Below are 57,671 nucleotides of genomic sequence, written 5' to 3'. Positions count from 1 at the left end.
TATTTAATTCATCATTATTTGATATATTGACTTTATCAAGTTGTTCCAACATAGCTCTAGAAGCTAATCCTTTTGTTCCTTCCTCAATACCTTCACTTCTATGTTTAGCTCTCAACTCCAATGCCCTTTTTTCTATAGCTTCATAATTCTCTTTTGCTTCTTCATAAGGTATATCTTTTAACTCTTTAAAAGTAGTATATTCACTATAATCTTTTTGAGTTTTTTCAATATTTGAACTAGTATTTATACTTTTTGTTTCTTTAGTTTGATTTATACTAGATACTGAATTTACTCTCATAAGCTCTGCAAAACTGCTAAAAGAACTTCCATAATCTTTTTGACTATTACTTTTAGCTTCTAACGTTTGATATGAATTTGTTATTGACCCTATTTCCATTTTTTATTTCCTTATTTATTTTTAAATCTAAGCATACTTAGGTTCATTTATTACTTTATTATAGTTTGTTTCCAAATCACTCACATATTGAGAATATCTTTTATATAAAACTCTTGATTCTGATGAGATGATTGTATCTTCTGAGAGTAATTTATACTCATTCTTTAAGTTTTTTATAAATCCTTCATAATCATTTATTTGCCAATTATTATAATCAGCCATAAGTCTCTCAGGATTCTCAAAATCTTTATATTTCTCTTTTTCTAATGCTTTAAGTTGTTCAATATCTACTTTATTGAAGCTTGTATTGTTATATCCTAACTTTCCACCTAAATCTAAAGAAAATACGAGTTTATATGTATCATTCTCTATAGTTTTTAGTGTATCAAATAGAGCTTTATTAAAATCATTATTATTAGTTATATTAGACATACTAAATGTTTCAATGCCATTTACTAATGCAACTCCACCTACTTGTTGTGATACAGAATTTACTATATTATTTAGTTTATTCATCTGTTCATAAGTTAAATTTTTTATTTCATCATTTGAAATTTTATCATCTTCAAGCACATATCTAAAAAGAGTCTCTTCCTCTTTTGATAAAGAAGAGAAAGCATTATTCTTTTCTAAAATAGAGATTAGATTTTTATTTATTATCTTTATGTTTTTTAAATCTTCTTTTTCAAGATAATTATTAAAAGAGTTTGAACTATCATTTTTATTCGCTACATTTACGTTTTGATTATATCCATAGCTTTGAGTTTGGTTATTCCCTATTTGCATATATTTTCCCTTAATTTAAATATTTATTAAAAACCACTTGATTTTAAATTCAAGCATAATACGGTTCTTTAGTAGCTTTATTAAAATTATCTTGAAAAGTTTTATAAAAATCAACTATTCCTTGATATTGATTTTGTACACTAGTTTCTGAGTTTGAAGATTTTGCTTTTGTTAAATTCTTCTCAAAACTACTTATTGCACTATTTATAAATGCATCAAAATCCACACTTGTAGCTTGATTTTTATTTAATAGATAACTTCCATTTCCAGATCTTCCATCTTTCATAAAAGTTGGACTTATATCTTCTCCTTGTGCAAATCCTTGAAAATTCATTTGGAATTCATATGTTACAAGACCAAGATTTTCTTTTGGAGAACTTTGTAAAGCTTGATAGTATGCTTTATCAATACTACTGTTTCCACTAAAATTCAAAGCTCCTTTTAAAGCTAAAAGTCCAACAGCATGTCTAGGTTTTATGTTTCCATCATCAGCTAATTCTTGGTATCTTTTATCTATAGATTCTTGATTTACTTTTGCCTCTTCAAAAGGTATTTGCATTAAATCATCTGCTGAATATTTACTATAATCAACTTTTTGTGCTTCTTTATAATAAGTCTCTTTTGTTCCTTTTACTTCTTGTGTCTGATATACACTTGTTGCTTTAGCTATTTCCATTTTTTACCCCTTGTATAATAATGTTTTATTTTATTAGTGTTAAAGTTAAATAAAGTTTAAAAGATTATAATTAAACTAATATTAAGAAAAGTTAGTAATAAAGAAGGGGATTCTTATGAATATAAATACTAATATACAATCGTTTAGTTCACAAAGTGGAATAAAAGTAACACAAAATGGAATTTCTAATCAAAGTATAGATAAAAATAAAAATAGTGAAGCTGTAAATATAAATATAGACTCAAAAACACTAGATACTTTAAATCTATTATCATCTTTAGGTGAAGAAACTATTTTAAAAGCTAGATTAAATGGATATGTTAATACTGAAGCAAAACTAGCTAGGGAGAGGCTAGAAGAAGTTTACTCAAAAGCAACAAAAGAGAATAAAAAATTTGCAAATCCAGAGCAACATATTAATGATAAATATTACTCACAAGCTTCTCCATACTATATAGAAGGTTTAAGTAGAATGGAAAGAGAAATTGCATACAACCACGAAATGGATTATTTAAAAAATAATAAGCTAACTAAAATTAATTACATAGACCCAAATCTAAAAGATTTAACTTCAATTCATGGCTATATAGAGGAATTAGAAGAAAAGAAATTTAATAGAGAAGCTGTAAATACTCAATTTCAACAACTTTTAGATAAATACAGTATCTCTATTCCAAAAGATACAAACTTAACTTTTACTATAGACCCTTATGATTACAAAGTAAGTGTTAGCGGAATTGATGATAAAAATCTATCTAGTTTAATAGAAGATGTTTTAAATACAGCAAGTAACTCTAAAGAGTTGTTTTCTCATATTTATAATAGTACTTTGGATAATAATTCTCAAGTAAGCAAAGAAAAATCTGATAAAAAAACACTATTTCATGAAATAAAAAATAGAACTGGATATGACCTAAGAGAGTTGGAAAATGTAGATGGTAAATTTTTAACACAAGATGGTACAGATATTTTAGAATTATATAAAATAGGTGTAATAAATAGTAAAAATATTCCCGAAGAGTATAAAGGAATGGTTTTTGAGCTATATAGTGGAAAATTAACAGAATTAGGAAAAAAAGGCTTTGAAAATATAGAAGATTTAAATTTATCAATAGATTATAAAAATGGAAGTTTTTATGATTTAGGACAAAGTGAAAACTTTGGAACAGGAAAAACAAAATGGATAGATGAACTAAAAGCTTCAAAATCTAAAACATTTGGAGAAGCTTTTAAAGATTATAGAAAAGATATAGTTTATGGTGAAAATAGTCAAGATATTATAAAAGATGCACTAAATCTAAAAGAGTTTAGCTTTAAAGGAATAAAATCTGAAGCAGATAGTTTACTTGAAAAATATGGCTCAAAAGATATGGAACTAATCAAACTTTTACTTATGCAAAAATATCTTATGGGTAAAGATGATAGTGAAGCAGATAAAGAGTTTTATAAACTTTTAAAAGAGTGGGAAGAGAGTAAAACTCAAGAATAGGGATATTTGATTTTATACATAATATATATTATAATACATATTAAAATATATAATTTAAAAAGGATAAGTAATGGTAACTTACACTCAACAAGAATTGGTTGGTATTACAGAACTTGGAAAATCATTAGGTAGTTTTATTGATAAAGTTTCATCAAAAACAGTTGAAAAAATAGCAATTATTAAACATAATAAACCAGAAGCAGTTATATTGAGTATTGAAGAGTATGAAAGAATGAAAGGTTTTCAAGAATACTTAGAGAATTTAGAAATTGCACAAGTTATAAATGAAAGAGTTCTTGATAAAAAAGAACCAATTAAAATGGTCTCTTATGAAGAGATGATGGAAAGATTAAAACAAAAGGGTCTAAATGTATAAATTGGATTTTTTTGAAGAAGTAGAATCTGATTTATTAGCTTTACCACAAGATGTTTTCGAAGAAGCAAATAATTATTTTAAAAAAAGAAGCTTATAAAAGAATAAGCATAAACAAATCTAAATAAAAAATTAAGAAAAAAGGCATTTTATGGAAATTTCAAATAATACAAATTCAATTTTAAATTCAAATCTAAATACAAACAGTTCAGTAAGTGAAGAACAAAAAGATAGGTTTGATATTTTTTTAGAAAATCAAGAAAAAGATAAAGCTGAAAAAAAAGAGAGAAGTGAACTTTTAGGTGATTTAGAGTTTGTTTCTAAAACTGGATTTACAAAAGAAGAGTTAGCCAGAATTAAAGAGCTTTTAGAAGAGCTACAAAAACAAAGAGCCGAATCAGGACAAGCACCTCTTAGCCCTGAAGAGTATATTCAAGCTTTAAAACAAGATTTACAAACTGCTATTTATGAAGTTACAGGTAAAAAAGTAGATTTAGATAATGAAACTATTCAAAATATAATGAATTTACAAAAAAGTGGTGGTAATGAAACTTTTGTAAAACCTACAACAGACGAAGAGCTAAGACTTGTAGATGAATTTAAAAAAGCATCTAAATAAGATACTTATAAATATATGAGATTAGATTTATACTTAAGCAAAAACTTTGATATTCAAAGTAGAAATAAAGCACTTGAACTAATTCTTTCAAATAAAGTAAGAGTTGATGGCAAAATTGTATCAAAAGCCTCATTTTTAGTTGATGAAAAGATGAAAATTGAACTACTTGAAGAGGATTTTTATGTAAGTAGAGCTGCATACAAACTAAAATATTTTTTAGACGAGCTAAAAAATAAAAATGAGATTAACTTAAAAGATAAAATAGCTCTTGATATTGGAAGTAGCACAGGTGGTTTTACACAAATTTTATTAGAATTTGATATTCAAAAAGTAGTTTGTGTCGATGTTGGAACTAATCAACTTCATGCAAGAGTTAAAGAAGATAAGAGAATAGAGTTTTTTGAAAACTGCGATATTAGAGATTTTAAAAGTGATATTAGCTTTGATATTGTAACTTGTGATGTCTCTTTTATCTCTATTTTAAAGATTATTGACTCAATAAACTCTTTAGATTTTAAAAATATAATTATACTTTTTAAACCACAATTTGAAGTAGGATCTGGTGTAAAAAGAGATAAAAAAGGTGTAGTAAAAGATAAAAATGCTATTTTAAAAGCTAAAGAAAACTTCTTAAGCAAAGCATTTTCTTTGAATTGGAAATTAAATTATAACAGCATTAGTAAGCTTGTAGGAAAAGATGGAAATGAAGAAGAGTTCTTCTATTTTAGTAAAAAATAATATAGACAAAAACAGTATAGATTCAATTGCAATTGGTGGATTTGATGGTATGCATATTGCTCATCAAGAGTTATTTAAAAACTTAAATCCTAACGGTGCAATTATAAGTATAGAAACAGGTTATGCTTCAATTACTCCAAAAAATTATAGACAAGAGTACACAAAATACCCTATTTTTTATTATGATTTAGAAGATATAAAAGCTCTTGATGGAGCTGATTTTATAGAGATGTTAAAAAATGATTTTAAAAACTTGAAAAAAATAGTTGTTGGTTTTGATTTTTGTTTTGGTAAAAATAGAGCATATAAAACGCAAGATTTGAAAAAGATTTTTGATGGAGAGGTAGTTGTAATACCTGAAATAAAACTAAATAATTTTCCAGTTCATTCACGATATATAAGAGAATTTTTACTAAATGGAGATATAGAAAAAGCAAATAGCTTTTTAGGAAAAGAGTATAAAATTTTTGGGAAACATATAGTTGGTCAAGGGCTTGGTAAAAAAGAGTTTGTAGCAACTATAAATCTAAATGTAAATGAGTTTTTATTACCACAAAGTGGAGTTTATATCACAAAAACTATTGTAAATGATATTGAATACAACTCTGTTAGTTTCTTAGGACATAGAGGCTCAACAGATGGTAAATTTGCTGTTGAAACTCATATTTTAAATCAAGAAAATATAGAGATAAAAGATGAAAATGTGCAAATAAAATTTATAAGACGCATAAGAGAAAATAGAAAATTTGATAATTTTTTAGAACTAAAAAATCAAATTCTTAAAGATATAGATATTGCTAAAAAATATTTTTATTAATTTTTAGATAGAATATTAGAATGATTGATAAAGTATTTAATAAAACAATTTCAAAACAGTTTGAGTTTGATGAAGAGGTAGCTAGCGTATTTGACGATATGTTAGAGCGTTCAGTTCCTTTTTATAAGCAGATGCAAAAACTATCAATATCTTTTGCCAACAATTTTTTAAAAGAAAATAGCAAAGTATATGATTTAGGTTGTTCAACTGCTTCAACTTTGATTGAACTTAGTAAAGCAACTCCTTATAAATTAAATTTAGTAGGAATAGATAATTCAGAAGCGATGCTTGAAAGAGCTAGTAAAAAAGCAAAAGCATTTGGTGTTGATATTGAGCTTTTAAACAGTGATATTTTTGATGTTGAATTAAAAAATGCAAATCTTGTTCTTGCAAACTACACTTTACAGTTTATAAGACCAATAAATAGAGAAAAACTTGTTAAAAAAATATATGATAGCCTAGAAGATGGTGGAATTTTTATCTTTAGTGAAAAATTAGTTTCACAAGATAGTTTTTTGAATAAGCAGTTTATAGATGAGTATTATAGCTTTAAGAAGACTCAAGGTTATAGTGAGTTTGAAATCTCTCAAAAAAGAGAGGCTTTGGAGAATGTGCTTATTCCTTATACTGAAGATGAAAATAAAAAGATGATAAAAGATGCTGGATTTAAACATTGTGAAACTCTTTTTAAATGGGTAAACTTTGCAACTTTTATAGCAATTAAATAGTAAAAGGCTTTATTCTTAAAGCCCTTTAGAGTTTGCTTCTTTTAAAAGAAGTTAAATAATAACAGTTCCCTTTCAAATTAGGGAACTAATTTGAAAGGAGAATATATGTTAAAAGTAGGCGACAAAGCACCAGCATTTTGTGCTTTTAATCAAGATGATACAGAGATTTGTCTAAGAGATATTGTTGGAAATTGGATAGTTTTATACTTTTATCCAAAAGATATGACACCTGGATGTACTACACAAGCTTGTGATTTTACTGCAAACTTATATAAGTTTGACAATCTAAAAACAACAGTTATTGGTGTAAGCCCAGATGATAGTGCAAAACATAGAAAATTTATAGAAAAGTATGATTTAGCAATTACTTTATTAGCTGATGAAGATAAAAAAATGGCTCAAGATTATGGTGTTTGGCAATTAAAAAAGTTTATGGGAAAAGAGTTTATGGGAGTTATTAGAACTACTTTTATAATAAATCCAAAAGGAGAGATAGCATATATTTGGGATAAAGTAAGTGTGAGAAAAACAAAGAGTGTAAAAGGAGAAAAAATCGAAATTTTACATGTGGATGAAGTTAGAGAAAAATTAGAAGAATTACAATCAAAATATTAGGAAAAAAGATGAAAAAAATGTTTACAAAGTTAGCTTTTATTGGTGCTATTTTATTTGCTACAAATAGTTTAGCAGTTGAAACTGTTTGTTATAAAAATGGTTTAGATACACCATCTCAAATAGAAACTGCAAAGCTTGAAGGTGGAATTTGTGGTGGTAAAACTACTGTTGGTGAAATGTTAAAAAATGGTTGGCAAATTTTAGATATAAATGTAACAACTGAAAATGGAAAGTTAAGTTACTCATACTACTTTTATCAAAATGCAAAACAAGGTTTAAGTAGTGGAACTTATGCATCAAAATTGGATTATGGGAAAAAAGAGTTCTCTATTTCACCTATGGCATTTAAAATTGATAATTTAGAAAACAATAAAACAACAATACCAAAAGGAAATCTACTTGTAGGTCAAAGTGGAATTGTTGTTCATATTTATGACAACGATAGAAGACTAATAGTTTCAAATGCAAAAGTAGTAAGCTCAAATGAAAAAAGTTCTGTTATTGAGTATTTTCCTTTTGATGATTTAAAACAAGATGCGATTCCTAATACAAATAGAGTAGTTGAAAAAGGTGATATTTTACTTTTAAACTATATGTATGACCAATCTTTACTTATAGCTCCTGATTTTAATAACTATAAAGCAGTAAAAGATGATTTTGCACAAAATAATTTTATACATCCAGACTTATTTGCAGCATCTTTAAAATTTCAAAATCAACCACTTCCTAGAATTGAAGATTTCCAAAAGTTTGCAATTGAGCAAAATTTAGGAACTATTTTTATTGTATTAAATAGAAAGATATTTATCTATGATGCAAAAACATTTACTCTACTAGATAGTTATAGTTTACAAATTGGTTCTTCTAAAAAACAGTTACCATTCTTTACAAGAGTTGAAGAGATAAAAGGACCACTAATTGATCTTAAAAATATTCCTATAGTATCAGATGTATTAGGTTTAAATGAAGATGGTATAGATGATTCAAGTTATGACAACTACTATAAGCAACTTTTGGGAGTTAAATAGTGATTGATAAAAAACATTTAGAGTACATAACTTCTATTGTAGGAGATGAGAATATCAAAACTGATAAAGCTCATCTAATAGCTTTTTGCTACGATGCTACAAGAAGCCGTTTTGAGCCAGATGCAGTTGTTTTTCCACGACATGAACAAGATGTAAGTGATATTTTAAAATATTGTAATGAACACAAAATTGTAATTGTACCAAGAGGTGCTGGAAGTGGATTTACAGGTGGAGCATTACCTTCAAATGGTGGAATTATTCTATCACTTGAAAGACATATGAATAAGATACTTGAAATTGATATGCAAAATATGGTTGGAGTTGTTCAACCAGGAGTTATAAATATGCAGTTTCAAAAAACAGTTGAAGAAGTTGGTTTATTTTATCCTCCAGATCCTGCAAGTGAAGAGTACTCAACTTTGGGTGGAAATGTAAGTGAAAATGCAGGTGGAATGAGAGCTGCTAAATATGGTATTACAAAAGATTATGTAATGGCTTTAAGAGCAGTTCTTCCAAATGGTGATATTATCGTAGCTGGTAAAAAAACTATCAAAGATGTTGCTGGTTATAATGTTGCTGGTATTTTAATAGCTAGCGAAGGAACTTTGGCAGTAATTACAGAGATTACTTTAAAACTTATTCCAAAACCAAAATTCAAAAAAACTTACATGGGAGTTTTTCCAAATGTAAATAGTGCTATGACAGCTGTTTTTAAATCGCTTGCAAGTGGTGCAAATCCTGTTGCAATGGAGTTTTTAGACTCACTTGTAATAAAAGCTTTAAAACAAAAATTTCCTCAAGTTTCATTACCAGAAAATGCTGGTGGAATTTTAATAGGTGATGTAGATGCAAGTAGTGAAGCTGAAATTGAAGATCAATTAAATATTTTAAAAGAGTCATTTAAAGAGAATGGCTCAATTGATTTTATAGTTGCTCAAAATGAAGAAGAAGGTAAAAAACTATGGTTTGCAAGACGAAATGCAAGTCCAGCAACTATGGTTTATGGAACTAAAAAATTAAATGAAGATATAAGTGTTCCAAGAAGTAAGCTTCCAGAGGCTTTAGATGAGATTTATAAAATTGGTGAAAAATATGGTTTCCAAGTACCTTGTTTTGGACATGCTGGAGATGGAAATATTCACGTAAATGTTATGGTAAAAGATAAAACAAATGAAAAAGAGATGGCTGATGGTCATAAAGCTATTGAAGAGATTTTCCAACTAGTTGTAGATATGGGTGGAACTTTAAGTGGTGAACACGGTATTGGTATATCAAAAGCACCATTTATGAATATTGCTTTTACAGAGGCTGAAATGAACCTATTTAGAAATATCAAAAAAGCTTTTGATCCAAACAATATTTTAAATCCATTTAAAATGGGATTATAAATTGGAAAATAGTAAAAATACTATTTCCAAAAAGCTATTTGTAGCAGTTGAAACATTTTTTAATGATGACACAAGCTACTATGCTGCAAGTCTTAGTTTCTTTACTATATTTTCAATACTACCAATAATTGCTCTTGGAATTGCTATTATTTCACAATTTCAAGAGTTTAACTCATATCTTGATATGTTTACAAATTTTTTACTAAATTTTCTAAACCCTACACACTCTGATGAAATTGTAAATACTCTAAAAAATTTTATATCAAACTCTGATAAATTAGGATTTGTAGGAATATTTTATATGCTTTTTGTATATATTATGTTTTTCAAAGATTATGACTATATTGTAAATAAAATACATCAAACAACAAGAAGAGAAATATATAAATCATTTTTTATATACACAATCTTTTTTATAGTTTTTCCTGCTATTTTTATTGTTTTAAATTTACTTCTTAGTTTTTATGATAATAATTTGTTTAAGAAAATTCTATTATTCTTATTTACTTGGCTTATCTTTTTTGCTCTATTTAAAGTGAGTGTAAACAAAATTATCTCTACAAAAGCAGCTTTTATAGCATCATTTCTGACTTTAACAACTTTGAGTATTACAAAAAATCTTTTTATATATTATGTTGTTTACAACAAAACATATACAACAATTTATGGCTCACTTTCAACTTTACTTTTCTCTATTTTATGGATTTATATTTCATGGATAATATATCTTTATGGTATAAAAATTTGTCATAAATTAAATATGAAATATCTAAATCAAGTCATATAAATCATCTCTGATTCTAAGAGGAATTTCTGAAAAACTCTTATCTTGATTTTGTATAAGATTGTAACAGTTTGAACAAAGAAGTATAAGATTTTCAACATTATACCCTCCATTTTCATCACTTTCTTGAGCTAAAATTATAGAACTTTTTTGTATCTTATCCATAACATTACCGCATCTATTGCAAGTACCTTGTTCTCTAAAAAAAACTAACTCTTTTCTTCTTAAAAAATCTTGTGGTATCTTTTTATTTGGTTGAGAGTTTATTCCATAACCACTCCAAATAAGATCCTTTTTTACACTTTTTTGGGTTCTCTTTTCCCATTTGAAATCTGCAAATTGTCTTATAACTTCATAAATAAGCATAGCTTTTTGAACTTTTAAATTATCTTCTTCTTCATTATTTTCATATAAAGATAAATCAAAAGTAATATTTGGATACTCTCTTTTTAAATAACTATTAACCAAATCTAAAAAGAGCTGAAATTTATTAAATTTCAACTCTTTTTTTTCTTCTTCTTTAGATTCAAATAGTTTTTTAATATTATGAAGCATAAATTACTTTTCTTTACACCTTTGAATATTTGCACCAATTTTCAAAAATTTTCCTTCTAAATCTTCATATCCTCTATCAAGATGATAAATTCTATGAATATTTGTCTCACCTTGAGCAACAAGTGCTGCAAGAACTAAAGCAGAAGATGCTCTTAAATCTGTTGCCATAACATCTGTTCCGCTTAAATTTCCTTTTTCTCCAATAATTGTTGCTATATTTCCATTTAATTGAATATCAGCACCCATTCTTAAAAGTTCACTAACATGCATAAATCTATTTTCAAAAAGTCTCTCATCTATTGTGCTAGTCCCTTCAGCTTGAGTTGCAAGTGCCATAAACTGAGCTTGCATATCTGTTGGAAATCCTGGGTATTCTGTTGTTATAATATTTACTGGTAAAATTTTTGATGTTGGAAAAATTGTAAGTTCATCTTCTTTTATACCTATCTCAAAATTCATCTCTTCTAACTTTGAAATAACAGCTTCAAGATGAGCTGGAACAATATTTTTTATAGTTAATTTTTGATTTGTAATAGCAGCAGCACACATATAAGTTCCAGCTTCTATTCTATCTGGAATTACGCTAAAAGGTTTAATATCAAGTAGTTCTCCACCTGTTCCTTCAATTATAATTTTAGAAGTTCCAATTCCTTCTATTTTTACTCCAGCACTTGCTATTACTTCACATAATTGAACAATTTCTGGCTCTTTTGCTGCATTTATTATAGTTGTAACTCCTGAAGCTAAAGCAGCTGCCATAACTGTATTTTCAGTTCCACCAACTGTAACTTTATCAAAAACTATTTTTGCACCTTTTAATCCATTTGGTGCAGTTGCTTTTATATAACCTTGGCAAATTTCAATCTTTGCTCCCATAGCTTCCATAGCTTTTAAATGCAAATCAACAGGTCTTTGTCCTATTGCACAACCTCCTGGAAGAGAAACCTCACAATGTCCAAATCTAGCCAATAGTGGACCTAAAACCAAAATAGAAGCTCTCATAGTTTTTACTATATCGTAAGTTGCAGTTGTATTTGAAATAGTGCTTGTATCTATAACTGCCCTATTTTTATCTTGAGTAAAACTACCACCTAGCATTTTTATTAACTTTAAAAAAGTATTTATATCAGCCACATTTGGAAGATTGCTTATGATAGTTTCATTTTTTGCTAAAATTGTAGCTGCTATTAGAGGAAGTGCAGCATTTTTTGCTCCAGAAATATATATTTCTCCACTTAGTTTTTGATTTCCTATGATTTTTAAATAATCCATAAATTTCCTAAATAATGTTTAAAATGGTTAAGATTTTATCGAAATATTGCTTTAACCCAAATTTTGCAATACTTTTGCTTTTAAAAGGATTTTGGATTGGAAGAAAATGTAAATAAAGCTATAAAATATATGATTATTGCCTCGTTTTTATTTGCTTTAATGGGAGTTGCTGCAAAAGAACTTAGTGATAAATTAAGCACTATTGAAATAGTATTTTTTAGAAATGTTTTTGGAGTATTTTTTATACTATTTTCTATATATAAAAGTCCGCTAAAACAGCTAGGTGGAAAATTTTGGTTACTTATTTTTAGAGGAGTTGCTGGGTTTTTGGCACTACTATTTTTCTTTTATAATATAGCAAATATTCCTTTGGGCGAGGCAATGACTTTTTCAAAAACTTCTACAATATTTACAGCACTTTTGGCATATTTTTTCTTAAAAGAGCAAATTGGAATTAAAGGTTGGATTGGTGTAATTGTAGGCTTTATTGGAATTTTATTTATAGCCGAGTTTGATGGAAGTAGCTTAGAAAAAACAGATTATTTAGGAATTTTATCAGGTGTTGGAGCAGCACTTGCATATACTTCAATACGAGAACTTAGAAGATTTTATGATAGTAGAGCCATAGTTTTATCTTTTATGGCAGTTGGTACAATTTTTCCTTTGATTTTTATGATAATAAGTGAGTTTTACACAAACCCACATCTTGATTTTATGCTAGGAACTTTTGTAATGCCAGAGGCAAGAGATTGGATTTTTATAGCTTTATTAGGAGTTTTTTCTACTTATGCACAAATATATATGACAAAATCATACTCTCTTGCAAAAGCTGGAATTGTAAGCACGGTTTCTTATAGTAATATAGCCTTTTCAATACTTTTGGGGCTTTTTATGGGTGATTCTTTTCCATCTTTTATAGTGCTTTTGGGTATAATTTTGATTGTAATTAGTGGAATAATGGTTAGTAAGAAATAATAAATTAGTTCAAGGCTTCGTTCTCGAAGCCCTTTAGAGTTTTTACTACTTTTAGGAATTTTTTATAAATTCCGTTAAAAAGTAGTTTAATATAGTATGGTTCCTTTTATTTAATTGGGAACCAATTAAATAAAAGGAAAATATATTATGTTGACAGTTATGACAGGACCTTGTGTTTTAGAAGATATGGATACAGTTTTAAAAATAGCAGAAAAATTAAGACCTCTAAGTCTTGATAAAAGAGTTGATTTTTATTTTAAAGCAAGTTTTGACAAAGCAAATAGAACAAGCCTAAGCTCATTTAGAGGTCCAGGACTTGATGAAGGTTTAAAAATTTTTGAAAAAATTAAAAAAGAGTTTGGATATAAAGTTGTTACTGATATTCACGAATCATATCAAGCAGCTCCTGCTGGTGAAGTTATGGATATACTTCAAATACCTGCTTTTTTGTGTCGTCAAACAGATTTGCTTGTAGCTGCTGCTAAAACAAAAGCAAAAATAAATATTAAAAAAGGGCAATTTTTGGCAGCTGATGCTATGAAACACCCTGTTGAAAAAGTATTAAACACAAGAGGAGTAAGCGAAGTTTCTTATGAAAATAGCGAAAAAGCTGGTGTTTGGCTTTGTGAAAGAGGAAACACTTTTGGATATGGTGCTTTGGTTGTAGATATGAGAAATCTTCTACTTTTAAGACAATATGCTCCTGTGATTTTTGATGCAACTCATAGTGTGCAAATTCCAAGCACTGGAGGTACTACTGGTGGAAATAGCTCATTTGTTCCATACATGGCAAGAGCAGCTGCTAGTGTTGGAGTAGATGGATTTTTCTTTGAAACACATATTGACCCAAAAACAGCAAAAAGTGATGGACCAAATATGCTTCATATTGAACAACTTTATAAAACTATGGATGAGATTTTTGCTATTAAAGAGGCTTTAAAAATATAATTTCAAGCTTTAGATTTAATTCTAAAGCTTTATTTTAATCTAATATAAACTCATAATAATTATTTATAGAGAACTTAAATTATAAATTTTAGAGACTATTTTTTCAATGAAAGATTTGTGATGAGAAACAATTATCATAGACTTATCTATTTTGCTTAAAATATCTAAAATTCTATTTTCGCTATCTTCATCTAAAGCATTTGTTGGTTCATCTAAGAGCAAGATTTTTGGCTCTTTTACTAAAATTGAAGCAAGTGCTACAATTTTTTTTTCACCACCACTAAGCTCATAAATAACTCTATTTTCTAAATGTAATATATTAAGATTTTTCAATATCTCTTTACTTTTATCGTATGCTTCTTTTTTTCCAATTCCTAAAGTTTGCAAAGAAAACATTATATCTTCAATCACAGTAATACAAAGAAAAAAACTACTCACATCTTGTGGTAAATATCCTATATCATCTCTATATTTTTCAAAATCTCTTTTGTTTTTTATCAAATTATGAAATATTTCAATTTCACCTGATGAGGGCTCAATTAATCCTGCCATAATTTTAAGAAGTGTTGATTTTCCAACACCATTTGCTCCAACAATCGCAATTTTTTCTTTATGTCCTAAATCAATATTTATATCTTTAAATAATAGTTTCTCTTCTTTTACATAAGAAATATTTTTTAAATTTAGTGAGCAACTCATAAAAAAACCTTTAAGAAAAAAATAAAGAAGATTAAAAATAGTAAAACAATATCATATAAATATATTTTAGAATCATAATTTAAAAATATTTGATTTTTAAAACCTCGAAGCAAAAGAGTCTCTTTTAAACTATTTGATTTTAAAATCATCTTCAAAAATAGTATTCCAAATATATTTCCATATGTTTTATAAGTAAATATATCTGTTTTTGGTTTAAAATTTCTAGCTTTCAAAGATAATTTAATATTCTTTAATTCTAAATTTAGTTCAAAAATAAGTTTTACTGTAAAATATAAAGCCGATATAAATTTTTGTGGAAATCTTAGTATCATAAATCCCTTTACAATATCGAAACCATTTGAAGAAGAGAACAATAAAAGATTAAATAAAATAATCAAATTTATCTTAAAAAATAGATTTATAGCTTGATTAAAATCTGTTTCAAAATATAAAAAAAGTACTAAAAAAACTATAAAAAAGTTTAATAATAGTAGTTTTTTCAAAATTTTTAAAATATATTTGTGATTTAAAAATATCAAAAAAATTACAGGAATAAAAAAGATTATCTCTAAGTTTGAAAAGCTTAAAAGCAAACTAAAAACAATAGCACTTAAAAGAGAAATAGCTGGATTTAAACTCAACTTTTAACTCTTTTTAAAACTACAAAAATTAAAACAATTAAAAGTAAGCCAAAAACTATTTTAAAAATTTCGAAATAGTTTAACTGCTCTTCTAAAACATTTATTTGATTTTTAAGTACTCTATTTTCTTCCAATAATAGCTCTATCTCTTTAGTTATTTTTTCTGTTTGTACTATTTTTTCTTCATTTTTTTGCTCTTGAAGTTTTATTTTTTTACTTACAGTGTGACCACTTCCAGCATCTACAATAACTTTTAAATCATTTAAAGATGTTTTATAGTTGTACTCACCTTTTTCATCTAAAATATCCTCAAAAACTACTTTTTCATTTGATTCTATTTTAAATTTACAATTCATACATGGTTTAGCATTTGCAAAATATGAGTTGATATAAAGATTATTATCTTTTAAGTCTAAAAATAGATTTACTTTATGAGCAAATAAGAATATTGGTAAAACTAAAATTAAAAAAAATCTCATATATTTAATCCCTTTAATAAACTAGGCATTGTTTTTTTAATATATAAAAATAAAAATAGTGTAACTAAACCTTCTAAAATCATAGTAGGTATATTTGCAAAAATAATAGTGTAAGAGAGTTTTTCATACTCATCTTTTGAAATTATAAGATGTAAAAATAAAATAAAAGTAGATATAAAAACTCCACTAAATCCAATTAAAAAAAACTTTACTTTTTCATTTAAAGCTTTAAAAAAATTTAATTTGAAAATAATATATACTAAATATGAAGCTAATCCCATAATCAAAACATTTACTCCAATAGAGCTAACTCCACCAAATCCCAAAAGTAAAGCTTGTAAAATAAGTGCTAAAGATATAGAAAATATTGCAACACTTCCTAAAAATACTCCAATAAATCCTAAAAGCATGAGATGAATTTGTGTTGGTCCAAAAGGTATATGAATAAATGAAGCTACAAAAAAAAGAGCACTAAAAGCAGAAGCTAAAACTATCTTTTCATTATTTAAACTTCTAAAAGAGTAAACAAAAAAAGCAAAAGCTACAATAGTCGAAACTACTGTAACTTCTAAACTTAAAACACCATCACTAATATGCATTTTAGTAAGCTTTTAACCAAAGTAGAGCACCGTTTTCAATAGGGTATTTTTTACCATTTAGCTCTTTTTCTCCCTCTTCAATTAGAGCTGCAAATCCCCACCAACCTTTATGATTCATCACAAAAGAGAAAACACCATTTTTATCAGTTTTTACACTTTGAGTAATATGTGAAGAAGTTGGAGCTTTTAAATCAAACTCATTATAAAGTTCAACTTCTACTTCAACATTTGCTTGTGGTTTTCCATCTTTTAAAACTACACCTTGAAAAATATTTCCAGCATAAAGTCCAAAAGGTTTTGTAAGTGGAACTATCTCATATTTTAAACCAATTGGTTCATCCCATCCATCTTCAACACCAAAAGCACTAACTATTACTTTTGGAACATGGCTTATAAATAAACCTTCTGACTCTTCAAAATAAGGCTCTGGTTGTACAAAAAACTTATAAACTGCTGGTTTATCTATTGAATATGAAGTTTCCCAGGCTTTGTGTTCAAACTTTTTTGTCTCTTTTAAAGGTAAAGAGTTTTTAGTGTTATTTACAAAAATACCTTTTGGTTTCTCCATATTCATACCACTTTGTTCAAAAGGGTGAATAAACATAGCCTCTATTTTGATATTTGCATCTTTTTTATCTTCAATATTATCACTAGTTGGAAGAAGAGTTAAAAAATGTGCATTTGCAAAAAGGGCTGTTAATGCTAAAGCTGAAATTACTTTTTTCATAAAAATTCCTTGTTTTATTTTGTGAAATTATAATTATCTTTTGTTTATGTAAAGTAAAATTTACTATTTCTTATATAAATTTGGAACCATATTATTCAAATTCTAAACTCATAAGATACATATCTTCACCATCTGTTACTTTTAAATCAACACTTTCACATTTTGGACAAGCAAACTCATGTTTTTGTAAAGTTGAACTAGTATTACATTGATTACATAAAATCTCTATTTGTTGAACATTTATTATAAATTGTGCATCATTACAAACTGTTTGTTCTTTAAATGTATCAAATGCTGTTTGAAGAAGTTCTGGTTCAACTCCACTTAAAACTCCAATTTTTACAACTACTTTTGTAACTTTTTTTGCATCATTTGACTTTGCGTGTTCTTCGCAACTCTCTAGTAGTGATTGAACAATTGAATATTCGTGCATAATAGTTTCCTTTTTAAATGTCCCATTCAAAAAGGGACCTTTTCAATATTAAGTCTTCTTTTTTAACACAGAAATAAATTCTGATAAAAAGAAGCAAAAACTCTAAAGAGTGCAACGAGTTGCACTTAGTTTATCAACATATTCTGGGAAGCAATTCACCAGTTGGTGTATCTAAAAATCTTTTTGTTCCCCAAGAAGAATTTAATATAACTTTTTGTGGATATTGAGCAGTTACTTTTCCAATAATACAAGCATTTTTTGCCTCTTCAAATTTATGTAAAACTTCTATTACTTTTGCAGCATCATCTTTTGATATAGCAAGAACAAAAGTTCCTTCATTTGCTAGATTTGTTGCTTCAAAACCAAGCATTTCACAAATTCCTTTTACTTCATCACTAACTGGAATATTCTCTTCTTCTACTTCTATACAAATATTTGATTGTTTTGCCCATTCATTTAATACAGCACTAACTCCTCCTCTTGTGGCATCTCTTAAAGCAGTTATTTTAACGCCACTATCAATAAGTGCTTTTACTTGAGGATATAAAGAGTTACAATCACTTTTTAAATTTGAGTGCATATTTATACCTTCTCGTGCAGTAAATATTGTAGCTCCATGAGCTCCTATGTCACGGCTTACAAGAATCAAGTCATCTTGTGTAATATTGTTTGAACTAATTCCACTATAAAGTATCTCTCCAATACCAGTTGTATTTATAAAGATTTTATCAACAGCACCACGTGGTACTACTTTTGTATCACCACTTACAATAATCGCGTCATTTTTTGCTAACTCTTCTTTCATAGAGTTTACGATGATTTCAAGTTGTTCTACTTCAAAACCCTCTTCTATAATAACTGAACATGTAAGATATTTTGGTTTTGCTCCCATCATTGCTAAATCGTTGCAAGTTCCACAAATGGCAAGTTTTCCTATATTTGCTCCATTAAAAAAAAGAGGACTAACTGTAAAACTATCTGTACTAAAAGCAAGTTTGCCATTTTCTATAACTGCTGCATCTTCACTCTTTTCTAAAATCTCATTTTTAAAAGCATTATAAAATACTTCAGTTATAAGCTCATTGTTTTCAGCTCCACCATTTCCATGTGCTAGTGTTATTATTTTTGTCATTTATTTATCTTCCCTACTTTTGCTATATTTTTTGCTTCCGCCTTGAGATGTCTCAATTGGATATTTAGCTTCATTTTTTGTCATCTTATTTAATACAGCTTCTTCAAGATTTATATCTAGCTTCATACAAATTCTTATAAGATAAATAGCAATATCAGCAAGCTCCTCTTTTGTATGCTCTTTTACATCATCAGGTAAGTTCATAGACTCTTCAAAGTTTAGCCATTGGAAAATCTCATTTAGTTCACCAACTTCGCCATTTAATGCCATAACTAGATTTTTTGGATTGTGAAATTCATCCCAATTTCTATCATCACTAAACTTTTGTATTCTTTGTTTTATTTTTTCTATGTTCATTTTATTCATCTTCCAATAACTTTTTAAACTCTTCTTTGTTCGGTAAAATAGTTAAATATTTACTTGCATATATTTGATTATTATCTTTTGGAAGAGTTAATTCAACTAATGCCTTACTTTTATCTTTGCAAAGAATAATTCCAATAGTTGAATTTTCATCATCTGTTTTTTCAAATCTATCAAAATAATTTACATACATCATCATTTGCCCAATATCTTGATGTTTTAACTCACCTATTTTTAAATCAATAACTACAAATGACTTTAATAATCTATTATAAAAAACTAAATCAACTTTAAAATGTTTTTCATCTATTGTAATTCTTTTTTGGCGTGCAACAAAAGTAAAACCTTTTCCTAGTTCTAGTAAAAAATGTTCTAATTTATCAATAAGTTTTTGTTCTAGTTCGCTTTCACTATATGATGACAATTCAGGAAGCCCCACAAACTCTAAAATATATGGGTCTTTTATTAAATCTTGTGCTGTTTGAATAACTTGACCATTTAAAGATAGCTCTTTTACTTTTTGTTTATCACTACTTAACTTAAGTCTTTCAAATAGTCCACTATCAAACTGTCTTTTAAGCTCTCTTAAACTCCAACTGTTTTCTATTGATTCTATTTCATAAAAATTTCTTTCATCTATATTTTCAATTCTTGTTAAGAAAATATAGTGTGACCAGCTAAGTTTGAATTCGCTAGACACTGTCTGTCTTTTTTTATATATCAAATAAAACTGTCTCATATTCTTTAAATTTTGTTCTGAATAACCTTTTCCAAACTCTTTTATTAATTCACTTGATAAATTTTTTAATAAAGCACTTCCATATTCTGCCCTAGTTTCTCCACCTTGTTCTTCCTCTACGATTCTTTTACCTATTTGATAATAAGTTTGTGTCATAGTAGTATTTATAGTTTGATAAACTCTATTTTTTGCACTATAAAGTAACTCTTTGATTTCTTGGTAAATATTATTGTTTGTTAGCTTCATTTTTAATCTCCATTTTTTATCATTTAATTGGAAAAACAATATTTCATTTTGCTAAAATAAATTATCTTACAACAAATTCCCATATTTATAATAAGCACTACAAGCACCTTCACTACTTACCATACAAGATCCTATTGGATTTGTTGGAGTACATACAGTTCCAAAGATTTTGCAATCAGTTGGTTTTGCAACTCCTTTTAAAATCTCAGGACATTTACAAGCTTTGTTTTCTTTAACTTCGCTAGTTGGTAATATATCTTTATAAACTATTTTTGCATTATATTTATCAAACTCATCTTTTAGTTCATAACCACTATTTTCTACTTCTCCAATTCCTCTAAATTTAAAAGGAACTTTTTTGAAGTATTTATTTATAAGTTCTTGAGCTTTTAGATTTCCATCATAAGATACAACTCTTTTATACTCGATTTCTAAATCACTTCTTTTTTCTTTGAACTGTTTTACTATCATTGAGATACTTTGCATAACATCTACTGGTTCAAATCCACTTACAACAACTGGTTTATTATAACTCAAAGGAAACTCTTCATATATTTTACTTCCACTTATAACGCTAACATGTGATGGTCCTAAAAAAGCATCGATTTTACAATTTTTATCTTCTACTAAAACTCTCATAACTTCAGGAACTGTTATATGATTTATAGAAAATAGAATATTTTTTATATCTTGTTTTATTACTTGCTCCATTAAAGCACAAGTCATTGGAGTAGTTGTTTCAAAACCAATTGCAAAAAAGACTACTATTTTATCTTTGTTCTCATCTGCTATTTTTAAACAATCCATAGGAGAATAGACAAATCTTACATCAGCACCTTCACTTCTTGCTTTTTGTAAACTTCCATTACTTCCTGGAACTTTTATCATATCTCCAAGTGTTACAAGTATCAGATCTTTTTGTAAACTTAACTCATAAGCACTATCTATTCTATCTTTTGGCATAACACAAACAGGACAACCAGGTCCATGAATAAAATTTATTTTTTTATTTATTAGTTGTGGTATTCCATACTTCATAATAGTATGAGTATGCCCTCCACAAACTTCCATGATATTTATAGTTCCATCATAATCTTTTAAATCTTCATCAATGATTTGTTTAAATGCTTTTATGGTTTTAGCATCACGAAAGCCATCATATAAATCTTTTAGTTGTAGTTCTTTTTCCATATTATATTACTTTATCTATTTGGACAGTTTTGCGATTCTTCAATAGCTGCTAAGCGGTCATCTTCTTCCATTTTATCTATGATTTCAGCATAAACTTTGAGTGATTCTAAAGCATCCTCTTCATCTATTTTATTCATAGCAAAACCTATATGAATTAAAACATAATCCCCAATTTTTACATCTTGATCTATTAAATCTAAACTAGCACTTCTTTCTACTCCCATAGTATCAACTACGCAAGTGTTCATCTCAGGGTCTATACTTTTTATTTTTGATGGTATTGATAAACACATCCTTATATTCTCCTTTTATTTGTAAAACAATTTTATGAATGATTCTGCAACGGAAGGGTAAAAATCTTTGATTTTTGGGTACCCACCGTGAAGCCTAAATGAATAAAATTCGTTTTAGAAATTTATCTCATCTTTCTTTTGAAATTAATCCAATCAATTACATTTTGTAAAGATTGTTTATCTTTTATATTGACTTCCAAAATATCCACATTTGGTTTTAGTTTTCGTGCTTCCATCTTCTCTTTTTCAATATCATATTCAAAATATGGAAGTAGATCAGTTTTTGTAATAAGTATTAAATCAGCACTTCTAAACATAACTGGATATTTAGCAATTTTATCTTCTCCTTCAGGAACTGAAACTAAAACAATATTTAAGTGAGTTCCCACATCATAAGATGCTGGACAAACAAGGTTTCCTACATTTTCCACAAAACAAACATCAATATCAGCTAACTTAATATCATGTAAACCTTTATGAACCATAAATGCATCAAGATGACATGCACTTCCTGTTTGAATCTGAACTGCATTTATTCCTTTTGCTTTTAATCTATCTGCATCCCTTGAAGTTTCTAAATCACCCTCGACAACTGCAAATTTAAAATCTACCATATCAGCAATATTCTCTAAAAATGTAGTTTTTCCACTTCCTGGACTACTCATCAAATTTATTCCTAAAACTTTATGACTATCAAAATGAGCTCTATTATGAGCTGCTTCATGATCATTTTTATCTAAAATTTTTTGAATTACAGATATGGTTTTTGAATCATTTAATAAAGGATTTGTTTTTAAATTATCATTTATTGGTTTAAATATAGCTCTATTTTCATGATCATGGTGATGATGACTATGTCCATGGTCATGGTTATGATTATGGCTATGGTTGTGCTCCATCCCAGCTATTGTACATCCGCAGTCTTTACACATATTACTATTTCCTTTTAGTTTTCAAAAGTCTAGCCCATTTCCTTTTAAAACTATTTGATATATTATAAGCACCTATATATTTTTAGAACAAATTTGTTAAAATCTACTTATGATATGTCCAAACTGTGAAAATAAAGATTTTTATAATCTTGCAAATGATTACATAAAATGTAAAAAGTGTGCCAAAAAACTATCTTTAAAAAAAATTGAAAAAGATAAATTAATCATTCAAAAATTCTGTGAAAATAAAACCGCTTTTGAAGTTTCAAATGAATTAGAACTAAATTATAAAACCGTAAAAGATAGGTTTGATGTTTTAAGACAAAAAATTGCAGTCTATTCTGAAGATATTTATAACTCATCAATTAAAGATAATACCGAATATGAAGAGTTTTACTATTTAAAAGAGAGAGAAAAAGTAAAGAAAAAAAAGAGTCTTAGTGAAGCTATAAATATTATTGGTTTTTATTCAAATCAGAAAGTTTACACTCTTTTGATGCCTAAAATAGGCAATCGTGCATTTGACGTAGAGGATGGATTTATTCAATATTTAAGTTGGTATAAAATTCACTCTCAAAATGCACATCAAACAAAACTAAATAGATTTTGGAAGTTTTTGGAGAAAAATTTAAAAAAACACAAAGGTGTAAATGAAGATAACTTTTTTTACTATTTAAAAGAGTATGAATTTAAATTTAACTATAAAAAATCTGAACAGCTAGAGATTTTAAAATCTATTTATTTTCAATAGTAAAAAAAGCTTGACCTAAACTTATAGATTCATCATTTGGACTATATTTTTCTCCTAAATAAACCTTTCTATTATAATTTTTAAATTTCTTTAATAAAATTTCAACCAAAGTTCTATTTTGAAAAACTCCACCACTTAGAACTATAGGTAAATCTTTGTGTAAATTTGATATTTCAAAAACTATATTTGCAACTGTATTTATAAACTTTGAAGCAACTATTTTTTTATCATCCTCTTTTAAAATCTCTTTTATCATTTTTGAAATATCAATAGTTTGATCAACAATATCATAAGAGAAAAACTCTTTTATATTTTCATCATATAAATTTTCTATATAAAGACCCGTTTGCCCTTCAAACTCTTGAATATGTAAAATATTAGCAAGTGAGCAAACTGCATCAAACAATCTTCCAAAAGAGCTAGTAAGAGGTGAGTTTAAACTCCTTTGCCAAAGTGTATATAGAGTTTTTATCTCAGATTTTTCAAATGTTTTTAAAAAATCTAAAGGTAAATCTAAAACCTCTTCTAGTGTAAAATTATCAAAAAGTAAAGATAAAGCTACTCTTTTAGGCTCTTTTATAGCTAACTCGCCTCCTAAAAGTTTAAAATATTTTAGGTGATAAGCTCTTTTGTACTCTTTTTGATTTGCAATAAAAACTTCACCACCCCAAATATTTTTATCATCTCCATATCCTGTACCATCAAAAACAAATGCTAAAACATCTTCATTTATAGATTTTTCTACTAAAACTGCCAAAACATGGGCATAGTGATGTTGCACTTGAACTAACTCTAAATTTGGATTTTTATCTTTTAACTCACAAGCAAATTTTGTACTCTCATATTTTGGATGTTTATCACAAACTATAATTTCAGGTACAAAATCATAAAAATTAAGGAAATTTTCTACTGTTTTTTTATAGTTTTCTATAGAAGAAATAGAATCTAAATCTCCTAAATATGGACTTGTAATAATCTTATTATCAAAAGCTATACTAAAAGTTGATTTTTGATTTGCTCCTAAACTTAAGATTTTTTTACTAAATTTTCCATCAACTTTCAAACTACTTGGAGCATATCCTCTACTATTTCTGAGTTTTATAATTTTTTCATTTACAACTTGCACTATTGAATCATCACAACTATTTAATATCTCTCTATTATAATCAAGTACAAAATCTACTAAATTAGAAAGTTTTAAAAATATATCCTCTTTTGTTGTGATTATTGGTTCACCTTTTAAATTTGCACTAGTTGCGATGATTGGATTAGATAAGTTTTCAAATAAAAGATAGTGCAAAGCACTATTTGATAAAAAACAACCAATTTTTTTTATATTTGGTGCAACAAAATTTGATAGATTTTGATTCTCTTTTTTCTGCAATAATACTATTGGTCTTTGTTGTGAAGTTAAAATATCTTGTTCTAAATTAGAATAAATAGCATAATTTCTTAAACTATCTACATCTTTAAACATTACAGCAAATGGCTTTGTGGCTCTTTTTTTAAGTTCTCTTAATCTAAATATAGTTTCATCATTTGAGGCATCACAAACTATATGAAATCCACCCATACTTTTTATAGCTAAAATTTTTCCATCATTTATATATTTTGAAGCTAAATTTATGGCGTCTATTTTTGAAGCAATCAAAGTTTGTTTACTATCATAAAGAAAAGTTGTTGGTCCACACTCTTCGCAAGATATTGCTTGTGCATGATATCTTCTATTTGTTGGATTTTCAAACTCGTTTTGACACTTTTTACAAAGAGTAAAATCTTTTAAAGATGTATTTCTTCTATCGTAAGGAATAGTTTTGATTATAGAGTATCTAGGTCCACAGTTTGTACAGTTTGTTAAAGAGTAGTTATATCTAAAATTGTTTTTATCAAAAATATCATCTATACAATCTTTACAAATAGCTATATCAGAGGGAATTGTAGTTGTTTTATTATCAAAACTACTGCTATTTTCTATTTTAAATTCAAAAAATTGTTTATTTGAATCTTCTATTTTAATCTCTTCAATAAGTGCAAGAGGAGGGGGATTGTTTTTTAAATCTTCTAAAAAACTAGAAATATTAGTAGCCTCTCCAGATACTTCTATATTTACTCCAATATTATAATTATTTACATATCCAAAAAGATTGTATTTTATTGCTAGATTATATACAAAAGGTCGAAATCCAACCCCTTGTACGGTTCCATAAACTCTTATTTTTTTACTTATATGTAATCCATTGCATACTCTGTTGGTAAAATTAGATTATATTTTTTGCTAAGTTCTTTATAAACTTTATGAAAAACTTGCCTATTTGAAAATATATCTCCACATAAAACTATATCTTTTGCGTTTGTTTTTCTTGCTATTTCTCTTAAATAATCTATTATAAATTCAGCCAAAAACTCATAAAAAGAGAAACTAAGAGTTTCATTTTCAACATCTGCCATTTTATATGACATTATAGATTGAATAGTTTTTCTATAATCTAAATAGTTTTTGTTATCAATTTTAATTAATTTCATATCAATTTGTAAAGCATCAACATATCCACTATTTAGTGCTAACTCTTCAAAATCTTTAATTGATTCTATATTTAAAAGTTTAGCAATAGCTTCTATAATAGTTGAAAAACCATTGTTATTTGTAAGTTTTATATCTTTTGTATAAGGATATTTTTTTGAAAAATTATCAACCAATCTTTTACAGTTTTCATCAAGAGATGAGATATCTTCTAAAATTTGATTCATATTAGATTCTATATCAGGAATATATATTACTCTTTTTTCTTCTTCATTTAAAACTTTTATATCCACAAAACTATTTTTAGAATAGAGTGAAAAATAGACTCCAATAGAGGTTTTATCTAAAAGTTTATGCTCGTGTAAAACTGCATTATAAACATTTGAAAAAGAGTTTAAATACTCACTACTTGAATTAAATATCAAATCTTTTTTATAATCATATTTTGGATACAAAGTTTTATCATCACTAATAATAAGATTTAGATTTTCAAAACTACAAGCTTTTAACTCATCTTTTTTAGTCGCATATAAAATATAATCAATATTTTGTTCTTTTAGCGCTTTTGATAATTCAACCTCTTTTGAAGAGTTTACAAGTCTTGTAAAAATATATCCACTATTTGAAATATTTTCATCTATATTTTTTAGTTTCAATTTAACCAAAGGTCTTTCTATTGAGCATAATAGATTGATTTCAGACTCTTCTACTATAAAAAGATCTGTTAAAATCTGACTATTTGTAACTAACAACTTAACTTCATAATTCTCTTTTTCAAAATTTTCTTTTAAATTTTTATTTGGTAAAAAGAGTTCTAAATCTTGAAATTTAACAACAAAAGATCTGTTTAAATTAACAATTTGACTTAAAAAATCAAAATTAGAATTTTCTAAAATATCTTTAACTTTTCTATTTGTCAAAATCTCAAAATTCTCTTTTATATTTTTATCTTCTAACTCTTTAATCTCTTCATTAAACTCATCTATTAAATATGATTTTTTCAAAAACATAGAGTAAGGAAGATTTGTTTCTAAATTTAAAAAAAACTTTTCAATGTTTTCAAGCTCATCATCAATAAATATTAAAATAAATCCAAAATATTGTTTTGTATTTGCATCTATATTTGAATTTTTTATCAACTCATCTATTAATCTTTTAAAATAAAAAGAAGTTGAGTTGTACTCTATTTTATAGATTAACTTCATGAGTAAAATCCTCTTCATTTGGGATTCTATTTAAATGAGAGCCATTGTAGCTTCCAATTAAACTTTTTACAATATCAGGAACAGCAATATCAGATTTTTTTGTAAGTTTAAAACCTAAGCTCTCTATCTCTTTTATAGAAGTTTCTATAAAAAATGGAAATTTTTCTTCCATAAGTTTTGTAAGACCTATTTCAACACTTTGTATATCTTCTGGGACTATTCCAATTATTGTAACATTTGCATGAGAATCTAAAACTGAAACAATTTCAAGCATCTCAACAATCTCTACTTCATGAGCTGTTTTTCTATATTTTCCAAGTCCTAATAAAACATCACTAGGAAGCCTAAATATACTTCCAGCTTCATCATCAATAGACACAGTATCTAAAATAATGACATTTTTATACTCTTGAAAATATGCCATTAGTTTAAATCCTAATGTTCCACCATCAATAATCTCTAAATCTTCATCAAACTCATAATTTTGTTTTATATATTCACTAGCATAAATTCCTATACCCTCATCTTTAAAGAGCATATTTCCAACACCTATAATAATTGTATTTTTCATATAAATATTTAAAAGGTTTAAAAGGCTTTGCCTTTTAAACCCCTATTTCTCCTCTTCTTTTACAAACTTACTTCCACCAATTACAATAGCAATATCACCCTCTTTCCAGAAGATTGTTCTCCAAACTTGATAATAAATATGAAACATTACCCAAGCTAATATAAAATACATAGCATAATGATGAGCAATTCTAACTCCCATATTTCCACCAAAAACATATAAAGTCCAATCAGTAACTAAATGAAGCATTGCTGGCCACCAAGCACCTATTGAGCTATGTCCTGATGCAAGACCATGAACATAAAGCTGAAGTCCAGTAAATAGCATAAACACTAAAAGTAGATGAAATATTGTAAAAAATACAATATTAAAACTATCACTATGGCTTGAATCAAACTTTTTTCTTCTATTAAGTGTTATTAAATTTAACAATACTTCAAAAAATTCAACAATATTCTGTTTATTTGGTATTAGTTTCTTATAAGGCTTCTCAAATCTTGAAAAGAAATATAAATATCCAACTAAAACAGCTGTTACATCAAATATAATAGCAACTATAAAGTGAGCCCATCTATTCCATGCCATAACATATTTATCAACAGCAGGATCTGCTATAAATGTTTGATAATATGGATGACCAATATATAAGCCCGTGATTACAGCTGTTATCATACTAAAAAATGTAACCCAGTGAACTATTCTCATAGTTCCTGTCATTCTTTTTATTTCTATATTTTTTGACATAGTATTCTCCTTAAATTGGATTTACTTTATAAACACCAAGCTCTTTACCATTTGTATCAATTAGGTGAACTGCACAAGCAATACAAGGATCAAAACTATGAATAGTTCTTAAAATCTCTAAAGGTTGCTCAACATTTGCAACTTTTGTACCAATTAAAGCAGCTTCATAAGCTCCCATTCTTCCTTTATAATCTCTTGGCGCTGCATTCCAAGTTGAAGGAACAACAGTTTGATAATTTACAACTTTACCATCTTTAATTTTTACCCAGTGTCCTAATGCACCTCTTGGTGCCTCTTCAAGACCAATTCCTTTTGCATCTTTTGCAACTGTATTAAAATCAAACTCTGTCCATGTTGATAAATCACCATTTGCAGCATTTAATGCTAACTCATCTACCCAATCCATCATAACATCAGCCATAAGTTCACTTTCAATTGCTCTTGCAGCTGTTCTTCCTACAGTTGAGAATAAAACTGTTGCAGGAAGATTTGCATTAGTTAAAAAATTTGTAACATATTTTTTAATTAACTCATCATTACTAGCAAATCCAACAACCATTCTAGCAAGTGGTCCTACTTCCATTCTTTCATCATTATAAAGTGGAGATTTAATCCAAGAGTATTTATTTTGAGTATCTAAATAAGCAATATTATTCTCTTTTTTACCAAAACCTGTATAGTTTGGCTCTGTAACTCCATCAAAAGGATGAAGATTTGTATTTCCTTTATACCAAGCATGAGTAACATCTTCAGTAATTTTTGCTTCATCTACTTCATAAACTTTACTTAAATCTTTGTTTTTTACAATTCCAGCAGGGAATAATTTTTTAGATTTATAAAATGGTAAATCATCTAAATTAAATCCACCATAACTCATATAGTTTCCTAATCCACCACCTGTTCCATTTAATGCCTCTTCACCATACATTGTTCCAGCCATATAAACATCTGGTAAATAAGCCTCTTTAATAAACTTTCTTCCTCTTTTAAGAAGTTGTTTAAATTCAGCAATTCTTGCAGGATTTTTTATATCTTGAACACAAGTAACTCCACCAACAACAAAAGATTGAGGATGAGGATTTTTTCCACCAAAAATAGCCATCATTTTTGCTAAATCTCTTTGTAATTCAAGAGCATCAAGATAGTGAGAAAGACCAATTAAGTTTTGTTCAGGAGTTAATTTAAAACCTTCACTACCCCAATAAGCATTTCCAAAAATACCAAGTCTTCCTTGTTTTATATATTTTTGAACTCTCTCTTTTACTTGAATATATACATCTTCAGAAGCATTCCAAGCTCTTTGTCCTGAAAGTCCTGCCCATTTTTGAGCTTCAGCAACAGTAGCTTTTGGGTCTGCTTCAAGTGCTTTTGTAATATCAACCCAATCAAGTGCATGTAGATGATAGAAGTGAACAACGTGGTCATGAAGATATAAAGCACCTTGAATAAGATTTCGTACTAATCTCGCATTTTTAGGAATAGTTACACTAAAAGCATTTTCAACAGCTTCAATACTTCTTTGATAGTGAGTTCCTGTACAAACTCCACAAATTCTCATTGCAAGCAGTCCACAATCTCTAGGATCTCTTCCTTTTAAAATCTCTTCAATTCCTCTAAACATTGTAGAAGATGAGTAAGCATCTGTAATAACATTGTTCTCATCTATAATTGCTTCAATTCTAAGATGTCCTTCAATCCTTGTAATTGGATCTACTACTAAATGTTTTTTTGTCATTATCTCTCCTCATTTTCATTTGATTTTTTACCAGCAACTACACTTGCAATTGCATGAACTCCAATACCAACAGCAGTTGCTGTTAAAAGTCCTAGACCAAATTCATCAACAGTTTTTTCAACTCCACCTGTTGGTGCTTTAATTCTTGCTGTTGCCATTGGTCTTTCATAAGCATATTTGTCCCAAAAATCTGGTTCACTACATCCAATACATCCTCGCCCTACACCAACTGGCCAGTTTGCACCATCGTTATATCTAATAATTGAACAGTTATTAAATGTCATTGGTCCTTTACAACCAACTTTGTATAAACACCAGTTGTTTTTAGCTCCTTCATCTCCCCACTCTTCTACGAACTCTCCAGCATCAAAGTGAGCTCTTCTTTCACAGTTATCATGAATTCTATATCCAAATGCAAATTTTGGTCTTAATAAAGAATCAAGTTCAGGAACTTGACCAGTTAAAACATAATGAAGTACAACACCAACCATATTTGCTGGGTTTGCTGGACAAGCTGGAATATTAACAATTGGTTTTCCTTTAACTAAATCCATAACTCCAACAGCACCAGTTGGATTTGGAGAAGCAGCTGGAACTCCACCAAAAGTAGCACATGTTCCAACAGCTACAACAGCTGCTGCATCTTTTGACAATCTTGCTAAATGTTCTTGAAAAGTTTCACCAGATGGTCCAATTGTCCCATAATTTCCATTCATAGCAGTTGGAATTGAACCTTCAACAAAAAGTAAATATTTTCCTTTGAAATGTTCAACAGCATCATCTAACTGATGCTCAGCATCATTTCCTGCACATGCCATTAAAGCATGGTGAAACTCTAAACTTAAAACATCAAATAATAAATCATCAACAGTTGGAGCAGAACTTCTTAAAAGAGCTTCTGTATTTCCAGCACAATCTTGTAACTCTATCCAAATTACTGGAACCCTATTCATAAGTTCAGTAGCCTCTGCAACTAAAGGAGCAAACATAGGTGGAAGCATAAGTGTTGCAGTTGTTGCACTAACCCACTTCATAAAATCTCTTCTGTTTACCCCTTCAGTTTCAATAACCTCCATCATATCTATATCTCTAAGAGGTTTTTGCTCTCTTAAAGATTTTAATCTAGCTTTTGATTTTTCAAATAATGATTTATAAAACTCATCTCCCTTATTTGTATCAACTCTAGTTGATTTTTGAGTAAAAACTTCTCTTACTCGCTCAATGTTATCATTCATATTGACTCCTCCTAGTTAAAAGTAAATATTAATAACAAAATATTGTAATAAAACTTATATTTGGATAAATAGTTATAAAGTAAAAGCCTAATTTCTAGTTGCTTTTTTAAAAAATGTAAAAAAATATTTACCATTTTAAGGCACTCTTCTAGTTTAATTTGTTCTAAAAACACATAAGTGAATAGCTATTTCAGTTTTATTTAAATTTGTTACTTTTTTACACTATTTTTAGATTATTTTTCTTTATATTATTTCGCTTATAAAAATATAATAAGACAAAAAATATTACAAATTGCAATTTTTTTAGATATTTTTAAATTTTATTGATATTATTTGAAATATTTAAAATTTGGAGAATATAAATGAGTGAATCATTTCTACTAATAGGAAGTTTATTTGCTTTTATAAGTTTTTTTACTTCTGTATAAAAATAAAAGTTTAATCTTTATAAAATAAGCCCTTGATAAAAATGGGCTTATTTGAGTCTGTTTTTTAGATTTCTAAAGTAAGTTTAAAATATCATTTTCTATCTCACTTGGTTTTGTACTAGGAGCATATCTTTTTACAACTTTACCATTTTTATCAACTAAAAATTTTGTAAAATTCCATTTTATAGCCTCAGTTCCTAAAACTCCTTTTGAACTCTCTTTTAAAAATTTATATAAAGGGTGAGCATTCTCTCCATTTACATCAATTTTACTAAACATTTCAAACTCTACACCATAAGTTAATGAGCAAAACTCTTTAATCTGCTCTTCTGTTCCTGGTTCTTGTGATAAAAACTGATTACAAGGAAAACCTAAAACTGATAATCCTCTATCAAAATATTTTTTATGTAACTCTTCTAAACCCTCATATTGGTTTGTAAAACCACATTTACTAGCAACATTTACAATTAACATTACTCTATTTTCATACTTTTTCATAGTAAAAACTTTACCATCTATATCTTTTACTTCAATATCATATATACTCATATTTTCATCTCCTAATAAAGTTGTTATAAACAAAAAAAGTCCCAAAATAAATCTCATATCTTAATCCTTTTTACTAAAATATTTTTTTGTTTGAATATGTCTATACTCAAACATATTTTTTATATCTTTTTTAATAAATGGCAAAATCAATTTTCCAAATATACCAAAAGGTAATTTAAACTTAATACTATCTTTTAATTCACACAAATTACCTTTTTGAGTAAATATATGGCTATGTTCCCAATAAGAAAAAGGAGATTTTAAAGCAACATCAACAAGTAAATTTGGATATTTTAGTTTTTCTATTTTTATTATCCAATTCATACAAATAAAAGCTCTCGTAGTTTTTAGCTTTACTATTTTTCCCTCATAAGTTGAATCTTCATAATCCAACAGCTCCACTTTTGTATGTTTTGGAGTTATTAGTTTAATATTATTTGTATCAAGATGAAAATCAAATAGCTCTTTTGCACTACAATCTATTAAAGTAGTTTTTTCAAATGTTTCCATACTTAGCCTTTTATTGTTAAAAAATATTTTTGTTTTATTAAAAAAAGAAAGCCCAATAAAATGGGCTTATATGAGTTAGTTATTAGTTTTTTGGAAGTAACTTTACAGGAACAATTTGAATTTCGTCCATATTCCAAACTCTATTTGTAACATAAGGTTCATCCTCAAGCCATAAATCTAGTTCCTCATCAGTATCAAAATCTACAAACAAAGATGAACCAACCATCTTATCATCCTCTATTAAAGCTCCAGCAGATACAATATTTCCACTTTCCATCATCTTTTTAGTATTTATTATATGTTGTTCTCTTGATTGCATTCTTCTTTCAAAAGCATCATCATAGTCATAAGCTATTATTAAAAATTGCATTTTTATCCTTTTAAATTTTTAATTATTTTATCACAAAATTTATAAAGTAGTAGCAAAAATAAAAAGTAGCGGATAAATTAATACATTTAAATATCTAAGTATTGGCGTAATATTTGCATCAAAAGGTATTATTTCATTTATATTTATACCATCTGAGAGTTTTTTCATAATAGAAAGTTTAAAAATAATATCAAAAAATTTTAAAGCTAAAATTGAACTCATCCAAAATCCAAAATTATTTGATGATATAGATAGGTAAAGTGAATAAAAAAATGATATGTGTAAAATAAAATATAAAAAGATATTCTTCTTATATACTAAAAAATTGTTTTCTAGCATACCATAAAGAGTAGAAGATTTTTGCCAATTTGACTCAAAGAGTTCAATTGCAACAAAGATAAAAAAAAAGTGAACTATTTCCATCTTTATAAATAGGGCTTTGCCCTATTTATTTCTCTTCTGAAAAGATAATTTTTTGGTCTTTATAAAGTCCTGTTCCAACAGGAATTGTTCTTCCTATTACAACATTCTCTTTTAAATCCTCAAGCATATCCATTTTTGCACTAATTGCTGCTTCTGTTAAAACTTTTGTAGTCTCTTGGAATGATGCAGCTGAAATAATACTATCAGATGTAACTGCTGCTCTTGTGATTCCCAATAAAACTGGTTCTGCAATAGCTGGTTTTCCACCCATTCTAATTATTTTTTCATTTTCGATTTTAAATCTCTTTTTAGAAATCATATCACCCATGATGAATTTTGTATCTCCACCGTCGATTATCGAAACTTGTCTTAACATTTGAGATGTAATTACCTCAATATGTTTATCTGCAATATTTACCCCTTGAGATCTATATACTTGTTGTACTTCAGATACAATAAAGTAATGTAGAGCTTTTTCACCTAAAATTTTTAAAACATCATGAGGAGACACTTGACCATCTGTCAAAGACTCACCAGCATGAACAAATTCACCTTCATGAACTAATATTTGCTTACCTTTTTCAACTAAATATTCAGTTTGATTTCCAACAGCATCTGTAATAATTAGTTTTTGCTTATTTCTAAGCGGTTTTCCAAAAGTTACTATTCCATCAAATGAAGCTAAAATAGCAATATTTTTTGGTCGTCTAGCTTCAAATAACTCAGATACTCTAGGAAGACCTCCAGTAATATCTTTTGATTTTTGAGTTGCTTTTGGTGTTTTAGCAATAATATCTGCAATTTCTACTTTTTTACCCTCTTGAATATTTAAAGATGCTTTTGGGTCTAAAACATATCTTATAATCTCATTTGAAGCAGTTGCTAATAAAACTGTTGGTTTATATCCAGCTGGTATATACTCATTTACAACTAGTTTTGATGTTCCTGTTAACTCATCGAACTGCTCTGAAACAGTAACACCTGGAATAATATCTTCAAATGTTACAATACCTGATTGCTCTGCTATTGTAGGGTTTGCATATGGATCCCACTCTGCAATAACAGTTTGCTCTTTAGTTGTTGGTGCTGAAATTTGAGTACCTTTTTCAACTTCACTATTATCATTTAAAACTATTGAAGAACCTCTTGAAATATAGTGTCTTATAGCTTCTCTATCATCAGCATCTGCAATAACAGCAAAAAGTCCTTTTTCAACAACTTTATCACCTGCTTTTATATCATGTCTTCTTTCTAAATAATCACCAGTCAATTTATAGTATTTAACTATCCCTTTTGCACCTGCTAAAACTTGTGAAGTAACAGGAGCTCCATCTGAAACTTTTAATTCAGATGCATATGGAATCCTATTTGGAACATTCCATCCATCTTTAATTATCTCAACAATAGAGTCATTATTCTCAACTTCTTCTCCATCTTTGTGTGGAATATAAAGTTTACCTTCAATTTTTCCAGAAATTCCAGCTAGTTCATTTACTTTTGCAACATCACTTTTTCTTAAGAAATATTGTTTTTTATCTTTTCCATTAGAAATAGTTAATACAACCTCTTCGTGAATAGCTTCAATTGTTACTTTTCCTTTAAATGGTGCATTTATTTTTGGCTCAACTAACAATACTCCAGCATTTCTTCTATTTGCTACAATAGATTTTCCATCTTGTGTATCATATTTTTTAATATTATAGTATCTAATAAACCCTTCTTTATCAGCTTTTAACTCTCTTTCAGTTTGAGTTGCACTTGCAGTTCCCCCAACGTGGAAAGTTCTAAGCGTTAGCTGAGTTCCTGGCTCACCAATTGATTGAGCTGCAACAACTCCTACAGCTTCTCCTGGCTTAGCTTTTCTTTGCTCACCTAGATTTAATCCATAACATTTTGAACAAAGTCCATTTTCAGTTTTACAAGTAAGTGGTGTTCTAATAACAACAGATTTAACTTCACTATCTTTTACAACTCTTGCAAACTCTTCAGTTATTAAAGTACCTTCAGTAAATAGTATCTCATTTGAAATTGGGTCAATTATATCTTCAGCAATAACTCTTCCTGTAATTCTCTCTTCTAAAGACTCGATTAACTCATTTCCAGAAGTAATATCTGTAATTTCTATACCTTCGTGAGTTCCACAATCTTCATCAGTAATTCTTACATTTTGAGAAACATCAATTAGTTTTCTTGTCAAATATCCAGCATTTGCTGTTTTAAGCGCTGTATCTGCAAGACCTTTTCTAGCTCCGTGAGTAGAAATAAAGTACTCAAGAACGTTAAGACCCTCTTTAAAGTTAGATATAATTGGTGTTTCAATAATACTTCCATCTGGTTTAGCCATAAGACCCCTCATACCAGACAACTGTCTAATTTGAGTTGCACTACCTCTTGCTCCTGAATCTGCCATCATAAAAATTGAGTTAAATCCATTTTTATCTGTTTTAACTAGCTCCATCATCTCAGAACCCAATTTATTATTTGTTTCTGTCCAAATATCAATAGTCTTGTTGTATCTCTCTTGCTCAGTTAAAAGTCCTTGAGAGAACTGTTTTTGAACTTCAATAACATCTTTTTTAGATTTTGTAATATGCCCTACTTTACTTTCTGGAATAATAATATCATCAATAGATATAGACATTCCTGCATAAGTTGCATATTTAAAACCTAAATTTTTAAGGTTATCTAAGAATCTAGGAGTTACTTCATATCCTGCTTCTTTATAAATATAATCTACCAGTGCACCAATATCTTTCTTCTTAAGAACTTTATTCCATAAATTCATTGGTACAAAAGATGGAAGTATCTCATGTATGATTAATCTTCCAACAGTTGTAGATATAACTCTTCCTTCGAGTTTTGTTCTAATTTTTGCATGTAAATCAATCTGCCCCATATCAAGAGCAATTTTTACTTCATTTACATCAGTGAAAAGTTTATGTTCACCTTTTACACCATCTTTTACTAAAGATAGATAATAAATTCCTAAAATCATATCTTGAGAAGGAACAGCGATTGCTCTACCACTTGCTGGTAATAAAATATTCATAGAACTCATCATTAAAACTTTTGCTTCAGCAACTGCTTCTTGAGAAAGTGGTACGTGAACAGCCATTTGATCCCCATCGAAATCGGCATTAAATGCAGCACAAACAAGAGGATGAAGTCTTATTGCTTTTCCATCAATTAACACAGGGTGAAATGCCTGAATAGACAATTTATGAAGAGTTGGTGCTCTATTTAATAAAATAGGATACTCATCAACAATCTCATTTAAACACTCCCAAACTTCATTTGTCTCAGATTCAATTAATCTTTTTGCAGCTTTTAGAGTTGTTGCATAACCTTTCTCTTCAAGTTTTGCCATTAAATGTGGTTTAAATAGTTCAAGTGCCATTTTTTTAGGAATACCACACTGATCCATATTTAAATTAGGTCCAACAACAATAACAGATCTTCCCGAGAAGTCAACCCTTTTTCCAAGTAAGTTTTGTCTAAATCGTCCTTGCTTACCTTTAATAATCTCACTTAAAGATTTAAGAGGTCTTTTGTTCGCACCTTTAACTGCATTTGCTGTTTTTCCATTATCAAATAATGCATCAACAGCTTCTTGAAGCATTCTTTTTTCATTTCTAATAATGATTTCTGGAGCATCAAGTTCTGTTAATCTTTTTAATCTGTTATTTCTATTTATAACTCTTCTATAAAGGTCATTTACGTCAGAAACAGCAAATTTTCCACCATCAAGTGAAACAAGAGGTCTTAAATCAGGTGGAAGAACTGGAAGTTGTGTAAGCATCATCCACTCAGGTTTATTTCCACTATTTATGAAGTTTTCAACTACCTTTAATCTTTTTATTATAGTTTTTCTTTTTGCTTCACTCTTAGTTGTTTGCATCTCATCTTTTAAAAGTGTTAAAAGCTCAAATAAATCAAGATTTTCTAAAAGCTCTCTAATAGTCTCTCCACCCATTTTTGCTTCAAAACCTGTATGTTCAAATAAATCAGAAACTGTTCTATACTGCTCTTCATTTAAAATATCATATTTGTTTATTTTTTTAGTTTTTTCACCATCATAAAAAGCTTCTCCTGAGTTAATTACTATATATGCTTCATAATATAAAACTCTCTCTAAATCTTTTAATTTAACACCTAAAATAGTTCCAATTCTTGATGGAAGAGAAGATACCATCCAAATATGAGCAACTGGAGATACTAACTCAATATGACCCATTCTGTGTCGTCGCACCTTTGAAGAAGTTACTTCAACTCCACATTTTTCACAAACAACACCTTTGTATCTCATCTTTTTATATTTACCACAAAGACACTCATAATCTTTTACTGGTCCAAAGATTTTTGCACAAAACAGTCCATCTCTTTCAGGTTTTAGTGTTCTATAGTTTATAGTTTCAGGTTTTTTAACCTCACCACAAGACCAAGAAAGTATTTTTTCAGGACTTGCTAATTTTAATTGGAAAGCAGCAAAATCTTGTGGTCTTTCAAGCTCTTTTATATCAATTGGTGATAGTACTTTTTCATTATTACTCATTGTTTTCTACCTCTTCAAAAATCTCTACATCTAAAGCTAGGGCTTTTAACTCTTTTGTTAAAACAAAGAATGTCTCTGGAACTCCTGAACTTGGTACATTTTCACCATTTGCAATAGCTCTATATGCTCTTGTTCTTCCATCAACGTCATCTGATTTAGTTGTTAGCATCTCTTTTAGTACAGCAGTTGCACCATAAGCTTCTAATGCCCAAACCTCCATCTCTCCAAATCTTTGTCCACCAAATAGAGCTTTTCCTCCAACTGGCTGTTGTGTTACAAGTGAATATGGACCTGTACTTCTTGCGTGAACTTTTTCATCAACTAAGTGGTGAAGTTTCAGCATATACATATACCCAACGTTTACTCTCTCTTTCATCTTTTCACCTGTTTTTCCATCGTATAAAACAGATTTACCATCGCTATCTATTTTTGCCATTTCAAACAGTTTTTCAAAGTCATAAGCTTCAACACCATCAAAAATTTGTATTGCAAATTTAACACCTTTTGACCAATCTCTAGCATAATCAAGAAGTTCATCATCACTTAATTTTTCAATAAATGCTTTTGCATTCATAAGTTTTGCAACCCCTGCAATTTCAATCATTTTTGCTCTTAAATCAGCGATATACTCACCTTTTTTTGCATCATAGATTTGTTGAATTTGTTTACCAAGTCTTCTACCTACAAGCCCTAAGTGAACCTCCATAATTTGTCCAATATTCATCCTTGAAGGAACCCCAAGTGGATTTAGAATGATATCAACTGTTGTTCCATCTTCTAAATATGGCATATCAACTTTTGGAACGATATTTGAAACAATACCTTTGTTTCCATGTCTTCCAGCCATTTTATCACCAACTTTAATTTTTCTCTTAGTTGCAATATAAACTTTAACTTGTTTGATAACTCCGCTTGATAAAATATCATCGTGTTCTAGAACATTTAACTTCTCTTCATGATCTTTTCTTAATTCAGCTTTTTGTTTAATAAAATACTCTTTTGTATCATTATAAGCTTTTTCAACCTCTTTTGCATAAGAAGATACTACTTTTTTCATAGCAAATCTATTTACACTTAAAAGAGTCTCAAGAGTTAATGTATCACCTTTTTTGTACACAACTCCATCTAACTCAAGCTCTTTATCAAGCTTAGATTTTGTTAGAAGATTATTTATTTTTAAAGCTTCTTCTCTATCTAGCATTAAAAGCTTATCAAGATGTTTTTGATTTAATTCATTTTTTTCTAATTCAATTTCAGCCTTAGCTCTTTCACACTTCTCATAACCTTTTTTAGTGAAAACTTTAACATCAACAACTGTTCCTTCCATTGATGTTGGACAATATAAAGATTTATTTATAACATGTCCTGCTTTATCACCAAAAATTGCTCTAAGTAATCTCTCTTCTGGAGTTGGTTTAATCTCACCTTTTGGTGTTACTTTTCCAACTAAAATCATTCCAGGAGTTACATAAGTTCCAACTTTTACAATTCCCGAGCTATCAAGATGTGATAAATTCTCTTCTTTAACACCTGGTAAATCCCTAGTTATCTCTTCATTACCATGTTTTAACTCTCTACACTCAATCTCTTTTTCATAAATATGTACAGATGTAAATGCATCTTTTTTAATAAGTCTTTCACTTAGAATAATAGCATCCTCATAGTTGTATCCATTCCATGGCATAAATGCAACCATAGCATTAATTCCAACTGCAAGCTCACCTTTATCCATTGATGGACCATCAGCAATTACTTGACCTTTTTCAATAATATCACCCTCTTTTATAGCAACCCTTTGCCCAAAAGATGTATTATTATTTGTTTTTACATTTTTGCTTACATCATAATAGTCAATAAATGGTCCATTTTCATCTTCACCACTAATATAGATGTTTTTAGAATCTGCTTTTTCAACAACTCCACCTCTATTAGCTTTAATTGCTTCCCAAGCATCTCTTGCAACTGTTTTTTCTAAACCAGTTCCAACTATTGGAGCTGTTGGTTTAATCAATGGAACAGCTTGCCTCATCATATTTGAACCCATTAATGCTCTATTTGCATCATTGTGCTCTAAAAATGGAATTAAAGAGGCTGCAACACCCATTACCATTTGTGATGATATATCTATTAAATCAACTTTATTTTTATCCATCAAAATAATTTCACCATTAAGTCTAACTTCAATTAATGATTCAATAATTTTTCCATTTTCATCAACTTTTGTTGAACCAGGAGCAATTACAAGTCCCTCTTCTTGAGTTGCAGTGTAGTATGAAATTTCATTTGTAACAACACCATCAACTACTTTTTTATAAGGAGCTTCAATAAATCCTAACTCATTTACTTTTGAATAAGTTGAAAGAGTATTTATAAGACCGATATTTTGACCCTCTGGAGTCTCAACTGGACAAATTCTTCCATAGTGAGTTGGATGAACGTCCCTTACCTCAAATCCTGCTCTCTCTTTTACTAAACCACCCTCTCCAAGAGCTGATAATCTTCTTTTATGAGTAACTTCAGATAGTGGATTTGTTTGATCCATAAATTGTGATAATTGACCACTTGTAAAAAACTCAGTAATTGTTGATGTAATCATTTTTGAGTTAATTAAATCATGAGGCATAATATCTTCTAAAGTTCCACTTAGAGTTGTCATTTTATCTCTAATAGTTTTTTGCATTTTAATTAAACCTGCATGTAACTCATTTGCAAGTAATTCACCAATTGCTCTAATTCTTCTATTTCCTAAGTGATCTCTATCATCAATATGACCATGTCCTGCTTTAACTTTTATTAAGTATTGAACAGTTTTTATAACATCTTCGTAAGTTAAAGTTGTAACATATTCAGGTACATTTACACCTAACTTATGATTCATCTTCATTCTTCCAACTTTTGTTAAGTCGTATCTTTCAGGATCAAAGAATAGTTTTTTTATAAACTCTTTTGCTGCCTCTTTTGTTACAGGCTCACCTGGTCTCATTACTTTATAAATTCTAATTGCAGCTAAATCATTTTCATCTTCAATTTGTTCAGTTTGTTTTAATAATTTTAAACTTTCAGCATCTGCTTTAAATGCATTTATAATTGAAGCATCAGCTCCACTTGATAAATCATTTGCAATTTCAAATGTTTCAAATCCTAAATCTAATAGTTTTTTAAGTTTTAACTCATCAAGACTTGTTAAAGCATCAAATAAAACTTCTCCTGATTGAGGATCATAAATAGAACCTGCTGTATGTCTATCCATTAAAAGCTCAAGTGGATATTCAATTAATTTTAATCCACCTTCAATTAAAGCTTTAGCTTTTCTTGCAGTTAATCTTTTTCCTGCTTGAATAACTAAATTTCCTTTATCATCTTTTATATCATAGTCAATTCTTCCCATAAAGTCATCAGGATTAAACTCTGTTAAAAATTTATTGTTTTTAATTTTAATAGTAATTACAGGATAAAATAGTTTAACAATATCCTCTTTTGAATATCCTAAAGCTCTAAAAAGAATTGTAATTGGAACTTTTCTTCTTTTATTAATTCTTACATATAATACATCTTTTGCATCATATTCAAAATATAACCAAGAACCTCTATCTGGGATAATTTGTCCAGTGTAAAGAAGTTTATTATTTGTTGTATTTGATTCATCTTCTTTGAAAATAACACCTGGAGATCTATGTAGCTGATTTACAACAACTCTTTCAACACCATTTACAATAAATGAAGTTCTTTCAGTCATAAGTGGGATTTCTCTAATAAATAAAGATTGCTCTTTAATATCTTTTACACCTATTTTCTCTCCAGTTTTCTCATCTAAATCCCAAAGAGTTAATCTTACATTTATCTTAAGAGGGATTGAATATGTCAATCCTCTAACCATTGATTCTCTAACATCATATCTAGGTTTTCCAACTTCACTTCCTAAATAATCAAGAGTTACTCTATTTTGAGCATCATGAATTGGAAAAATTGCTTTAAATACTTTTTCTATACCAGCACCAGATCTATCTTTTTGATCAATCATCAAGAAAGTATCATACGAAGTTTGTTGCAGTTGTAATAAATTTGGAATTTCAATTTTTTGTGGGTTTTTTGCGAAATCTATTCTTAGTCTATTACCAGATTTTAAAGAGTTTAACATCTTACACCTTGTTATAAAATTTGGTTATGTTTGCCTTATTTTCTTATAAAGCACAAAAGCATCCATAAAGGATAAGGTTAAAATTTGTTAAAAAATCTTAACCTTAGCCCTCAAAGATGCTAAACTTATATAGGGAAAAGTCCCTATATACGATAAGTTATAAAACTTATTTAACTTCTACTTTTGCACCAGCAGCTTCAAGTTGAGCTTTGATTGCTTCAGCATCAGCTTTAGAAATTCCCTCTTTAATTGTTGAAGGAGTTTGCTCTGCAGCATCTTTTGCTTCTTTTAATCCTAAACCAGTAATCGCTCTAATTTCTTTAATTACATTGATTTTTTTATCTCCTGAATCAACAATAATTACATCAAATTCAGTTTTTTCTTCAGCAGCTTCAACTGCAACTGCAGCACCAGCAACTGCTACAGGTTGTGCAGATACTCCAAATTTTTCTTCAAATTCTTTTACTAATTCTGATAATTCTAATACAGATAAACCAGAAATAAATTCTAAAACGTCTTCTTTAGAAATTGCCATTTTCTATCCTTTTTATTTTTTTAATTTAATATATTTTTAGCTTAAAATTAAGCAGCCTCTTCTTCTTTTTTTCTTCTAAGAGCATCAAGACCAATAGTAAAGTTTCTAACAGGTCCCATCCATACAGATGCAAGCATTCCAAGAAGTTCTTCTCTTGATGGTAATTTAGCAAATGCATTAACTCTAGTAGCATCGCAAATTTCACCTTCAATAATTCCTGATTTAATAGAGAATTTATCTTTTGTAGTAGTTGCAAATTTATCAGCTACTTTACAAGCTGAAATTTGATCATCAGACCATAAGTAGATGTTTGTTCCACTTAAATCAATATCTCCTAAATCAGCAGATTTAACAGCTTTAGTTACTAATGTATTTTTTACAACTTGAACTTTAGTATTGTTTGCTCTTGCATCTTTTCTTAAAGTTTCTAATTCTTTATGAGTAAGACCTTTATAGTCACAAACAACAACTGCTAAAGAGTTTTTAAACTCAGCTGCTAAAAAATCAATAATTTCTGATTTTTCTTGTCTAGTCATTATATTTTCCTCCTTTCAAAACATCATCCTAGGCGGGACTTACAAAAGAACGAGGAGTTCTTTTACCAGCTGTCTTCAGTTTTATTTCAGTGCTTTGAACACTCAAAAATAGTGAACAATTTCAATATTCTTGAATGCAAAAAAATTAGATAAGGAAACCCTTATCTAATCTCTAATAATTCCATATTATCTAAAATAACTGATGGACTCATTGTTAAGCTAATTGCTGCATTAGTAATATATCTTCCTTTTGCAGTTGAAGGTTTCGCTTTATTGATAGCCCCGATAAATGCTTCAGCATTCTCTTTAATAGCTTCTGCAGAGAATGAAACTTTTCCAATAGCTGCTTGCATATTACCTTTTTTATCAACTCTATAAGTTACTTGACCACCTTTAGCATCATTAACTGCTTTTGTAACATCCATTGTAACTGTTCCAGTTTTTGGATTTGGCATTAAACCTTTTGGTCCAAGAATTCTTCCAACTTTACCAACAATCCCCATACAATCAGGAGTTGCAATTAAAACATCAAAGTTGATTTTTCCAGCTTGGATATCATCAGCTAAATCATCATTCCCAACAATATCAGCACCTGCAGCTTTTGCTTCATCCATTTTTACACCTTTAGCAAAAACAGCAACTCTTACAGTTTTTCCTGTACCATTTGGAAGAACAACAGCTCCTCTAATCATTTGATCTGCATGTCTTGGATCAACATTTAAATTAAGTGCAATTTCAACACTCTCATCAAATTTAGCAGATTTTAAATCTCTTACTAAATTACAAGCATCAGCTAAAGAGTATTTTCTATCTTCAACTTTTGCACTTAACGCTTTATATCTTTTTGAAACTTTTGCCATTTTATTCTCCGCAATTTTATTTTTTTGCTTCCACTAATATTTATAAAGGCTAGTGGTTATACCTTAATATAAAACAGAATTATAATTCTGTATCAATTCCTATAGATCTTGCACTTCCAGCTACAATTTTTGCAGCAACTTCTCTATCATCAGTATTTAAATCTTTGATTTTCATATCAACGATTTCCATAATTTGATCTTTAGTAAGCTTTCCAATTTTTTGTTTAAGTGGATTGCTACTCCCTTTTTTAATTCCTGAAATTTTTTTAATAAGTTCAGTCATTGGCGGTTGTTTTACTTCGAAAGTAAAGCTTTTATCTGTATAAATTGTAAGAACAACTGGTAATCTATAACCAGCTTTATCTTTTGTTTTTTCGTTAAATGCTTTACAAAATTCCATAATGTTAACACCTCTTTGCCCAAGAGCTGGTCCAACTGGAGGTGATGGGTTTGCTGCACCTGCAGGTATTTGTAATTTTAAATATCCTTGAACTTTTTTAGCCATATTGCTATTCCTTTAAAAATTATAATGATTTTAATGATTAGACATTAGGCAAAAAAACTAAGTTGAAGCAAGTTTCTTTGCCTAATGCCTAAATTAAAAATTTAAACTATTCTCTCAACTTGTGTATAAGAGATTTCAACTGGAGTATTTCTTCCAAATATAGATACATTCAATTTTAATAATCCAGAAACTAAATCAAAACTTTCAACTATTCCATTGAAGTTTGCAAATGGTCCCTCATTTATTCTTACCATCTCTCCTTCATCAAAAGAGATTTTAGGTTTTGCAGCTGCTTTATTTTTTGCTTTTTCTAAAATAAGATTTATATCTTTATCACTTAAAGCTGTTGGCTTTTTAGACTCACCAATAAATCTTCCAACTTTTGGCATTGATTGTATTCTATGCCATAAAGCAGTATCCAAATCAATTTTTGCAAAAGCATATGCAGGATACAAAGGTCTTTCTATAATAGTTTTTTTACCTTTTTTTACTTCAATTAAATCTTCAGTTGGTACTAATACTTCAGCAATTCTATCATCAGCCATCTCATCTGCTAGTTTTAACATAGCTTTTTTAACAGATAATTCGCTTCCTGAATATGTCTGAATTGCATACCATTTATGTGCCATTTTTTATTCCTTATTTAATTACTGAAGATAGAGTAAAAGACATTGCTCCATCAATCATAGCAAGATACAAAGCTATTACTGTAACAACAATAAATACAGATATATAAGCCGTTCTTATTTGTGATTTTACTGGAAATATAACCTTAGCTAATTCTGATTTTACATTATTTATATAGCTACTAGCCTTGCTCATATCTTTCTCCATTTTAAACTTTAAATCTAAATTTTTTAAAAAAATTTTAATAAAATCTCTTTAAAAAACTTTAATAGTGGCAGGCCAGGAGGGACTCGAACCCCCAGCACTCGGATTTGGAATCCGATGCTCTACCATTGGAGCTACTAGCCTACAAAAGCTTGAGAGAAATCTCTCTCAAGCAAAATTGTTCTTAAGATTTTAACTTCACTTCTTTATGAGTAGTGTGTTTTTTCAATCTTGGACAATATTTTCTAACTTCAAACTTTTCAGTATGAGTTTTTGGATTTTTCCAAGTAGTGTAGTTAATATCACCACTCTCTTGGCATTTTAATCCTATTTTAATTCTTATTGCTGCCATTAAGAATCCTTATTTGATGATTTCTGAAATAACTCCAGCACCAACAGTTCTTCCACCTTCTCTAATAGCGAACTTTGTTCCTTTTTCAAGAGCAATTGGAGCAACTAAAGTAACAGTCATCTCAACATTATCACCTGGCATAACCATTTCAGTACCTTCATTTAATACACAAGAACCTGTAACGTCTGTTGTTCTAACATAGAATTGTGGTCTATATCCACTAAAGAATGGAGTATGTCTTCCACCTTCTTCTTTTGAAAGAATATAAACTTCACATTTAAATTCTGTATGAGGTTTAATTGTTCCTGGCTTACAAAGAACTTGTCCTCTTTCAACCTCTTCTTTTTTAACACCTCTTAAAAGAATACCACAGTTATCTCCAGCTTGACCTTGATCCATCTCTTTTCTGAACATTTCAACACCAGTAACAGTAGTTTTTCTAGTATCTCCAAATCCAACGATTTCGATCTCTTCACCAACTTTGATAGTTCCAAGTTCAATTCTTCCAGTAACAACTGTTCCTCTTCCTGAAATTGAGAATACATCTTCAACAGGCATTAAGAATGGTTTGTCTGTATCTCTTTCTGGAGTTGGAATGTAAGAATCAACTGCATCCATTAATGCAACAATTTTTTCTCCCCATGGTCCAACTGAACCTTTTTTAGCTTCTTCTAAAGCTTGGAATGCAGAACCAGCAACGATTGGAGTATCATCACCTGGAAAATCATAAGTAGAAAGCAACTCTCTAATTTCCATTTCAACTAACTCTAACATCTCATCTTTATCAGATGGATCTAATTGATCTTCTTTATTTAAGAATACAACAATATATGGAACCCCAACTTGTTTTGAAAGAAGGATGTGCTCTCTTGTTTGAGCCATTGGTCCATCTGTTGAAGCGATAACTAAAATAGCTCCATCCATTTGAGCAGCACCAGTAATCATGTTTTTAACATAATCCGCGTGACCTGGACAATCTACGTGAGCATAGTGTCTTTTATCAGTTTCATACTCAATATGAGAAGTAGCAATAGTAATTCCTCTTTCTCTCTCTTCTGGAGCATTATCGATTTGATCGTAATCTCTCATCTCTCCACCATATTTTAAAGCTAATACAGCTGAAATTGCAGCAGTTGTAGTAGTTTTACCGTGGTCAACGTGACCGATTGTACCGATATTTACGTGCGGTTTATTTCTTGAAAACTTTTCTTTTGCCATAGGATTTCCCCTTCTAAATTTATTTTATTTTGCTTAATTGCCCTCTGAGTAGATAAGCCAATAAGGGCTTCTCTATTCAGAGGGGATTTGTTTTCACAAATTGTGATGAGTATTATATTAATAAAATACTAAAAATTAAATTAATTGGGAGTATAAATTGTAGAGTTATAAAAAATAATGTGCAATTATAACTCAGCTCCCAGTAATCAATAAAAATGGAGCGGGAGACGAGACTCGAACTCGCGACAGTCTGCTTGGAAGGCAGAAGCTCTAGCCAACTGAGCTACTCCCGCAACATTTGCGTGGTGGTGAGAGAAGGATTTGAACCTTCGAAGCCGTAGGCGGCGGATTTACAGTCCGCAGGATTTGACCACTCTCCAACCTCACCATATAAAAATTATTGCTCTGGTCAAGCGCTGTTTTTTTAAACTTACGCACGACTAAAAAAATGGAGCTGGTGAAGGGAGTCGAACCCCCGACCTGCTGATTACAAATCAGCTGCTCTAGCCAACTGAGCTACACCAGCATCCATAAAATCAAAATGGTGGCTCGAGACAGAATCGAACTGTCGACACAAGGATTTTCAATCCTTTGCTCTACCGACTGAGCTATCGAGCCACTTCAAATTGGAGTGAGATTATACAGTTGAATTTATTAATATTAACTTAAATTTCTCACAAACTTTTTAAATTCATCTCCTCTATGAGCATAAGATTTAAATTGATCAAGAGATGCTGCAGCTGGAGAAAGTATTCCTATACTATTTTCTTTTAGATTTTTATCTATATTTTTAACTGCTTCTTCTAAATATTCACACTTTACACAAGATATTTTAAACTCTTCGCAGTAATTTAAAACTCTTTGAGTATTACTACCTATTGCATAAATCACAATATCTAAATTTTTTATATTTTCAAAAAGAGGTTTTAAACTTGCACCCTTATCATCACCACCAATAATAATGTGTATGTTTTTATCTTTATATGGAACTAATGCATTTATTGTTGCATCATAATTTGTAGCTTTACTATCATCAATCCATAATCTATTTTTACTATCTCTAAACTCTTCAACTTTGTGTTTATCAATCTTATAAGAGTTAATTAAATCATAATCTACATCACCAAAAATTATCTTTCTTGAAACCATTGCCATTATAGCATCAAGTAAGAATGGTTCATTGAACTTTATTTTACTCTTATCAATTTTAAAATGATTACATAAATCATCACTTGAATTATAATAAATTGTATATGCAGATGTTTTGAAATCTTTATATAAAGCTGGGATAATAGCAATATCTGTTTCATTCATAAGTTCTAAAGGTTTTAATTTTGCTTTTTTATATTCATCAAAACTTCCATGCCAAGTTATATGATCTTCTGTTATTGGTAAAAGAATATAGATATTTGGTTTTGCTTTATTTGTATAGTGAAGTGTAAATGATGATGTTTCTAGTATCCAAATTTTCTTATCTTTATTTAATCCACTTAAAGGTACACCAATATTTCCACCATAACAAGAATCAAATTTTTCAAGCAGATATTGACACATTTGTGTTGTTGTAGTTTTTCCATTTGTTCCACTAATCCAAATAGTAAAAGGCATTTCATCATAAAATAGATCATAATCACTAATAATATTTTTTGAAGAAAGAACAAGCTTATTATGTGGAGGCATTCCAGGGCTTACAACAGTTAAATCATTTGAATTTTTATCAAAAGATTCTAAATCATTATCATCATATAAAGTAGCATCTGGAAATCTTTTTTTCAAAGCAAGTGCTGTTTTACCTTTTCCTAAGATTCTTAAATTTTGCATTTTTATCTCAACTTTAAACTTAATAGTGCAACAAGATTTGCCATAAAAGATATTATCCAAAATCGCACTATTATTTTATTCTCTTTCCAACCTTTTTGTTCAAAATGGTGATGAATAGGAGCCATTAAAAAAACTCTTTTTTGTCTTAATTTATATGAACCAACTTGTAACATAACGGAAACGGTCTCTAAAACAAAGATAAATCCAATAGCTATAAGTAAAATTTCAGATTTTGCAACAATTGCTAAGTATCCCATAAATGCACCTAAAGGTAAAGAACCACTATCTCCCATAAAAACTTCTGCAGGATAAGCATTAAACCACAAAAATCCAATTAAAGCACCAATAATTGCAGCTCCCATAATTGCTAACTCTCCAGCTATACTAATATTTGGCATTAATAAATAGTTAGCAAAACCAATATGTCCAACAACATAAACCAAAATTGACAAAGTAGAAAATGCTAGTATTGATGGAACAGTTGCTAAACCATCAAGACCATCTGTAAGATTTACAGCATTTGAAGAACCAACAATTATAAACATCCAAAACACAATAGCTAAAATTCCCATTTCAAATATAGGAAATTTGTAAAATGGTATATACAAATCGCTCGTATGTCCAAGATAAAATATTAGTGCTACAACAAATCCAGCACTTATAAACTGTAAAAAAAGTTTCATTCTTGCACTAAGCCCTGCACTATTTTTTGCTTTTAAAATTTTTGATAAATCATCTTTTATACCAATTAATGAGAACAAAGCAAGAGTCAAAAGCCCTCCAACGATATAAAAGTTGTTTAATTTTGCTGTTAGAATTGTTGCAATAATTGTAGAAAATATAAAGACAACTCCACCCATAGTAGGAGTTCCTGCTTTTGCTTGATGCGCTTGTGGAGCTAGTTCATAGATAGGTTGTGAAGCTTTTTTGCTTTTTGCCCAACTTATAAATTTTGGCATTAGATACATTGTAAAAACAAAAGCTAAAAAGAAGCTAATTCCTGCACGAACTGAAATATATTGAAAAATGTTTATTTCTAAATGTCTGTAGAGCCAATAAAACAAAATTAAACCTTAGATTTGATAAAATATTGTGAGATTATATAATATTTAAGTTTTTAAAAGGTTTAAACAAAATGAGTAAAAAAACAGTTTTAATTATAACAGATGGTATTGGACACAATAGTTCTTGCAATTTCAATGCCTTTTGTAATGCAAAAAAAACAACATATGATTATCTTTTTTCAAATGTACCTTATAGCTTAATTCACACCTATGGAGAGTATGTTGGATTACCAGATAATCAAATGGGAAATAGTGAAGTTGGACATATGACTATTGGAAGTGGAAGAGTTTTATATCAAGATTTAGTAAAAATACATTTAGCTATCAAAAATGATACACTTAAAGATAATGTTATTGTAAAAAATACAATTGAAAAATCAAACAATATTCATCTAATTGGACTTACTAGTGATGGAGGGGTTCACTCTCATATTGATCACATTATTGCACTGGCAAAAATAGCCCAAAATAAAAATAAAAAAGTTTGGCTTCATCTTATAACTGACGGAAGAGATGTTGCGCCTGATTGCGCAAAAATCTATATTGAAAAAGTTATAAATATATGCAATGAGAATATAAAAATTGCAACAATTGGTGGAAGATATTATGGAATGGATAGAGATAATAGATGGGATAGAGTAGAACTTGCTTATAATGCAATTGCAAATGCAACTCCTAAAACTAAAGATAATATTTTAGATTTTATAGATAACTCTTACAAAAATGAGATATTTGATGAGTTTTTAATTCCAACTGCGCTAGATGGTTATGATGGAATTAAAGATGGTGATGGAGTTATTTTTTGTAATTTTAGAAGCGATAGAGCAAGAGAGCTTTCAAGTCTGTTTGCGAAAAATGATTTTAAAGAGTTTGAGAAAAAAACATTAAATGTTCAAATTGCAAGTATGACTCAGTATGATAAAAATATTCCAATTCCTGTAATATTTGAAAAAGATAATCCAACAAATACTTTAGCACAAGTTATTTCAGATGCTGGTTTATCTCAACTTCATACAGCAGAAACTGAAAAATATGCTCATGTAACATTTTTCTTTAATGGTGGAGTTGAAGAGCCATTTTTAAATGAAACAAGAGTTTTAATACCTTCACCAAATGTTGCAACTTATGATTTACAACCAGAGATGTCAGCTCCAAAAGTAGGAGAAGCTGTAAGAACTGCTATGAAAAATCAAACTGATTTTATTGTTGTAAACTTTGCAAACGGTGATATGGTTGGTCATACAGGAGTTTATGAAGCGGCTATTAAAGCTGTTGAAGCTGTTGATTATGAACTTGGACTTATTTTAGAAGAGGCAAAAAAAGAGAACTATAATATAGTATTAACATCTGACCATGGAAATTGTGAGATGATGAGAGATGAGAATGGAAATACTCTTACAAACCATACAGTAGGAGATGTTTACTGTTTTGTGATTGCACCAAATGTTAAAGAGGTAAAAACTGGAAGTTTAAATAACATTGCACCAACAGTTTTAAAACTTATGGGACTTGATATACCAAAAGAGATGGATGAACCACTAATTTGATAGATATAAAAGAGTTAAAAATTAGTTTCAATAATAAAAGCTTAGTTGATATTGCTTTTACTATAAAAAGTTCAACAGCTCTAATAGGAGAGAGTGGAAGTGGAAAATCACTTACACTAAAAGCTATCTTAAATCTCCTATCTAGTTCATTAGAGGTAAAGAAAAATATAAGTAGTGATTTTGAATTGAGTTTTGATACGATTGGGTTTATTCCTCAAAATCCTTTTACATCATTATCTTCTATGACAAAGATAAAAAATCAGATTTTCTGTAGTGATGAAAAAAAAGAAGAGGTTTTTAAACTTTTAGATTTACCTTTAGAAATTTTAGAAAAATATCCTTCACAAATAAGTGGAGGACAAACGCAAAGAGTTGTAATTGCAATAGCTCTAAGCCGTGATATAAAACTTCTTTTACTTGATGAACCAACAACTGCACTTGATTTTGAAAATAAAACAAATATTATAAATATTGTAAAAGATTTAAAAGATAAGCTAAATATTAATATACTTTTTGTAACTCACGATATTGAATCAATCAAAGATATTTGTGATGATATTGTTATTATAAAAAATGGATATGTTGTTGAATTTGGGAAAACTCAAGAAGTTTTAAATAACCCACAAAATGAATATACGAAAAAGCTTTTAAACTCAAGCTTTAAAAACAAAAAATTTAGGAATTAAAAGATGTTAAAATTTTTAACAAAAGCGATAATATTTTTAGGAGTAATTGTTGGAGCTATTACTTTTGTATATCTATACGATTTATATCAAGAGATAAAAGATGATATTGATAGTGTTGTAAACTACAATCCAAAACAAAGTACACAATTTTTTGATAAAAATGGGAAACTTTTGGCAAATACTTTTAAAGATGAAAATAGAGAGTATGTAAACTATGACGATATTCCAGCAAGGGTAATAGAAGGACTTGTTGCTATTGAAGATACTCAGTTTTTTGAACATTTTGGAGTAAATCCAGATGCAATTAGCAGAGCTGTTATAAAAAATATTCAATCAGGTGGATATAGCGAAGGAGCTAGTACTCTTACTCAGCAACTTATAAAAGTTTTACTTTTAAGTAGAGAAAAAAAGATTATAAGAAAAGTAAAAGAGGCTTTATTGGCTATACGACTTGAAACAGTTCTTACAAAAGAGGAGATTTTAGAGAGATATTTAAATCATGTATATTTTGGACATGGTTATTATGGTGTAAAAACTGCTGCAAAAGGTTATTTTAAAAAGAATCTATATGAATTAACTTTAAAAGAGATAGCTATTTTAGTTGGACTTCCAAGAGCTCCTAGTTTTTATGACCCAACAAAAAATCTTCAAGTTTCACTTGCAAGGGCAAATCAAGTTATAACAAGAATGCATACTTTAGGTTGGATTAATAATGAACAATTTGAAGAGTCAATAAACGAAACTCCAACTATTTATAACCAGACTTTAACTCAAAATATAGCTCCATATGCTATTGATTATGCTGTTAGTGAGCTTGTAAATGATATTCCTGATATTTTATATGGTGGATACAAAGTATATTTAACAATAGATTTAGAGACTCAAGAAATTGCAAATGCTGCTATAAAAAAAGCATACGATGAAGCTATGCAAAGAGATAAAAATATAAGAGATGGTTCAAAAAATCCAGATAATGATGCATTTACAAAAGAGCTAAATGCAGCAATGCTTACTTTAGAAAGTAGCACTGGAAGAATTTTGGCAATGGTTGGTGGAGTTAATTATAATCAATCAGTATTTAATAGAGCTTTCCAATCAAAAAGACAAGCAGGAAGTGCAATAAAACCATTTTTATATCAAACTGCTTTAAATGAAGGTTATAATCCAGCTAGTCAGCTTTTTGATATAGGAAGGACATATACATATACTGTTAATGGGCAACAAAAGAAATGGCAACCAAAAAATTATGGTGGAAACTTTCAAGGAATTGTAAGTCTTAGAGACTCTCTTGTTCAATCAAGAAATTTATCAACACTAAACTTAGTAACAGATGTTGGAGTAAATACTACTACGGATGATTTAAAAAGATATGGATTTAAAGATATAGTTGATAACTTATCTGTAACTTTAGGTTCAATGAGTGTAAATTTAATAGAGTTTAGTCAAGCTTATACAATTTTTTCAAACAATGGAGTACAAGTAAAACCATATATTGTGGAACAAATTGTAAATAAAGATGGAAAAAGTGTAACTTTTGAACCTCAAAGAAAAGAGCTTAATCCTCCTGAACAATCATATTTAATTACTTCAATTTTAAAAGATGTTGTAACAAAAGGAACAGGAAGAAGAGCAGCAGTTGATGGTATAGAACTAGCTGGAAAAACAGGTACAACTAATGATAATATAGATGCTTGGTTTTGTGGTTATTCTCCATCTATTCAAACTATTGTTTGGTTTGGAAATGATAATAATACACCAATGAGAAGAGCAGAAACAGGAAGTACAATAGCAGCTCCAGCATTTTCATATTTTTTCAAAAAATATCTTGAGATTCATCCTGAAATACCAAGAACTTTTACAAAACCAAACAATGTTTATAGTGGCGAATTTATGGGTAAAGAAGAACTTTATACAGATATATCACCACTTCCTGATATAGATTCTCAAATCATTATAGACCAAACATCTCCAGATGGAAATAGTATGGAATTTTAATATCTTTTTTTATAAATCAAATCTATACTTTGGGTCTTTTCCATAAGACCCAACTCCAAGTTCCAAAGTTTTGTAAGCTCTCTTAAAAAAATTAACTCTCCATTTGTAGCTTTGTTTTTAATTATAATTTGATTTTTTTCTCCTATTTTTTTACCAACTGTTGTCTCTATATATTGAGTTTTTGGATCATAATCAAAGTGTAATATATCAATTCCTAACTCTTTTACATAATCTTTTGATAACTCATTTAATATAAATAAAGAAGCTTGTGCCTCTTTATTTTGTTCATTCATCGAACTATTTGAAAATTTTGTTCCAAAAATTAAATAAGACAAAATATCTTTTGAGTTCATAGATGGATTTGATTTTAAGTTTAATCTAGGATTTTCCATATTCCCTGTAATATCAATAAAAATCTCTACATTATCAATTTTTGTATTTGCTTTAATATCCAAAATAGGGTTTATAGTTTCTAAACCTCTAAATTGTAAATTTGAATTCTCTATTTTATATGTTTTTCCAAGTTGACTAAAAACTCCATTTATATTTGCAACTCTTCCAAAAATTCTTAAATCTTCTTCAAACTCTTTTTTAATTTGTAAATCAGCATCTAATTTTAATTCTATATTTTTTGTAATATATTTAATCTCTTTTGAGATAATTTTTAAATCAAGTGCAATATTTTTGGTAAAAAAATCTTTTTTTATCTCATTATCTCCAATATTTACAATAATTATATCTCTATCGTTACTAATATTTAAAGCTGGAATATTATAAGAACTTACTAATTTATTTGGATTTACAAAGCCAGATATATAGATTTTACTATTTTCGTTAATATTAATATCCACATTAGAATTTATAAATCCTTTTCCATACAAAAGGTGCTCTACAAAAAAATCTTTTGTAGTTATATTTAAAATCAAATCTTTCTTATCTTTTGAACTATTTATAGTGATATTTTCAAACTCAAAGTTTGAAGAAAAATTTGATATATTAAAAAAAGCCTTTTTTAATAATGTAAATTTTTTATTAAAATTTATATCATATATCTTATTTATATGAAAATCTATCTTATCAAAAAGAACTCTATCCTCTTCAAAATTTCCTTTTATATCTATATTTTCTATATTTTGATTAAGAAAAGAAATTTTAGGGCTTAAAATATCAAAATTAACTCTATTTTTTAAGATTTCTAAATTAATATTTGCCAAACCAAAAAGATTTAAATCTGGAATTTCTAAAATCTTTTTTAACTCTTTTTCAAATAAATTAAGCTCTTTTATATCTGTTTTTATATTTAAAGCTTCAGAATTTTTATTTAAAATTGATTTAAAAGATATATTTTCGAACTTTGCTTCAAGATTACTATTTTTATTTTTTACTTCAAGATCTATATTAAAACTATCATTTACAATAGTATTTGATTTTAAAGTAAGATTATCTTCAAACTCTCCTTTTATATTTGAGCTTATCTTTGAAATTTTTATATTGTTATCTAATTTATAAATATTGTTTGGATTTAAATTTTTTATATTAAAATCAAATATAATTTTTTTAAGATTTTTTGTATTTAAATTCATATTTATATACTTTGAGTTTAAATCCATATTCAAAAAGTTTTTTTTGTAACTAGAGTTTATATTAATATTTCCAAACTCTTTTAAATTAAAATTTTCGTATTTCAAACTTTCAATAACAGATTTTGAATTTAAAGATAAATTTTCAAAATCATCTAAATTTAACTTTAAATCCAAATTCGATTTTTTATTTGCATAATTAGTAAAAATATCAAAATTAGAAACAATCTCTATATTTTTATTATCTATTTTTGCAACTCCATTTAAATTTGAACTATCTATTTTTAAAAGAAAATCATCTATTTTTATAGAGTTTGATTCTAAAATATTTTTAAATTCTATATGTTTTAAATCTCCTATAAAATTTGATTTTATATTTAAATCTTTTTCTAAAGATTTATAAATACTCTTTTTTATAGTTGTGTAAAAATTTGCTTGAAATTTTAAACTATCTAAATCATTATTTAAAAGATTGGCTTTTGCATCTAGCTTTGTAAAAATTTGTTCATAATTTAAGTTAGATGTTAAACTTGAAATATCAAGATTTGAATTTTTAATATCATAATTTCCTATAAGTTTTATATCTTTTATATCAATATTCTCTTTTAAATTTAAAACCTTTAAATCATCACTTTTTATAGAGAAACTAACTTTTTCTAAATCTCCAGTTGCATCTAAATCTATTTTTGATTTTGCATACTCTTTTAAATCAATATTTGAGTTAAGTTTATATATATTATTTTCAATTTGCATATTTGCTTCAATATTTGCTAAATTTGATTTGATTTTTGCAAATAGAATGGCACTTATTTTATCTTTTAGATTTGAGTTTATATTTTTAGCATTTAAAACTATCTCATCTATTTTTTGATTTTCATATGAAAAATTATACATTGAGAGTTCAAGATTTTTTATGACTAAAGAAAAAGGAAATTCAAAACTACTATTTTCATTTTGAGTTTCATTGCTCTCTTTTATGAATGAAATTAATTTATCTTCTATTGTTATATTTTCTACTTTTAAAAGAGATATATTTATCTCTTTTAAAAGTGAAATAATATTTGGTTTTAGATATATAGTTTTTGCTTTTATCATATCATCGTAGTTTAAATCATATATTTTAATACCTTCATAGATGCTTCCATCTACTTTACTATATTTTATAGGAAATTCAACACTAAGATAGTTAAATATTTTTTGTGTCACATCTTTTGATGTAATAAGATATAAAAATGCTACTAAACATAAAGATATTATTGTAAAAAATAGATATTTTAAAGCTTTTAAAATTATCAAAATACTTGCCCTATTCCTATATGAAATACAAATCCACCATCATCTTTTGGGAAACCAAAATCAACTCTAAATGGACCAATTGGAGTATAATATCTAGCACCAAAACCAAAAGAGTTGTAGAATTTATCATTAAAATTATTTGACTCTAAACTAAGAATTGTAGAGTCAAAAAAAGTAACAATACCAATATTTTTATAAATATTATACTCAAATTCCAAACTACTATCTATCATACTAAGCCCACCATATGGATTGTCATCACTATCTTTTACACCAACTTTTTCGTAAGCATATCCTCTATTACTATATGCACCTCCAGCAAAAAAGTGTTTAAAAATAGGCAAATCTCTATCAAGAGTACCTATTTTTGTTTTAAAAGAAGCAGTAAGATTATCAAAAGTTTTAATATATTTTAAATCAGAAACAGTTTTTAAATAATCATACTCACTTC

At 28.3% G+C, this 57,671-nt stretch carries 57 protein-coding genes and 5 tRNA genes (2 of these 62 only partly in view); 16 read left to right on the top strand and 46 right to left on the bottom strand.

The window, feature by feature from the left end:
• The 3 genes in view from AC5LG6_RS05145 to AC5LG6_RS05135 are tightly spaced (at most 49 nt apart) and all read right to left on the bottom strand, a layout consistent with a single transcriptional unit that may run on beyond the window.
• Positions 1 to 397: the 5' portion of a hypothetical protein gene (locus AC5LG6_RS05145; RefSeq protein WP_498585869.1), read on the bottom strand. Its footprint begins 320 nt before the window's first position; 397 of the gene's 717 nt are visible here — the first part of the coding sequence; the start codon lies at positions 395 to 397; the stop codon falls past the left edge of the window.
• A gap of 27 nt (positions 398 to 424) precedes the next feature.
• Positions 425 to 1,183 carry a hypothetical protein gene (locus AC5LG6_RS05140; RefSeq protein ID WP_434282976.1) on the bottom strand — a complete coding sequence of 253 codons (759 nt, stop codon included), beginning with the start codon at positions 1,181 to 1,183 and terminating at the stop codon, positions 425 to 427.
• Positions 1,184 to 1,232: 49 nt separating this feature from the next.
• Positions 1,233 to 1,859: a hypothetical protein gene (locus AC5LG6_RS05135; protein WP_498585868.1), complete on the bottom strand. Its 627-nt coding sequence runs from the start codon at positions 1,857 to 1,859 to the stop codon at positions 1,233 to 1,235.
• Between the two features lie 115 nt (positions 1,860 to 1,974).
• Here AC5LG6_RS05135 and AC5LG6_RS05130 point away from each other — a divergent pair, with 115 nt between their 5' ends.
• From AC5LG6_RS05130 to AC5LG6_RS05085, 10 genes are all read left to right on the top strand, one after another.
• Positions 1,975 to 3,348, top strand: coding sequence for a DUF4885 family protein (locus tag AC5LG6_RS05130; RefSeq protein ID WP_498585867.1), 1,374 nt, complete (start codon positions 1,975 to 1,977; stop codon positions 3,346 to 3,348).
• 70 nt (positions 3,349 to 3,418) lie between these two features.
• Positions 3,419 to 3,724, top strand: coding sequence for a type II toxin-antitoxin system Phd/YefM family antitoxin (locus tag AC5LG6_RS05125; protein ID WP_081560276.1), 306 nt, complete (start codon positions 3,419 to 3,421; stop codon positions 3,722 to 3,724).
• 148 nt (positions 3,725 to 3,872) lie between these two features.
• A complete protein-coding gene (locus AC5LG6_RS05120; protein ID WP_141047417.1) occupies positions 3,873 to 4,340 on the top strand; it encodes a hypothetical protein in 468 nt (155 codons plus the stop codon).
• A 15-nt stretch (positions 4,341 to 4,355) separates the two neighbouring features.
• Positions 4,356 to 5,078 carry a 23S rRNA (cytidine-2'-O)-methyltransferase TlyA gene (tlyA, locus tag AC5LG6_RS05115; RefSeq protein WP_498585866.1) on the top strand — a complete coding sequence of 241 codons (723 nt, stop codon included), beginning with the start codon at positions 4,356 to 4,358 and terminating at the stop codon, positions 5,076 to 5,078.
• On the top strand, positions 5,044 to 5,895 hold the full coding sequence (locus tag AC5LG6_RS05110; protein WP_260965239.1) for a bifunctional riboflavin kinase/FAD synthetase: 852 nt from the start codon (positions 5,044 to 5,046) through the stop codon (positions 5,893 to 5,895). The genes tlyA and AC5LG6_RS05110 overlap by 35 nt, the downstream gene beginning before the upstream one ends.
• A 20-nt stretch (positions 5,896 to 5,915) precedes the next feature.
• Positions 5,916 to 6,623, top strand: coding sequence for a carboxy-S-adenosyl-L-methionine synthase CmoA (gene cmoA, locus AC5LG6_RS05105; RefSeq protein ID WP_498585865.1), 708 nt, complete (start codon positions 5,916 to 5,918; stop codon positions 6,621 to 6,623).
• 105 nt (positions 6,624 to 6,728) lie between these two features.
• Positions 6,729 to 7,238 carry a thioredoxin-dependent thiol peroxidase gene (gene bcp, locus AC5LG6_RS05100; protein WP_498585864.1) on the top strand — a complete coding sequence of 170 codons (510 nt, stop codon included), beginning with the start codon at positions 6,729 to 6,731 and terminating at the stop codon, positions 7,236 to 7,238.
• Between the two features lie 8 nt (positions 7,239 to 7,246).
• Positions 7,247 to 8,266, top strand: coding sequence for a plasminogen-binding N-terminal domain-containing protein (locus AC5LG6_RS05095; RefSeq protein ID WP_390838832.1), 1,020 nt, complete (start codon positions 7,247 to 7,249; stop codon positions 8,264 to 8,266).
• A complete protein-coding gene (locus AC5LG6_RS05090; protein WP_260943876.1) occupies positions 8,266 to 9,654 on the top strand; it encodes an FAD-binding oxidoreductase in 1,389 nt (462 codons plus the stop codon). Before AC5LG6_RS05095 ends, AC5LG6_RS05090 begins: the two co-directional genes overlap by 1 nt.
• Position 9,655: 1 nt before the next feature.
• A complete protein-coding gene (locus AC5LG6_RS05085; RefSeq protein WP_498585863.1) occupies positions 9,656 to 10,441 on the top strand; it encodes a YihY/virulence factor BrkB family protein in 786 nt (261 codons plus the stop codon).
• On the opposite strand, the gene AC5LG6_RS05080 is transcribed toward AC5LG6_RS05085, so the two are convergent.
• Both AC5LG6_RS05080 and murA read right to left on the bottom strand, forming a co-directional pair.
• Positions 10,424 to 10,993: a hypothetical protein gene (locus AC5LG6_RS05080; protein ID WP_066218748.1), complete on the bottom strand. Its 570-nt coding sequence runs from the start codon at positions 10,991 to 10,993 to the stop codon at positions 10,424 to 10,426. The two genes, AC5LG6_RS05085 and AC5LG6_RS05080, sit on opposite strands and share 18 nt — an antisense overlap.
• A 3-nt stretch (positions 10,994 to 10,996) precedes the next feature.
• Positions 10,997 to 12,265 (bottom strand): UDP-N-acetylglucosamine 1-carboxyvinyltransferase, encoded by a 1,269-nt coding sequence (gene murA / locus AC5LG6_RS05075; RefSeq protein WP_498585862.1) that lies wholly within the window; start codon positions 12,263 to 12,265, stop codon positions 10,997 to 10,999.
• Between the two features lie 96 nt (positions 12,266 to 12,361).
• Between murA and AC5LG6_RS05070 the strand changes: the two genes are divergently transcribed.
• Positions 12,362 to 13,240, top strand: coding sequence for a DMT family transporter (locus AC5LG6_RS05070; protein WP_498585861.1), 879 nt, complete (start codon positions 12,362 to 12,364; stop codon positions 13,238 to 13,240).
• Between the two features lie 144 nt (positions 13,241 to 13,384).
• Positions 13,385 to 14,188 carry a 3-deoxy-8-phosphooctulonate synthase gene (gene kdsA, locus AC5LG6_RS05065; RefSeq protein WP_498585882.1) on the top strand — a complete coding sequence of 268 codons (804 nt, stop codon included), beginning with the start codon at positions 13,385 to 13,387 and terminating at the stop codon, positions 14,186 to 14,188.
• A gap of 63 nt (positions 14,189 to 14,251) precedes the next feature.
• Here the strand turns inward: kdsA and AC5LG6_RS05060 are convergent, their stop codons facing one another.
• The 12 genes from AC5LG6_RS05060 to hypB all read right to left on the bottom strand — a co-directional run bounded on the left by AC5LG6_RS05060 (position 14,252) and on the right by hypB (position 22,662).
• A complete protein-coding gene (locus tag AC5LG6_RS05060; RefSeq protein WP_498585860.1) occupies positions 14,252 to 14,887 on the bottom strand; it encodes an energy-coupling factor ABC transporter ATP-binding protein in 636 nt (211 codons plus the stop codon).
• Entirely contained in the window at positions 14,884 to 15,528 is a 645-nt protein-coding gene (locus AC5LG6_RS05055) for a CbiQ family ECF transporter T component (RefSeq protein WP_498585859.1), read from the bottom strand. Before AC5LG6_RS05055 ends, AC5LG6_RS05060 begins: the two co-directional genes overlap by 4 nt.
• A complete protein-coding gene (locus tag AC5LG6_RS05050; protein WP_260960905.1) occupies positions 15,525 to 16,007 on the bottom strand; it encodes a DivIVA domain-containing protein in 483 nt (160 codons plus the stop codon). The genes AC5LG6_RS05055 and AC5LG6_RS05050 overlap by 4 nt, the downstream gene beginning before the upstream one ends.
• Positions 16,004 to 16,606 carry a CbiM family transporter gene (locus AC5LG6_RS05045; protein WP_081560841.1) on the bottom strand — a complete coding sequence of 201 codons (603 nt, stop codon included), beginning with the start codon at positions 16,604 to 16,606 and terminating at the stop codon, positions 16,004 to 16,006. Before AC5LG6_RS05045 ends, AC5LG6_RS05050 begins: the two co-directional genes overlap by 4 nt.
• A gap of 1 nt (position 16,607) precedes the next feature.
• Positions 16,608 to 17,333 carry a DUF4198 domain-containing protein gene (locus AC5LG6_RS05040; RefSeq protein ID WP_498585858.1) on the bottom strand — a complete coding sequence of 242 codons (726 nt, stop codon included), beginning with the start codon at positions 17,331 to 17,333 and terminating at the stop codon, positions 16,608 to 16,610.
• A 91-nt stretch (positions 17,334 to 17,424) separates the two neighbouring features.
• Positions 17,425 to 17,766, bottom strand: a complete 342-nt coding sequence (gene hypA, locus AC5LG6_RS05035; RefSeq protein WP_066219134.1) for a hydrogenase/urease nickel incorporation protein HypA — start codon at positions 17,764 to 17,766, stop codon at positions 17,425 to 17,427.
• Positions 17,767 to 17,899: 133 nt separating this feature from the next.
• Positions 17,900 to 18,898, bottom strand: coding sequence for a hydrogenase expression/formation protein HypE (hypE, locus tag AC5LG6_RS05030; protein ID WP_498585857.1), 999 nt, complete (start codon positions 18,896 to 18,898; stop codon positions 17,900 to 17,902).
• Entirely contained in the window at positions 18,899 to 19,255 is a 357-nt protein-coding gene (locus tag AC5LG6_RS05025; protein ID WP_498585856.1) for a nucleotide pyrophosphohydrolase, read from the bottom strand.
• Position 19,256: 1 nt separating this feature from the next.
• Positions 19,257 to 20,246 carry a PDDEXK nuclease domain-containing protein gene (locus AC5LG6_RS05020; protein WP_498585855.1) on the bottom strand — a complete coding sequence of 330 codons (990 nt, stop codon included), beginning with the start codon at positions 20,244 to 20,246 and terminating at the stop codon, positions 19,257 to 19,259.
• A gap of 66 nt (positions 20,247 to 20,312) precedes the next feature.
• The gene (gene hypD / locus AC5LG6_RS05015) at positions 20,313 to 21,437 is read right to left on the bottom strand and encodes a hydrogenase formation protein HypD (protein ID WP_498585854.1); all 1,125 of its coding nucleotides are present in this window, start codon (positions 21,435 to 21,437) and stop codon (positions 20,313 to 20,315) included.
• An 11-nt stretch (positions 21,438 to 21,448) separates the two neighbouring features.
• Positions 21,449 to 21,730 carry a HypC/HybG/HupF family hydrogenase formation chaperone gene (locus AC5LG6_RS05010; protein WP_498585853.1) on the bottom strand — a complete coding sequence of 94 codons (282 nt, stop codon included), beginning with the start codon at positions 21,728 to 21,730 and terminating at the stop codon, positions 21,449 to 21,451.
• A 122-nt stretch (positions 21,731 to 21,852) separates the two neighbouring features.
• Positions 21,853 to 22,662 (bottom strand): hydrogenase nickel incorporation protein HypB, encoded by an 810-nt coding sequence (gene hypB, locus AC5LG6_RS05005; protein WP_498585852.1) that lies wholly within the window; start codon positions 22,660 to 22,662, stop codon positions 21,853 to 21,855.
• A gap of 109 nt (positions 22,663 to 22,771) precedes the next feature.
• Here hypB and AC5LG6_RS05000 point away from each other — a divergent pair, with 109 nt between their 5' ends.
• Positions 22,772 to 23,413 carry a transposase family protein gene (locus tag AC5LG6_RS05000; protein WP_498585851.1) on the top strand — a complete coding sequence of 214 codons (642 nt, stop codon included), beginning with the start codon at positions 22,772 to 22,774 and terminating at the stop codon, positions 23,411 to 23,413.
• Here AC5LG6_RS05000 and hypF read toward each other — a convergent pair.
• The 27 genes from hypF to mraY all read right to left on the bottom strand — a co-directional run bounded on the left by hypF (position 23,397) and on the right by mraY (position 50,116).
• The gene (gene hypF, locus AC5LG6_RS04995; protein ID WP_498585881.1) at positions 23,397 to 25,628 is read right to left on the bottom strand and encodes a carbamoyltransferase HypF; all 2,232 of its coding nucleotides are present in this window, start codon (positions 25,626 to 25,628) and stop codon (positions 23,397 to 23,399) included. The two genes, AC5LG6_RS05000 and hypF, sit on opposite strands and share 17 nt — an antisense overlap.
• 8 nt (positions 25,629 to 25,636) lie before the next feature.
• A complete protein-coding gene (locus AC5LG6_RS04990; RefSeq protein ID WP_498585850.1) occupies positions 25,637 to 27,139 on the bottom strand; it encodes a Kae1-like domain-containing protein in 1,503 nt (500 codons plus the stop codon).
• Positions 27,123 to 27,710, bottom strand: coding sequence for a HyaD/HybD family hydrogenase maturation endopeptidase (locus AC5LG6_RS04985; RefSeq protein WP_066219102.1), 588 nt, complete (start codon positions 27,708 to 27,710; stop codon positions 27,123 to 27,125). Before AC5LG6_RS04985 ends, AC5LG6_RS04990 begins: the two co-directional genes overlap by 17 nt.
• Before the next feature lie 42 nt (positions 27,711 to 27,752).
• Positions 27,753 to 28,454, bottom strand: a complete 702-nt coding sequence (locus AC5LG6_RS04980) for a cytochrome b/b6 domain-containing protein (RefSeq protein WP_066219099.1) — start codon at positions 28,452 to 28,454, stop codon at positions 27,753 to 27,755.
• A 10-nt stretch (positions 28,455 to 28,464) separates the two neighbouring features.
• Positions 28,465 to 30,189 (bottom strand): nickel-dependent hydrogenase large subunit, encoded by a 1,725-nt coding sequence (locus tag AC5LG6_RS04975; RefSeq protein WP_120985951.1) that lies wholly within the window; start codon positions 30,187 to 30,189, stop codon positions 28,465 to 28,467.
• Positions 30,189 to 31,424 carry a hydrogenase small subunit gene (locus tag AC5LG6_RS04970; RefSeq protein ID WP_164469126.1) on the bottom strand — a complete coding sequence of 412 codons (1,236 nt, stop codon included), beginning with the start codon at positions 31,422 to 31,424 and terminating at the stop codon, positions 30,189 to 30,191. Before AC5LG6_RS04970 ends, AC5LG6_RS04975 begins: the two co-directional genes overlap by 1 nt.
• Positions 31,425 to 31,924: 500 nt before the next feature.
• Complete coding sequence (locus AC5LG6_RS04965) at positions 31,925 to 32,401, bottom strand: glutathione peroxidase (protein ID WP_260944974.1); 477 nt, start codon at positions 32,399 to 32,401, stop codon at positions 31,925 to 31,927.
• 60 nt (positions 32,402 to 32,461) lie between these two features.
• Positions 32,462 to 32,911: an SRPBCC family protein gene (locus AC5LG6_RS04960; RefSeq protein ID WP_081560369.1), complete on the bottom strand. Its 450-nt coding sequence runs from the start codon at positions 32,909 to 32,911 to the stop codon at positions 32,462 to 32,464.
• 82 nt (positions 32,912 to 32,993) lie between these two features.
• On the bottom strand, positions 32,994 to 33,281 hold the full coding sequence (locus AC5LG6_RS04955) for a YciI family protein (protein WP_066154871.1): 288 nt from the start codon (positions 33,279 to 33,281) through the stop codon (positions 32,994 to 32,996).
• Between the two features lie 39 nt (positions 33,282 to 33,320).
• Positions 33,321 to 33,704, bottom strand: a complete 384-nt coding sequence (locus tag AC5LG6_RS04950) for a hypothetical protein (RefSeq protein WP_066166747.1) — start codon at positions 33,702 to 33,704, stop codon at positions 33,321 to 33,323.
• A gap of 25 nt (positions 33,705 to 33,729) precedes the next feature.
• A complete protein-coding gene (rpoC, locus tag AC5LG6_RS04945; RefSeq protein WP_066219087.1) occupies positions 33,730 to 38,256 on the bottom strand; it encodes a DNA-directed RNA polymerase subunit beta' in 4,527 nt (1,508 codons plus the stop codon).
• Positions 38,249 to 42,394, bottom strand: a complete 4,146-nt coding sequence (gene rpoB / locus AC5LG6_RS04940; protein ID WP_498585849.1) for a DNA-directed RNA polymerase subunit beta — start codon at positions 42,392 to 42,394, stop codon at positions 38,249 to 38,251. Before rpoB ends, rpoC begins: the two co-directional genes overlap by 8 nt.
• Before the next feature lie 166 nt (positions 42,395 to 42,560).
• The gene (gene rplL, locus AC5LG6_RS04935; RefSeq protein ID WP_024775585.1) at positions 42,561 to 42,929 is read right to left on the bottom strand and encodes a 50S ribosomal protein L7/L12; all 369 of its coding nucleotides are present in this window, start codon (positions 42,927 to 42,929) and stop codon (positions 42,561 to 42,563) included.
• Positions 42,930 to 42,976: 47 nt separating this feature from the next.
• Positions 42,977 to 43,465: a 50S ribosomal protein L10 gene (gene rplJ / locus AC5LG6_RS04930; RefSeq protein WP_066359810.1), complete on the bottom strand. Its 489-nt coding sequence runs from the start codon at positions 43,463 to 43,465 to the stop codon at positions 42,977 to 42,979.
• Between the two features lie 161 nt (positions 43,466 to 43,626).
• A complete protein-coding gene (gene rplA, locus AC5LG6_RS04925; protein WP_066219081.1) occupies positions 43,627 to 44,325 on the bottom strand; it encodes a 50S ribosomal protein L1 in 699 nt (232 codons plus the stop codon).
• Between the two features lie 79 nt (positions 44,326 to 44,404).
• On the bottom strand, positions 44,405 to 44,830 hold the full coding sequence (rplK, locus tag AC5LG6_RS04920; RefSeq protein ID WP_066154894.1) for a 50S ribosomal protein L11: 426 nt from the start codon (positions 44,828 to 44,830) through the stop codon (positions 44,405 to 44,407).
• 101 nt (positions 44,831 to 44,931) lie between these two features.
• Complete coding sequence (gene nusG / locus AC5LG6_RS04915) at positions 44,932 to 45,459, bottom strand: transcription termination/antitermination protein NusG (protein ID WP_066219079.1); 528 nt, start codon at positions 45,457 to 45,459, stop codon at positions 44,932 to 44,934.
• A 10-nt stretch (positions 45,460 to 45,469) separates the two neighbouring features.
• The gene (secE, locus tag AC5LG6_RS04910; protein WP_066219152.1) at positions 45,470 to 45,652 is read right to left on the bottom strand and encodes a preprotein translocase subunit SecE; all 183 of its coding nucleotides are present in this window, start codon (positions 45,650 to 45,652) and stop codon (positions 45,470 to 45,472) included.
• 77 nt (positions 45,653 to 45,729) lie between these two features.
• A tRNA-Trp gene (locus AC5LG6_RS04905) sits at positions 45,730 to 45,805 on the bottom strand.
• 40 nt (positions 45,806 to 45,845) lie between these two features.
• Complete coding sequence (rpmG, locus tag AC5LG6_RS04900; RefSeq protein ID WP_066154917.1) at positions 45,846 to 46,004, bottom strand: 50S ribosomal protein L33; 159 nt, start codon at positions 46,002 to 46,004, stop codon at positions 45,846 to 45,848.
• 18 nt (positions 46,005 to 46,022) lie between these two features.
• On the bottom strand, positions 46,023 to 47,231 hold the full coding sequence (tuf, locus tag AC5LG6_RS04895; RefSeq protein WP_260895754.1) for an elongation factor Tu: 1,209 nt from the start codon (positions 47,229 to 47,231) through the stop codon (positions 46,023 to 46,025).
• A 216-nt stretch (positions 47,232 to 47,447) separates the two neighbouring features.
• A tRNA-Gly gene (locus AC5LG6_RS04890) sits at positions 47,448 to 47,524 on the bottom strand.
• A 10-nt stretch (positions 47,525 to 47,534) separates the two neighbouring features.
• Positions 47,535 to 47,619, bottom strand: a tRNA-Tyr gene (locus tag AC5LG6_RS04885).
• A 61-nt stretch (positions 47,620 to 47,680) separates the two neighbouring features.
• Positions 47,681 to 47,757, bottom strand: a tRNA-Thr gene (locus tag AC5LG6_RS04880).
• 16 nt (positions 47,758 to 47,773) lie between these two features.
• Positions 47,774 to 47,849, bottom strand: a tRNA-Phe gene (locus AC5LG6_RS04875).
• 42 nt (positions 47,850 to 47,891) lie between these two features.
• Entirely contained in the window at positions 47,892 to 49,052 is a 1,161-nt protein-coding gene (gene murD, locus AC5LG6_RS04870; RefSeq protein WP_498585848.1) for a UDP-N-acetylmuramoyl-L-alanine--D-glutamate ligase, read from the bottom strand.
• 2 nt (positions 49,053 to 49,054) lie between these two features.
• Positions 49,055 to 50,116 carry a phospho-N-acetylmuramoyl-pentapeptide-transferase gene (gene mraY, locus AC5LG6_RS04865; RefSeq protein WP_120985949.1) on the bottom strand — a complete coding sequence of 354 codons (1,062 nt, stop codon included), beginning with the start codon at positions 50,114 to 50,116 and terminating at the stop codon, positions 49,055 to 49,057.
• Between the two features lie 71 nt (positions 50,117 to 50,187).
• Between mraY and gpmI the strand changes: the two genes are divergently transcribed.
• From gpmI to AC5LG6_RS04850, 3 genes are read left to right on the top strand one after another with little or no spacing between them, the layout of a single operon-like run.
• Positions 50,188 to 51,663 (top strand): 2,3-bisphosphoglycerate-independent phosphoglycerate mutase, encoded by a 1,476-nt coding sequence (gpmI, locus tag AC5LG6_RS04860; protein ID WP_498585847.1) that lies wholly within the window; start codon positions 50,188 to 50,190, stop codon positions 51,661 to 51,663.
• Positions 51,660 to 52,349, top strand: a complete 690-nt coding sequence (locus AC5LG6_RS04855; protein WP_120985945.1) for an ATP-binding cassette domain-containing protein — start codon at positions 51,660 to 51,662, stop codon at positions 52,347 to 52,349. The genes gpmI and AC5LG6_RS04855 overlap by 4 nt, the downstream gene beginning before the upstream one ends.
• Before the next feature lie 3 nt (positions 52,350 to 52,352).
• On the top strand, positions 52,353 to 54,344 hold the full coding sequence (locus AC5LG6_RS04850) for a transglycosylase domain-containing protein (protein WP_498585846.1): 1,992 nt from the start codon (positions 52,353 to 52,355) through the stop codon (positions 54,342 to 54,344).
• Here AC5LG6_RS04850 and AC5LG6_RS04845 read toward each other — a convergent pair.
• A complete protein-coding gene (locus tag AC5LG6_RS04845) occupies positions 54,341 to 57,220 on the bottom strand; it encodes a translocation/assembly module TamB domain-containing protein (RefSeq protein ID WP_498585845.1) in 2,880 nt (959 codons plus the stop codon). The two genes, AC5LG6_RS04850 and AC5LG6_RS04845, sit on opposite strands and share 4 nt — an antisense overlap.
• A protein-coding gene (locus AC5LG6_RS04840; RefSeq protein WP_498585844.1) for an autotransporter assembly complex protein TamA crosses the window boundary here: on the bottom strand, positions 57,217 to 57,671 show its end. It continues 1,237 nt past the right edge of the window; 455 of the gene's 1,692 nt are visible here — the last part of the coding sequence; the start codon falls outside the window, past its right edge — the gene reads right to left on this strand; the stop codon is at positions 57,217 to 57,219. The genes AC5LG6_RS04845 and AC5LG6_RS04840 overlap by 4 nt, the downstream gene beginning before the upstream one ends.

It is taken from the genome of Arcobacter thermotolerans, assembly GCF_983172305.1.
The sequence above is the reverse complement of the archived record's forward strand: the minus strand, read 5'-3'. Positions and strand labels throughout refer to the sequence as shown.

Coding starts and splice junctions, on each gene's coding strand:
- AC5LG6_RS05140 (WP_434282976.1), bottom strand. CDS start 1,183: ATGCAAATAGGGAATAACCAAACTCAAAGCTATGGATATAATCAAAAC.
- AC5LG6_RS05135 (WP_498585868.1), bottom strand. CDS start 1,859: ATGGAAATAGCTAAAGCAACAAGTGTATATCAGACACAAGAAGTAAAA.
- AC5LG6_RS05130 (WP_498585867.1), top strand. CDS start 1,975: ATGAATATAAATACTAATATACAATCGTTTAGTTCACAAAGTGGAATA.
- AC5LG6_RS05125 (WP_081560276.1), top strand. CDS start 3,419: ATGGTAACTTACACTCAACAAGAATTGGTTGGTATTACAGAACTTGGA.
- AC5LG6_RS05120 (WP_141047417.1), top strand. CDS start 3,873: ATGGAAATTTCAAATAATACAAATTCAATTTTAAATTCAAATCTAAAT.
- tlyA (WP_498585866.1), top strand. CDS start 4,356: ATGAGATTAGATTTATACTTAAGCAAAAACTTTGATATTCAAAGTAGA.
- AC5LG6_RS05110 (WP_260965239.1), top strand. CDS start 5,044: ATGAAGAAGAGTTCTTCTATTTTAGTAAAAAATAATATAGACAAAAAC.
- cmoA (WP_498585865.1), top strand. CDS start 5,916: ATGATTGATAAAGTATTTAATAAAACAATTTCAAAACAGTTTGAGTTT.
- bcp (WP_498585864.1), top strand. CDS start 6,729: ATGTTAAAAGTAGGCGACAAAGCACCAGCATTTTGTGCTTTTAATCAA.
- AC5LG6_RS05095 (WP_390838832.1), top strand. CDS start 7,247: ATGAAAAAAATGTTTACAAAGTTAGCTTTTATTGGTGCTATTTTATTT.
- AC5LG6_RS05080 (WP_066218748.1), bottom strand. CDS start 10,993: ATGCTTCATAATATTAAAAAACTATTTGAATCTAAAGAAGAAGAAAAA.
- murA (WP_498585862.1), bottom strand. CDS start 12,265: ATGGATTATTTAAAAATCATAGGAAATCAAAAACTAAGTGGAGAAATA.
- AC5LG6_RS05060 (WP_498585860.1), bottom strand. CDS start 14,887: ATGAGTTGCTCACTAAATTTAAAAAATATTTCTTATGTAAAAGAAGAG.
- AC5LG6_RS05050 (WP_260960905.1), bottom strand. CDS start 16,007: ATGAGATTTTTTTTAATTTTAGTTTTACCAATATTCTTATTTGCTCAT.
- AC5LG6_RS05045 (WP_081560841.1), bottom strand. CDS start 16,606: ATGCATATTAGTGATGGTGTTTTAAGTTTAGAAGTTACAGTAGTTTCG.
- AC5LG6_RS05040 (WP_498585858.1), bottom strand. CDS start 17,333: ATGAAAAAAGTAATTTCAGCTTTAGCATTAACAGCCCTTTTTGCAAAT.
- hypA (WP_066219134.1), bottom strand. CDS start 17,766: ATGCACGAATATTCAATTGTTCAATCACTACTAGAGAGTTGCGAAGAA.
- hypE (WP_498585857.1), bottom strand. CDS start 18,898: ATGACAAAAATAATAACACTAGCACATGGAAATGGTGGAGCTGAAAAC.
- AC5LG6_RS05025 (WP_498585856.1), bottom strand. CDS start 19,255: ATGAACATAGAAAAAATAAAACAAAGAATACAAAAGTTTAGTGATGAT.
- AC5LG6_RS05020 (WP_498585855.1), bottom strand. CDS start 20,246: ATGAAGCTAACAAACAATAATATTTACCAAGAAATCAAAGAGTTACTT.
- hypD (WP_498585854.1), bottom strand. CDS start 21,437: ATGGAAAAAGAACTACAACTAAAAGATTTATATGATGGCTTTCGTGAT.
- AC5LG6_RS05010 (WP_498585853.1), bottom strand. CDS start 21,730: ATGTGTTTATCAATACCATCAAAAATAAAAAGTATAGACCCTGAGATG.
- hypB (WP_498585852.1), bottom strand. CDS start 22,662: ATGTGTAAAGACTGCGGATGTACAATAGCTGGGATGGAGCACAACCAT.
- AC5LG6_RS05000 (WP_498585851.1), top strand. CDS start 22,772: ATGATATGTCCAAACTGTGAAAATAAAGATTTTTATAATCTTGCAAAT.
- AC5LG6_RS04990 (WP_498585850.1), bottom strand. CDS start 27,139: ATGAAGTTAATCTATAAAATAGAGTACAACTCAACTTCTTTTTATTTT.
- AC5LG6_RS04985 (WP_066219102.1), bottom strand. CDS start 27,710: ATGAAAAATACAATTATTATAGGTGTTGGAAATATGCTCTTTAAAGAT.
- AC5LG6_RS04980 (WP_066219099.1), bottom strand. CDS start 28,454: ATGTCAAAAAATATAGAAATAAAAAGAATGACAGGAACTATGAGAATA.
- AC5LG6_RS04975 (WP_120985951.1), bottom strand. CDS start 30,189: ATGACAAAAAAACATTTAGTAGTAGATCCAATTACAAGGATTGAAGGA.
- AC5LG6_RS04970 (WP_164469126.1), bottom strand. CDS start 31,424: ATGAATGATAACATTGAGCGAGTAAGAGAAGTTTTTACTCAAAAATCA.
- AC5LG6_RS04965 (WP_260944974.1), bottom strand. CDS start 32,401: ATGAGTATATATGATATTGAAGTAAAAGATATAGATGGTAAAGTTTTT.
- AC5LG6_RS04960 (WP_081560369.1), bottom strand. CDS start 32,911: ATGGAAACATTTGAAAAAACTACTTTAATAGATTGTAGTGCAAAAGAG.
- AC5LG6_RS04955 (WP_066154871.1), bottom strand. CDS start 33,281: ATGCAATTTTTAATAATAGCTTATGACTATGATGATGCTTTTGAAAGA.
- AC5LG6_RS04950 (WP_066166747.1), bottom strand. CDS start 33,704: ATGGAAATAGTTCACTTTTTTTTTATCTTTGTTGCAATTGAACTCTTT.
- rpoC (WP_066219087.1), bottom strand. CDS start 38,256: ATGAGTAATAATGAAAAAGTACTATCACCAATTGATATAAAAGAGCTT.
- rpoB (WP_498585849.1), bottom strand. CDS start 42,394: ATGTTAAACTCTTTAAAATCTGGTAATAGACTAAGAATAGATTTCGCA.
- rplL (WP_024775585.1), bottom strand. CDS start 42,929: ATGGCAATTTCTAAAGAAGACGTTTTAGAATTTATTTCTGGTTTATCT.
- rplJ (WP_066359810.1), bottom strand. CDS start 43,465: ATGACTAGACAAGAAAAATCAGAAATTATTGATTTTTTAGCAGCTGAG.
- rplA (WP_066219081.1), bottom strand. CDS start 44,325: ATGGCAAAAGTTTCAAAAAGATATAAAGCGTTAAGTGCAAAAGTTGAA.
- rplK (WP_066154894.1), bottom strand. CDS start 44,830: ATGGCTAAAAAAGTTCAAGGATATTTAAAATTACAAATACCTGCAGGT.
- nusG (WP_066219079.1), bottom strand. CDS start 45,459: ATGGCACATAAATGGTATGCAATTCAGACATATTCAGGAAGCGAATTA.
- secE (WP_066219152.1), bottom strand. CDS start 45,652: ATGAGCAAGGCTAGTAGCTATATAAATAATGTAAAATCAGAATTAGCT.
- tuf (WP_260895754.1), bottom strand. CDS start 47,231: ATGGCAAAAGAAAAGTTTTCAAGAAATAAACCGCACGTAAATATCGGT.
- murD (WP_498585848.1), bottom strand. CDS start 49,052: ATGCAAAATTTAAGAATCTTAGGAAAAGGTAAAACAGCACTTGCTTTG.
- gpmI (WP_498585847.1), top strand. CDS start 50,188: ATGAGTAAAAAAACAGTTTTAATTATAACAGATGGTATTGGACACAAT.
- AC5LG6_RS04850 (WP_498585846.1), top strand. CDS start 52,353: ATGTTAAAATTTTTAACAAAAGCGATAATATTTTTAGGAGTAATTGTT.